Raw genomic sequence first — 57,671 nt, forward strand, 5'->3', positions numbered from 1 at the left:
AACGGAAGAACGTAAGAAGAATGTAGACTTTTCAACGATCTACTATACATCGGATCAAGCCGTCTTGGTACGTGCTGAAGACAAAGATAAGTATAAGACGATGGATGATTTGATCGGGAAGAGCATTGGGGCTCAGAAGTCGACGATTTATGAAGATATTGCCCGAGCTGTTCCGAATGCCAAGGTTGATGCGCTGAGTAAAATGTCAGATATCCTTCTTAGCCTTGAATCCAAACGCGTTGATGCCTTAATCGTGGAGCTGCCTGTTGCAGAATCTTACGAGAAGAACCGTTCAACACTCGCTATTGCAGACGCACGCCCGAAGTCAGAGGATAACGGTTATGCAGTTGCCGTGAAGAAGGGCCGCGAAGATCTTGTGAGTCAAATGAATAAGACCATTGATCGCTTGATGAGCGAAGATAAAGTGAAGAAATATGTAACAGATGCAACGAAGCTTGCGGAAGAAGGTGATTCCAACATATGGACGATCCTCATGCAGTACAAGTCTACATTCCTTAATGGGGTATGGTGGACGTTACTCTTATCGCTTGTTACCGTTGTCTTCGGCTTCATTCTTGGTGTTATTCTAGTTCTAATGCGCCGTTCTCGAATCAAGCTATTCAAGTGGTTGGCTATAGCCTATATTGAGTTTTTACGCGGGACTCCGCTTATGGTTCAGTTGTTCATTATTTATTTCGGATTGCCTTCCATTGGCATTGAGTTCCCGAAATTCATTGCAGGTGCGATAGCATTATCCCTCAATAGTGCGGCATATCTTGCGGAGATCTTCCGTGCAGGTATTGAGTCTGTTGACAAAGGACAGCTAGAAGCTGCACGTTCACTCGGGATGGGCCAAAGCATGGCGATGCGTTACATTATTCTCCCGCAAGCTCTGAAGCAAGTGCTTCCGGCGATCGGTAATGAGTTCGTCGTTATTATTAAAGAATCGTCCATTGTCTCCCTGATCGGGATTACAGATATTATGTTCCAAGAAGAAGTTGTACGTGGAAGCACTTATGCAGGGTTACCACCGCTTATCATTGCGGCTGTGCTGTACTTCATTCTTACATTTACGTGCTCTAAGCTACTTGGAGTCGCAGAACGGAGGCTGAAGGCAAGTGATTAAGGTAACAGGCCTGCACAAACATTTCGGTAAGCTCGAAATTCTTAAAGGTATTGATATGAATATCGAAAAAGGGGAAGTTGTCGTTGTGATCGGTCCAAGTGGATCGGGGAAAAGCACATTTCTACGCTGCCTCAACCTGTTAGAAATTCCAACCAAAGGCACGATCCAATTCGAGGGGAATTTGATTACCGATAAATCGCATAACATCAATGCCACGCGTGAGAAAATGGGCATGGTGTTCCAGCAGTTTAATTTATTCCCTCATATGACTGTGATAGATAATATTACATTGGCGCCGGTCAAAATCTTAAAGATGGATAAAGCATCAGCCGTGAACATTGCTCTGGATTTGCTGCGGCAAGTGGGGCTCGAAGATAAGAAGAATGCTTATCCTTCGCAATTATCCGGTGGGCAGAAGCAGCGTATTGCGATCGCTCGTGCGCTTGCTATGCAGCCGCATGTGATGTTGTTCGATGAGCCGACATCAGCGCTTGATCCAGAAATGGTCGGGGAAGTGCTGGATGTCATGAAGTCCCTCGCAGCACAAGGGATGACGATGATTATCGTCACGCATGAGATGGGATTTGCCCGCGAAGTCGGTGATCGAATCGTGTTCATGGATGGCGGGAATATTGTCGAGGAAGGCGATCCGCAGACGGTATTCAGTCATCCGAAGCATCCGCGTACGCAAGAATTTCTTAGCAAAGTACTCTAATCGAGTCGTTCTTACAATCCTCCGTCCAAGCAAGGACGGGGGATTTTTGTATGTGAACCCAGTGACACAGGTATTTTTATCAATTGTTGGTTAGGGGCCGAAATTTAGGTATTGACAAAAAAAGTTTCCCTAGTACAATTTAATTAGTAGAACATTTATGATTCCTCTGAATAAGATGCATTGAAGTGGCTTTTATTTTTACCCTAAAAGTTGCACTAAGGAAAAATATTTTGTCCAATACACAATTGACATAGACAGGTATGAGGAAAGTACCACCAGTAAGATAGGAGTGATTGTTATGGAGAACAATGTAGAAATGAAACCATTGACTGAACCAGCTTTTACGAAGAAGGCATGGCGTCAAGAACGGGATCAGCATTCTTTACCTGAAGTTTATCGTTCCATGAAAATTCCTAAGACAGGTTCATGGCTCAAGAAGTTTTTAGCATTTGCGGGCCCAGGTTATCTTGTTGCCGTAGGTTACATGGATCCGGGGAACTGGGCGACGAGTATTGCCGGCGGCTCGATGTTCGGCTATACGCTATTGTCCGTTATCTTCATTTCCAACTTGATGGCGATGTTACTGCAGGCACTTGCTGGCAAACTAGGGATCGTAACGGGGCGTGATCTTGCGCAAGCTTGCCGAGATCATTATACGAAACCAGTGAATTTCGTATTGTGGGTGCTGTGTGAGCTTGCGATAGCCGCTTGTGATTTGGCCGAAGTCATCGGGGCAGCGATAGCGTTAAATTTGTTATTCGGGATTCCACTTGTATATGGCGTATTAATCACCGCAGTGGATGTCCTCATCGTTCTGCTTCTTCAGAACAAAGGGTTTCGATATATCGAGATATTAGTCATTTTATTGATCGTAACGATTGGCGGCTGTTTTGCGGTTGAATATTTCTTATCCAGACCGGATCTTGGTGGAATTGCACGTGGATTCATTCCTAGTGCTGAGATCATTACGAACCCAACGATGTTGTATATTGGCATCGGAATTCTAGGGGCCACCGTCATGCCTCATAATTTGTATCTGCACTCATCCATTGTACAGACCCGGGGCTACGACGAGAACTCGGCAGGGAAACGCCAAGCTATTAAATACTCGACTTGGGATTCATCCATCGCCCTATTATTCGCGTTATTCATCAATGCATCGATTTTGATCATTGCATCTGCCACCTTCCATGAAGCGGGCATGACGAGCATTGCGGATATCGGAGATGCCTATCATATGTTGACACCACTACTCGGCACAACACTAGGCAGTATCGTTTTCGGGGTCGCTCTACTAGCATCGGGCCAGAACTCGACGTTAACAGGAACGTTAGCAGGACAGATCGTCATGGAAGGTTTCCTGAATATTCGACTCAAACCATGGCTGCGCCGCTTAATTACGCGGATGATCGCTATTATTCCAGCGGTTATCGTAACGGTAATGTATGGTGAGAAGGGTGTTAGTGATTTGCTCATCCTGAGTCAAGTAATTCTCTCGCTCCAGCTGTCCTTCGCAGTTGTACCACTCGTGAAATTTACAAGCGATCCTGCAAAAATGGGTGAGTTTGTCAATAAGTCTTGGATCAAATGGACGGCATGGTTCGTAACCATCGTCATCATTGTATTGAATGCATATCTGTTATACAGTACCTTTTTTGGCTAAATAAAAGTCGTTTTATCATCGGAAGACCTATTCGATTCGAGCCTCAAAACTCGAAGAATAGGTCTTTTTGCTGTAATTGTATCAAAAAGTTAATCACAAAAAATGCTGATATACCGCGTGGTTGCGCGATTTGTTAAAATTTGCTTGGGCACTGGTTACAAAATTGTGATATATTGATTGAGCCGAAACTTCGCTTGTTGAAGTGCGGGGGATGATTCACAGCTGAATGGATAATACCAAAATCCACAAGAATCGATTCAGCTAGGGGTGAAGCGCCGTGAGCGTAGGGTTGTATCCTCAACCCAAACCCGACAACTAACCTCGTAGGCGTATGAAAAGGAGGAATTATGAAAATTTTTAATCTGAAGAAATTGTCCATTACGTTGTTTACTGCATTCTTAGCTATTCAATCGATTACTGTTGTTGCAGCAGCGCCTTATTACGCGAAAGACGGAGATACGTTCTTCAAAATCGCAAAGACGAACAGCATCGATATGAATGATCTCATGAAGGCGAATCCGAACGTCGATCCCCTCAATATCTATCAAGGATTAAAGATTGAACTTCCTGGAGCCAAAGAAACAAAAGCTGAGGTTGCCTCAGCACCGCCTGTGGCAGATTCGAAGGTGACTGCAAAATCTGCATCGGAGCCTGCTGTGATTAAAGAAGAGAAACCAGCACCGAAGAAAAAGGAAGCAGCAGTGTCTGCATCTGCATCGTCGGATAATGTGGTCCATATCTCTGGAGAACCTACAAGCTACAAGAAATCCTTAAATGTGAAAGCGACAGCCTATACAGCAGCTGCTAGTGAGAATGGATCATGGGCAGGAAAAGATTATTTCGGTAATCAATTAACGCATGGTACCATTGCTGTAGACCCTGATATGATTCCGCTAGGTACTAAAGTATTCGTAACGGGTTATTCATTCAACGGTCTGCCAGCCGGTGGGTTCGTCGGTAGAGCCAATGACATTGGCGGCAGCATAAAAGGGAATCGCATTGATATCTTCGTAGATACAACGCAATCGAGTGCAAGTAAATTCGGCATTCAAAATGTAAAAGTATTTGTATTATCCTAAATGCGAAAAACGCTTCCCATCCTTGAACAAGGATGGAGGAAGCGTTTCTGCGTTCATCGCGTTATGTATTGTTCTTACGCACATGAAACATATCGGTGAGTGTGACGAATTGATAACGCTTATTTTTTAATCGTTCAATCACGCGAGGCAGAGCTTCCAACGTTCCATTCAAGACGCCCCCAACATTCCCTCCAGCATGCTGCAAAATGATCGAACCCGGCCGGGTTGTCGTTAAGATATTGCTCATGACCCTTTGAGCGCTAAGACCTCTCCAATCCTGCGAATCAACATTCCAATTGACAATGATATACCCTTGGCTCCCAGCCCACCTTACTTGCTGCTCATTGATCTCCCCATAAGGGGGGCGAATGAACTTGGGGTGATACCCGATAATTCGATGCAGTATGGCGTCCGTCCGCAAAATTTGCTGTTTGAATTTGACCATGGACAATTTCGTGAGCAGAGGATGATTGTAGGTATGGTTGCCAACGAGATGTCCTTCTCGCACCATACGTCTTATGATATCAGGATGTTTTTCTGCTCGGTAACCCATAACGAAAAATGTCGCTTTCACGTTATATTCTTTTAACACATCTAGCACTTTACCTGTGAATTCATCAGGCACGTCATCGAAAGTTAAGGATACACGTCTGGAATAGGAAGCTCCGCTATTCTTGAAGATCGCAGGGTACTTGTGGCGCAAAGCGGATAATGCTCGATAGCTTTCTTCAGCACGAGATTGTCGTTTAGACTTAGTGCGCTCAGATTTCTTGCGATGTGAGACCGTTTGTCTTGTCGTACCTGGTTCAGGCTTATGATCCGTTTCTTCGGAATGAAGTGTAACGGGGGATGTCTCTAGTGCCTTGGGAAGCGGTGAGGAATTTGAAGAATTTGAACAACCGCCACAGAGAACCAGCAGGACTAGGAACAATATACAACACGAACGCAAGCGAATCCCCTCCCTTCATACTCTAATATGCACATTCGGAATCCGTCTCCTTGTTATGTCCTTTTCAATGGTGAATTATGCGAATGTTACCAACGGAGTCAAGCTCGAATGTGAACATTGTCACAGCTAATGCTAGCATCGCAAGTCATAGTATAAGGAGGCCAAAACCCTGTATATTAGGAGGGCGCATGTGAATATTGTTAAATCGAATGTCAAGATCGCAAAAGACGTATACCTGATGAAAATCGAAGGGCAGTTTGAAGGGCGAATGGGGCAATTCTACATGCTTCGGGCTTGGTCAGATTACCCTGTGCTTTCCAGACCTATCAGTATTTATGATCTCAGTAAGAATGAGATTAGTTTCTTATATCACGTCATTGGGGAAGGGACAGAACGTTTCAAGCAGCTTGAAGCGGGGGACTCAATTCAGCTGGAAGGCCCGTATGGCAATGGCTTCCCTGAGGCTCAAGGCAAGGTGGCGCTCGTCGGTGGGGGAATCGGTATCGCGCCATTATATCTAGCTGCGAAGCAGCTGCATCAACCCGATATATATCTTGGGTTTAGCCGAGAATCCTATCTGGTCGATGAATTTAGGCCCTTCGCAGGCGACGTTGTCTGTGATGTGGGCGGAATTATTGTGAATCAAATCGATTACGCAAAGTATGACACGATTATCACGTGCGGACCGCATATCATGATGCAAGCTTTGGTGGAACGTGCGCAAGGATCGGGTGCAGAAGTCTATGTTTCGCTGGAGAAGCGGATGGCTTGTGGGATTGGTGCATGTCTTGTATGCAGCGTCATGTGCCAAGGTGGAAATCGAAAGGCATGTGTAGATGGGCCGGTATTTGCTGCGGAGGAGGTTCGATTTGATGCAGAACATGGCGTGTAAAATTGCGGGTGTACCTTTTAAGAATCCAATTGTGATGGCGTCAGGTACGTTTGGTTTCGGTAAAGAATATGCCAAGCTCTATGATATCAATCGACTTGGCGGTATTTCAGGTAAAGGGTTGACCCTTGCTCCGAAGGCAGGAAATCCTGGTGTTCGTGTCTGGGAGACCCCTTCTGGTATGCTGAATAGTGTCGGCCTCGAGAATCCGGGGATTGATTACTTTCTGAAAGAAGAAGCCCCTTATTGGGAGACGCTGGATACGGCACGGATCGTCAACCTTGGCGGGGGCTGTATAGAGGATTATCGAATCGGTGCAGAGCTGATTACGGCGCATGAGAAGAAGCTGAGAGAAGTTGGACGCTGTTCCATCGATATCATCGAGTTGAATATTTCATGTCCGAACGTGAAGGAAGGCGGGATCGCCTACGGCGTTCAGACGGAGACAGCACGACAGGTTGTTCGAGAAGTTCGTCAAGCGACATCGCTGCCGCTCGTCGTGAAATTATCGCCCAACGCTGAGAACATTGCAGAGATGGCGTATATGTGTGAAGTAGAAGGGGCGGACGGGGTATCACTCATTAACACGATATCCGGAATGAAGATTGATACGCGTCTTCGCAAGAGTGTCTTCCACAACCTCTATGCAGGCTTGTCAGGTCCTGCGATTAAGCCAATAGCCTTACGCATGGTACACCAAGTGGCTCAGCATGTGAAGATTCCGATTATGGGCATGGGCGGGATTACGACTGCGAGTGATGTCATCGAGTTTATTATGGCTGGGGCTTCGGTAATCCAGATCGGCACGTACAACTTTATGAACCCACGTGCAGGCGAACAGATGACAGAAGGTATCAAGAAATGGATGGAACAAGAGAATGTCTCTACGCTGGAAGAAATTCGTGGGATCTTATAATGAACATAATCAACACAGGGAGAGTAGATTCCTGTGTTTTTTATTTTTCTTAATAACGGAGTTCGAATAGAATACATTCCAATGCGTGAACAATATCGTGTAATTTATTCGGGGTATATCCAGGTTTCAAGGCATGTCTGCGCACTTTATGAATGATTTTATTTAGGTTATGAAAAAAATTCGAAACCGGATTCCAAATGACGACGTAATACAGTAACATAAACATAATAACAGATCCATTGAGGAGGAGTACCACATGTCTATTTTCAAAAGATTACGCGACCTAACTCTATCGAATGTCTATGCTCTCATTGAGAAAGCTGAAGATCCAGTGAAATTGACGGATCAATATATTCGTGACATGACGGAAGACTTGGAAGATGCCGAGAAAGCCGTTGCACAACAAATCGCGATTGAGAAGAAGTTCAAGCAGCAATATGAAGAGCAAGTAGCGCTCGTGAAGAAGCGTGAAGAGCAAGCACACATGGCGGCGCAAGCGCAAAACATTGATCTGGCCCGCCGTGCATTGGAAGAGAAGAGATCTGCTGAGCAGAAGATGAACGAGTTCAAAATTGGTTATGATCAGAACAAAGCTGCAGCAGATAACCTTCGCGGTAAGCTTGAAGAAATGCGCAAGCAATTAACCGAGATGAAGAACAAGCGTGAGACGCTGATTGCTCGTTACAACGCGGCGAAAGCGCAAAATGAAATCAATAAAGCGATGACTGGCTTTGGTTCTGATACAGCAGCAGCGGGCTTAAAACGGATGGAAGAGAAAATGCTGCAAATGGAAGCACAGGCTGAAGCAAGTAATGAGATGGCTTCCAAAGACAAATCGCTCGATGATGAGTTTGCGGCACTGAATAAAGACAAAGTTGTTGATGATGAGCTTGCAGCGCTTATGAAACAATACGAGAATAAATAAATAAGATAAGTACGATGGTTGTAGGAAGGAAGGGGAGCGCGAGGGCGTTTTTCTTCCTTTCCCAATGAATGGAACCTTTTTGGAGGAGGCTTAACATGACAATCGCATTTCAGGATATTCTGCGAATTCTTGTCTGGACGGGGATGGGCACGGTTCTACTCTGTGTCATTATGTTCGTGGACTCACTGTTTACACCGTATAAAGATATGGAAGAGATCAAGAAGGGGAATACAGCCGTAACAACTCGTTTCGTCATGAAGCTGCTCGCGCAAGGTTATATCCTGTCCTCATCGATCGCAAAGACGGATAGTCTCTGGGATGGGCTTGTCATCTCGGTCGTATCATTTGTCATCCTGCTCGTGCTTGAGTGGATTGTTCGCTTGGTATTGCGTGGAAGCTTCGGTCTGAAGCTGGATGAAGGCACGAAGGAAGGCTTTATGCCGCATGCATTATTCGCAGGTTCTCTGCATATTGTCGGAGCATTGATCATCTCCGCTTGTCTGTAATGAAATCGACGGTATCTAAGATTGAAGGAGCGTAAGACATGAGTATATTCAATCGTATCAAGAACATACTAGCGAAGCCTGAGCCGCCCAAAGCGGAGCGGAGCATCCTGCAGCTTGGGCCTGGTGATGCTGTAGAAGTATCATTAGTCACTTATCAAATTACGGGAAGAACGAATAACCGTCAACGGAATGCCGTTGTATTGACATTGCAGGATGGGAATACGATTCGTTATTTGCATATTGAGGAACGCGAGCAAGTCGTCTATGCTTTGTACGAGCCAATTGATGGCCGACTCGATGAACCGGATGAAGTTCCGACGACCATCGAAATGGAAGATCGTACGTATTACATGGAAGAGCAATATTCCGGTAATGTGCTCGTAACGGGCAAGACGCCATTCATGCAAGCAGGGGAGCAATATGTATGGCAGTATCAATCGGATGATTATAAGCTGCTGCGCATCGAATGGCAGAATGGCAGATTTATGTTATATGAGGGCGACAAAGTGATTTCTGGAGATGTGCAGGTCCTTAGAGGAACGTAATCGCTAGAATTGAGAGGTCAACAAGTCGGCGATGATTTTTTGAACAACCGCTAGAAGCAAGGAGCGTGAACCAAGTGTCGAAATGGCTGCAGTATATTATTAAAAGTGTACTCGTCGTTGCGTTAATGGCTTCGGTTCTGACGGGTTGCGGTTCTCCGAATGTTAGCGATACGTATCCGCTCGAATCTGTGAATAAATCGGGTTCAGAGACCTCGTATATCTATCGTGCAGAAGGGAAGACCGTTCCGGCTGTAGCGTCGGAGCTGTCCGACCAGCAGAAACCGGAGCAGAAATCGAAGGAAGATCCGGATCATATGTTCCTTGTCTACTCGGACAAGTGGATTCATGTGATGAAGGACGAGAAGAAGCCAGAGGATTCTCTCATTGAGGTTGACTCGAAAGAATACGTCCAGCGCAATTATAACCCAAGCTTTTTGGAAGCTTATCTGATTGGTAGTCTTGTAAGCGATCTATTTGATTCATTCGGCGGCAAGAAATATGGTAATTATCGCGGTTATACGAGCTATGAGAAGTATAAGCCGAATAAACAATACCATGCACCTAGCACCAATGAGAAAAAATCGATTCCTCCAATGACGGTGGAACGAAAAGGCTCTATTTTCAAACGGGGAAGCTCAAGCAGCAGTTCTTCGAAATCGGATGATTCGGGCGGACTGTTCAGCAAGAAGAAGTCTTCAGGCAGTATCTCCAAGAATAAGAGCAGCGGATCGGGTTCGTTCTTCTCTCCTTCAAAATCGAAGGCGCCAAGGACGAAGTCAGGAAGCGGTAGAATCTCCAAGCGAGGCAGGCGATAAGCTAACGCATCGCAGGTTGAGACTGAGAAAAACCTTTGCATGTCAGCCAAGATTAGGCTGCGGTAGCAAAGGTTTTTTTGGTAAGTATTCGTGGACGCCGAAGGCGTTTATGCTTGTGTAATCCGGCGCTCAATCGCATCGGACATCGTCTTATCGGTGAGATGCGCGTAGACCTCGGTGGTCTCTGTTGAGGCGTGCCCAAGCTGCTCCTTGGTCTTATAAATATCATTTTGTAAGTAATAATCGGTTGCAAAAGAGTGGCGGAGCTTATGGATCGTCAAGTAGGGCTTCCCGAACCGTTTGGCATATTTGATGATCATCTCCTGCATGGCTCGCTTCGTCATACGTTTCCCTTCCTGCTGCCCATTCGGGATTGCGAGAAATAGAGCCTTCTCTTTACGTGGTGCACTATAGCGTACAGGCCGCATCTCCATGTAGGTGATTAGGTCAGGCTTCGCCTCCTCGCGAAAGTATACGGGGGCTTTGAAGGTCTCATCGTGATTCCCTTTGCGATAGACATAGACAAGTTTGTTATTGAGGTCGACATCTTCCATGTTCAAATTCACGACTTCGGATACCCGCAAGCCAGAGTTTAGAATCAAGCTGGTGATACATGCATCGCGCTGCTTGTTCAGTTCATAGGCATATAGTGCTTGTTTGTTGTTCGCAACATCTTGCCCATAACCTTCTTGTATGTATTGAATGAATGCGGTGAGTTCATGTTCTTCGAGCAGTTTTCCTTTGAGCTTGGATGCGGTATCTTTTGGTTTATGTATGCGCTTGATCTCAACTTTGGCCATAATATTGCGCTTTAACAAGGGATAGAATTGCTCGTCCTCGGCAATTTGGCTTAGATAATGAAATATCGAACGAAGGGAGGAGAGTTTCCTCGAAATGGTGATTTTTGCGTTCGTATTCTCCTTAAATGTGGACAGGAAAATTCGATAGTTCACGATCGATTCCATATGTAATACTTCAAGGTCTTGTAAAGTAATGTCCTTCATTAGTTGAGCTGTTGTGAGTCCTTCGGCCATAAGCCAGGAGAAGAAGATCTCATAGTCACGCGTATATTCTAAGAGGGTGGATGGCGACAGGTCCGGCAGCTTATAATCGATAAACTGCTGAACGTACCAAGGGAATCGTGGCACCTTCTGTTCCAGCTCTTGTCGGTCTTTTATTTTCTGGATGTTCAACGGATTCACTTCTTTCGCTATGGTCTTCTTATGATGATTATAGTGGATTTCGAAGATTTATCCTAGGGCGGGAACCAAGATGGCTTGTTCGATTGGGACGGTTCCTGTACTCTAGATAAGAGAGATGTGCTGAATGTAGAGGAAGGAATGGGAATGAAATGACACTACGAATTGGAATGATCGGTCTAGGAGACATTGCACAGAAGGTATATTTGCCGCTTTTGTCTGTACATAAAGATGTTGAGATTGCGGGTGTGATGAGCACGACGCAAGCGACGGTGGATCGGATGATGCGCCAGTACCGGCTGTCCTTCGGCACAACACGCTTCGAGGAATTAATAGATCGCGGTTTGGATGCTGTTTTCATCCATAGTCCAACGGAATCGCATTATGAACTTGTTACAGCGTGCTTGAATCGAGGGATTCCCGTATATGTCGATAAGCCGCTGTCTTACCATCTAGCAGAATCCATTGCGATGGCTTCACGAGCCGAGGAGAAGGGAGTTTTACTCGCTGTGGGCTTCAATCGCAGATTCGCGCCGCAGTATGTACAGGCCAAGCAGTGGCTTGAAGAACAAGGCGGCATCGAGTACCTCGCAGTACAGAAGCATCGGACACGATTACAGTCTCACAATGCTAAAATGACGATATACGATGATCTCATTCATATGTTAGATATGATGATCTGGCTTGGCGGAGCGAACTATGAGGTGGGTACCAAATCACTTCGTATCAATGAAGAAGGAAAAATGCTGAACGCATCGGGCATGCTTCATTTTGACCATTCGGATGCTTCCTACAGTATGGTGCGGCTTGCAGGGGCAGATCTGGAGAAGCTGGAGCTGCATGGGCATGGACGTTCCGCGGAAGTGACGAATATGGAACAAGCTATTATGGCTGAGAAAGGCAACGCGCCAATCCACCACACCTTCGGTAGTTGGGATACGGTACTACGACGTCGAGGTTTCGAAGGCGCTGTGCATCATTTCCTATCGACATTGAAAACACCGGAGCAATGCAGCATTCGCGCAGATCAGGTCTTGGAAAGTCATCAATTAGCCGAACAGATAAGCATCATTTGAACATGTATCAATGATTCATTCTAATGCGCTGGGCAGATGATTGACAGCAGAATCTTAGTATGTTGGAAGAGCTCTCCACATATGATGTTTTATTGACATCATGAAAGGGTGAGTAGTTCCATGAAGAAAGAAAGGATGTGGGGAGTGATCGTGCTCAGCAGCATGATGGTCCTCTCCGCATGCGGACGTTCAGAGTCAACGACAATCAAGACGGATCAGGGCACGATGACAGTCACAGGCGATCAGAACGGGGATAGCGTGTCCATTACCGGCAAGACTAGTGATGGGAAAGAAATCAAGTCTGAATACTCTACGACTGAAATGCCCAAGGATTTCCCACTAGATGCTCCGATTCCGAAAGGGTTTCAATTGAAGGGCTCAGCCAGGTCGGAACAAAACGGCGATATCTCTGTGATGGTCACCTGCAGTGGCGAAGCGAAGGTTGATGCGGTGGTTCAGCAGATTACAGATTATTTGAACGCTGGTGGATTTAAAGACATTAGCAGCTTTGCTGTGGATGGATCAGCAACGCTTGGTGGTAAGAAAGACGGAACGGATTTCTCAGCCATTATCGCAAGAGATGAGAGCACGGGAACAGTGGATCTCATCATCACTTACGTATTGAAAAGCAACCCATAACCTAGACAATGAGCCGCCTTCAAGCAGAAGGTGGCTTTTAATTATACAATTTTACCCATTTGTGATGCGATTTTATCCGTTGACAGTCCTAGATTAGCTATCTATAGTACTAGTTATGATGACAACAAATATTTCCAAAAAGTCCAACCGTCAGAAAGCAGTGGAAGCTGCAGCTGAATTGTTCTTGCACAAAGGGTATCATGATTCGAGTATGGATGAGGTCGTGGCGATAAGCGGCGTGTCCAAGTCTAATATCTACTATCACTTCAAGAGCAAGGAGGAATTGACGTTAGAGGTTATTGCGTGGCGCATTGCAAGATATGAACTGCTGATCGATGAACTCAATGCGCTGCAGCTAGGGGTTGCGAATAAGATCGATATCTTATTCGAGATGTTATATCGCGAAATCAACGAACGGAATTGTGTTGGGGGGAACCCGTTCATTTCGCTATGGAATCAAGTATCGATAGATGCACGATTAATTCGAACACAAATTCATGATTTTTTTGAGCGGAAATCACTGGTATTTCGATCCTTGATCATGCAAGGGACGGAAGAAGGGACATGGTCGGCCCATCTTCCGATTGAATCGACGACGGTGCTGCTCGTCTCATCCCTTGAAGGAGCGCTCGTCCTTGCAGAAGTCCATCAAAATGCGGCGGTGCTGCTTGAAGTGAAAAGCGCTTTCTTACAGATCATGCACGGATATAACCGGAAGGTTGATGGGGTGTAGGTCTTATCAAGAACGACGCGTGTTTTTATCCTTATCATCACCTTGATCATCCTGTTCTTCGTGTTCTTCCTTCTCGATGTGGAATTCTACGGCCGATTGCCCCGTAATATAATCGAACGGGGTGTAGTTGTTGCTCGGGAGTTCCTTGCGACGAATCATTTTCACGGTGATCATGCCAAGCAATACAAGAATCGGGATGATGAGCGACAGAATGATAAATGGGGTGTAATCGTCCATTAGAAGCTCCTTTGCTAATTGAGATTGTAATACATACGGTCGAGATGGAGAGTCGTTTCATTGTGTTGACATCAAACAGGTGGCTTCGCTATAGTGAAGGAACGATTAGTCCAGGAAAAGGAGGAATTAGGGTGACATCGATCTATGATTATTCTGCAGCACGTATTACGGGTGAAGAGAAAGCGCTTGTCGATTATACCGGGAAGGTACTGCTCATTGTGAATACAGCGAGCAAATGTGGGTTCACGCCGCAATATGAAGGGCTTGAGTCATTGTATCGTACCTACCGGGATCAAGGGTTTGAAGTGTTAGGCTTTCCAACGAACCAATTCATGTCGCAAGAGCCAGGTACAAATGAGGAAATCGAATCGTTCTGTCAATTGAATTATGGTGTTACATTTCCCATGTTCGCCAAGATTCATGTCAATGGAAGCTCGGCCCATCCGCTGTACAAGTTCTTGAAGAAGGAAGCGAAGGGCGTGCTCATTAACGATATCAAATGGAATTTTACGAAATTCCTTGTTGATCGGAGTGGGCAGGTTGTTCGTCGATATGCTCCAACAGTTGAGCCGAAAAATATCGAGGATGATATTCGGGCATTATTAGCACAATAGAATGCTATCGGAAGTGGGTTATTCATGAACCATGAGTAATCCGCTTTTTTTGTTATCTAAAAATCCTAAATACATTGAAAAAATACCATATAAATAATTGTGAATCGAATAAGATGAGAGCTATAACATTATTGTAAGCGCTCTATCGATTGGGATTAATAACAATGAAAGGGTGATTGTGATGCGTAGAGAGATCACTGCACTAATCGAACAAATGACATTGGAAGAAAAAGCGGGGTTATGCTCGGGACTTAATTTCTGGCATACAAAACCTGTTGAACGTCTTGGCATTCGATCCATTATGGTAACGGACGGGCCGCATGGCCTACGCAAACAGGATGGGAATAGCGATCATTTGGGGCTGCTGAATAGCGTTCCTGCAACATGCTTCCCTTCAGCTGCAGGTATGGCCTGTTCTTGGGACCGCGATTTGATGTATCAAGTCGGTGTTGCGCTCGGTGAGGAGTGTCAGGCTGAGAACGTTGGGGTACTGCTCGGTCCGGGTGTGAACTTGAAGCGCTCACCACTCTGTGGACGGAATTTCGAATATTTCTCGGAAGATCCATACCTCACTTCAGAAATGGCAACGGAGCACATTCTTGGGGTACAGAGCCAAGGCGTGGGTACGTCGTTGAAACATTTTGCTGTGAATAATCAAGAGCATCGCCGCATGTCGGTCAATGCAGTCGTCGATGAGCGCACGATGCGTGAATTGTATCTGACTTGTTTCGAGACCCCTGTGAAGAAAGGCAAGCCGTGGACCGTCATGTGTTCTTACAACCAAGTGAACGGCGAGTTTGCATCACAGAATGAATACTTGCTTACAGAAATTCTGAAGAAAGAATGGGGGCATGATGGTTTCGTCGTCTCGGACTGGGGGGCGGTAGTGGACCGTGTGAAAGGGTTAGCAGCAGGTCTTGAGCTTGAAATGCCGTCGACGAACGGATATTCAGACCGCAAGATCGTGCAAGCCGTACAAAATGGGGAACTTGCTGAAGAGGTCTTGAATGATGCGGTAGCAAGACTATTAGAAGTTATTTTCAGAGCAGCGGACAACGCGAATCCGGATGCGACTGTGGATCAGGAGGCCCATCATCGTCTTGCGATGGAGGTGGCGCAAGATAGTATGGTGCTGCTGAAGAATGAGGACGCGATTCTACCGCTTCATGCGGATGGCAAACTTGCTATTATCGGGGCATTCGCTCAAAATCCGCGTTATCAAGGTGGAGGCAGCTCGCATATCAATCCGACGAAACTCGATAATGTCTACGATGAGATTTGCAAACTTGCTGGCGCAAGTGCGCAGATCACCTATGCTCCAGGCTATAACTTAGACAACGATGATATCGATGCAGCGGCCGTACAAGAAGCGAAAGCAGCAGCCATGGGGGCCGATGTTGCTGTGGTATTCGCAGGATTGCCTGATCGTTATGAGTCGGAAGGGTATGATCGCAAACATCTTAAGATCCCAGCCAACCAGCGGCAACTCATCGAAGCGATTGCTGAGGTGCAGCCGAATATCGTTGTGGTGCTCATGAACGGATCAGCGATTGAGATGCCATGGATCCAATCCGTGAAAGCTGTGCTTGAAGGGCATTTGGGCGGGCAAGCGTTAGGTGGTGCCATCTCGAATTTACTCTTCGGGTTTGTAAATCCATCCGGTAAACTCGCGGAGACTTTCCCGATGCAGTTGGAGCATAACCCATCCTATTTGAACTTCCCAGGGGTTGGCGATATCGTTGAATATAAAGAAGGGCTCTTCGTCGGTTATCGCTATTACGATGCGAAGCATATTGAGCCGTTGTTCCCGTTCGGATATGGTCTAAGCTATACGACCTTCAAATATTCGAACTTGGTTGTGGATCGTACGTCGATGTCGGATCAAGATATGGTTACGGTTCAAGTGAATGTGAAGAATACGGGCAGTATCGCAGGGAAGGAAATCGTTCAGCTCTATGTTCGCGATGTCGAATCGAAGGTGATTCGTCCAGAGAAAGAACTGAAAGGATTTGTTAAAGTTGATCTCGGGTCTGGGGAAGAGAAAGTCGTAAGCTTCACACTCGATCGCAGAGCCTTTGCGTATTATAACGTTGAGCTGAAAGATTGGCATGTTGAGACCGGTGAATTCGATATCTTGATTGGCAAGTCGTCGCAGCAAATCGAGCTTCAGGAGCGCATTCATGTGGAATCTTCTGTAGAACTGAAGCGCAGCTTCACCCGGAATTCGACGTTCGGCGATATAATGAGAGATCCATTTGGAGCGCAGATTGCAGAACCATTGCTTCGGAAGTTCCGAGAGCAATCAGGGCTTGGTGATGGTCTCGAAAATGATGCGCCAGAAATGATGCTGGCGATGATGAATGATATGCCAATTCGTGCATTGCTCGCTTTTGCACAAGGGGCGTTTACGGATGAAATGCTCGATGGTCTGCTTATGCAGCTAAATGGAGCAAATGCATAAATAACAGATTTCGTGATGAGCAGAACCGGGGTCTTGTCTAAATGGCAGGTACCCCGGTTTTTTTCGCATGTACAGTCTATATGATCGCTGATAGGGTGATGGGTAGATGGTAATACTGGGGAGAGATCTTGCTACGGCTGTGCTAAATTAAATGTGGAATATGGTTGTTCATTAAGGCGGTTCGGGCTACAATGGAGCATGCATAATAAATAGCAAACGGAGGCGAAAAAATTGTCCATGATGGTGATCGAAATTTTCGGCATTGCCATATTAGCAGGTATTGTCGGATCCGTCCTTGGGCTTGGAGGCGGGATCGTCGTAACACCAGCACTGACGATGCTATTCGGGGTCGATATTAAGCATGCTATTGGCGCGAGCATTATATCTGTCATTGCGACTTCAAGCGGTTCAGCGATTGCGTACATAAGAGATCGGATTACAAATTTACGCGTAGGGATGTTCCTGGAGGTTGCAACGACGGTTGGTGCGATTACAGGTGCATTTATCGGAGGATTGATGGCTCCGAGTGTCCTTTATATTATTTTCGGTGTATTACTGATGTATTCTGCGTACGCGATGCTGAAGAAGACAAAGCAGGAGCTTCCGCAAGAGGTACCGCTTCATCCAGTAGCTGCCCGCTTAAATTTGCAAGGGGAGTATTACGATAAGGCGCTTCAGAAGTCCGTTTCGTATAATGTGGATCGCGTATACAGTGGATTTGGTGTCATGTATGGAGCTGGCGTCATTTCTGGACTGCTCGGCATTGGAAGCGGCAGCTTCAAGGTAATGGCGATGGATGTGTTTATGAAGCTGCCGCTCAAAGTATCCAGTGCAACGAGCAACTTCATGATGGGCGTAACCGGAGCGGCTAGTGCGGGAGTATATCTGTTCCGAGGCGAAATCAATCCATTCTACGCCGCGCCGGTAGCGCTCGGTGTATTAATTGGGGCAACGGTCGGTGCGAGAATTATGCAGCGAATGAAAAGTCGTACGATTCGCAAAATCTTCATCCCGGTGATGGCCTATGTTGCGATTCAAATGATACTGCAAGGATTGGGGATTAAATTATTATGAGTGAAGAACGAATGGAAAATCAAGGAAGTGAAGAGAAAATCATCTCAGCCGAAATTGTGGTCAGCAAAGTGCTGCGTATTGGTGTACTCGTAAGCGGCTTCGTCATCCTGCTGGGACTCATCTTATATCTTGCTGCTGGAGATAGCGGCTATCCTGCAGATATGTATCCAACGACGCTAATTGGAATCTTGCAGGGGACAGGAAGCTTGAAACCTGCCGCTGTGATCCTATTCGGGTTGTTCCTTCTTATTTTGACTCCTGTGCTTCGCGTAGGCATTACAATTCTTGTATTTGTAAAGGCGAAGGATTATCTGTATGTTGGCATTACAAGTCTTGTCTTCATTATTCTGATTATCAGTCTGCTCCTCGGCAAAGCCGGTTAATGGTAGCTTAATGGTAAAAAAATGACACTAATACGTTTAGGTATAGAAAAAGACCGCAAAATGTGGTCTTTTTATGCTTATTATTTGTTGTAAAGCTGTCCTATCTAACTTAAGAATTCTATTACTACTTTTTTGAATTTGTCTGGTTCTTCATAATGTGGAGTATGTCCACTATGTTCAAAAACATGAATTTCACCATTGAGAGCGTCATTTTTAAAGAATTCAATGTGGTTATCACACGTTACAGCGTCATATTTTCCGATAGCTAACAACAATCTCCATTCTATTTTCTCCTAGCTCGTCACTCAGATCCATATATTTCTCTGTCAGTTCACGGATAGGTATATTACTTTCTGCTAGAAGTAAACCTTTATCGTGTAATTCAGGCTTACCGTGGTTCTTTTCCCCTTTTTTTATTTGTATAATTTCTAACTATTTTTAATTATACAAATATTCCCTTATATGTGTGCATAAAGAAGGGGATTCTACAGACCGTATGAGCATCAAAGGGGTACATTATTATCGCAAGCTGACGATCTAACAATCGTGTGATAGAATATTCACTAGCTTGCCCTCAGGTAAGTTGAAACTATCGTTCTAGGAAGTGATACCAAGATGATTGATATACATACGCACATACTCCCTGGAGTAGATGATGGGGCAGCGAATTGGAACGATGCGATGAATATGGCTAGAGCGGCTGTAGCAGAAGGCATAACGACGATCATTGCAACGCCACATCATGCAAATGGAAGATACACGAATACCGCATCGGGAGTCGTAGAGCACGTAAGTCATATGAACGAGCAGTTCAAAGTCATGGGCGTGCCTCTTACGATTCGCTCAGGACAAGAAATTCGGTTACATAGGGATCTATTAGATGCTTGGTTTAGAAAGGAATTACTTCCACTGGCCGAATCACGTTATGTGCTGATTGAGTTGCCTTCCTCAAGCATTCCGAAGGAGCTGGTTGAGTTGATCCATGAGCTAAACATCATGCAGCTAAAACCCATTATTGCTCATCCTGAACGAAATGCGGAAATTGTGAGGTATCCAGATCGACTGGCGCAGCTGATTGAAGTAGGCGCATACGCACAGGTGACAACACATTCATTACTTGGTGGCTTTGGAAGACAAATTGAGAAAACGGCTTGGCTACTTTGCAGAAGAGGCCTTATTCATATCGTTTCTTCGGATGCCCATCATGTGGAACGTAGAGGATTTCGATTGCGTGAAGCCTACGAAGTTATTCGTAAGCGTATGGGGCAGCCATGGGAGAAGTATTTTCTAAATAATGCGCAGTGTATTATTGAAGACTTGCCTTTTGAGAGCAAGCCAGAGGAAGAACCTTTTTCGGAAGGGATCATGCAACGAATACGTTCCTATTTTCGATAGGTATAGGACGGCTGCACTGCTTTAAATGGATAAATTGGGAATAGAGTAACGATAGGATAGCCGTTTTATATTACTGAAGTTGCGAATTTATCCTGGTTTTTGCGCAATTATCCTGAATCGTGATCCATTGGTAAGGAAGTGTGACTAAGAAAACAGAAATTACAGGATTTTAATGAAAATTTGTAACCCAAGCACCTCCATGATCTCATGGAAAAGCTTGGTTTTTTTATTTTTCTGAAATAGTTAAGCGTTTTCATAAAGTTTTTTTAATCAATATGTTGTTGCAAAATTTGTCGAAATTTACTTTTTGTCCTGTTTTTATAGGACGGTGACCAATAGTCCCTAGTTCCGAACAAAATGAGAGGAATTTTCTGTACATATTCAAAAATATTCTATCTGATTCATAGACGAAATCCCTTATCCCATAAGGGAACGATGTGGTAATTCGCTACCCACAAATAAATCCCAAAACAGCAATAATCATTCAACTTAAAAACCGGATTTTTATGACAAAATTCTAAGTTTTGGTACTGGATCGGTGAAAATAATGTTAGTTTTTTAAATAAATTAGGAGCGCTTAACCATGTCTTTATCCCCTCAAGAAAAGTTACCATTTGTGGCATACTAGTAATCAAAGGATATTCAATCTTGGCATCATCCTAACTAAAGTTGTTTACAAAATTGTAATAATTAAAGGTTTGCTACGATTTAGCGTGGTAGAACTGAATAGTGAATCTCCATTATTCAATGTAAATGAACGTATAACTGGATGAATGGAGGAAGTAAAGCGATGAATGGTTCGGATCGGGAGCAGAAGCGAGTAAGGCTGAAGCAATTTTTGAAGATACTATCCGAAGATCCTTCTCTACGAAATCAAAATGGACAAAAAGATATGAGACCGTTATCAGAGCTTCTAATGGTCTCAGGCTATCGGCAATGCGATGATTCGATTGATATGGCTCAATTGTTATCCTTGCTGCTAAGAAAGATAGGACATGCATCCGGATCAGAAGATATGATGGAGTACATCATGCGTGGTGGAAAGGTCGAAGACTTCATGAATAATGAGACATCGTCACGATTTCAGGGATAGCTTGTACCAATAGATTTGAATCATCCGGTGTAACTATGCCTGAAAGTACGCGAAATGAATAAAGTTGTGCACTTGCAATTCAAAACGAATGATTATCATAAAGTCGTTCGTTTTTACGGATAAATCACACCTAAAAGGTCGCGTTTTGAATAATATAATAAAAATAGTAATTCAAAAAGAACTATTATCTTATCTGACTTATATGAGACATTACCTAACTAGCAACGGAGGGAACCATTTGGAACTGAAACAATATTGGTTAATTGTCAAAAGAAGGATGTTATTGATCGCATTGATTATCGCAGTAAGCTGCTTATCGATCGGGATCTACTCCAATTATTTCATCACGCCACAATATGAAGCTTCTGCGAAGTTAATTGTCAATCAGTACAAGGACAGCGGTTCATTGTTACCGAGCATAGATCTTGGATCCATAAATTCAACAATTGGACTGATCAAAACATATAAAGAAATCATTAAAACACCGCGAATGATGAAAATTGTCGTCAAAGAGTATCCTGATTTAGATGTGACCTATGGTGAGCTTATCGGAAAAGTCAGTGTAAGCTCCGTGAATGAAACGCAAGTCATGTCCATATCCGTCCGGGATGATTCCTATGCGAAGGCAGCCAATATTGCCAATGCGGTTGCCGTCGTTTTCCAGAAGACGATTCCTAGTTTGATGAAGGTGGACAATGTTTCTGTTCTGGATAAAGCCGACCCACAAGAAATGCACAATCCGGTTGCTCCAAATCCAAAGATGAATATTGCTGTTGCCTTCATGCTGGCTTTGATGCTCGGCGTAGGTATTGCATTCCTGCTCGATTACTTGGATGACACGATCAAGACGGAAGAAGATATTGAGAATGTGTTAGGGATGCCGGTATTGACTTCTATACCGAAGTTTACAGCAAGAGATATCGATCAAATTCATAAGGAACCGCTAACGCCAACAGTTGGGAGGGATGTAAATGTCTCGCTTGATGCCTAAAAAACTCATTACGGAAAGCAATCCGAAATCACCGATCTCTGAAGGGTATCGGATGCTGCGAACAAACATCGAATTCTCGACGATCGACCAGAAACTACAAGTCATCATGGTAACCTCATCCAAGCCAAATGAAGGAAAGAGCACGACCTGCGCGAATATGGCGGTTGCTTTTGCTCAAGCGAACAAACGTGTACTCCTGATCGATGCAGATTTAAGAAAACCATCTCAACATCATATCTTCGGTACATCGAATCGGATCGGATTAACGTCGGCTTTGTTTAAGCAGAAATTGCTACAGGAAGTGATTCAGTCTACGAATACGCAGAACCTATCTATTATTCATGCTGGGCCTACACCGCCTAACCCATCAGAGTTACTCTCATCCATGCATATGGCTGATCTGCTAGCAACGATAAGAGAATTGTTCGATGTCATTATCATCGATACGCCACCGATTTTGTCCGTCACAGACGCTCAAATTGTAGCTACCTATAGTGATGGAGTCGTGCTTGTCGTTGATTCGGGAACCGTGAAGAAAGATATAGCCTTGAAAGCAAAGGCTTCTCTAGAGCACGTGAACGCCAAGATTATTGGTGCTGTCCTCAATAACATTAATCGAAATCAATCAGATTCCTATTCTTATTCCTACTATTACGGAGAATGAAAAGACGAATAGTCTGATTCTATTATCTAAAAAGCAAAGAATGAAGAAGGTAATGTCTCCTGCACCTCTATCACCGGAGGCACTCGGTCACACTGTGGGTCAACTGACCTTAGACGCTCGTCGTCAAGGGTGTGATGTGAGGTAGGGTTCAATGCCCTTGTTTTTAGTAACACCTCGGATTTGGTATCTGAAAGTCCGAGCTATGCTTTCCATCGTAAGGAGGGCATAGCTCGCATTTTTAGCATCGCGTTACAATGCGAATAAAAAAAATAGGATAGGGTGATTCCAAATGAAAAAAGTAAAAAAAGCCATTATCCCCGCTGCAGGACTAGGTACTCGTTTTTTACCAGCAACGAAAGCGATGCCCAAAGAGATGCTTCCCATCGTCGATAAGCCAACCATCCAGTATATCGTGGAGGAAGCGATTGAATCTGGCGTCGAAGATATCATCGTTGTAACAGGTAAAGGTAAACGGGCGATTGAAGACCATTTTGATATCGCATTTGAGTTAGAACACACGTTAGAGGAAAAAGGAAAACTAGACATTTTGGAGAAAGTGCGTAAGTCGTCCAATGTAAATCTTCATTATATTCGGCAAAAAGAGCCTAAAGGTCTTGGACACGCCGTGTGGTGTGCACGTAATTTTATCGGAAACGAGCCGTTCGCCGTACTGCTTGGAGATGATATCGTCGAAGCAGATGTCCCATGCACGAGGCAGCTGATTGAACAATATGAGCGTACGGGACGTTCAGTCATTGGTGTTCAGACGGTAGGGGCAGATCAAACGCATCGTTATGGAATCGTAGATCCAGGTGAGAGAATGGCTAACCTCTACCAGGTTAATCGTTTCGTAGAGAAGCCGCCGCAAGGACAAGCCCCTTCGAATCTAGCGATTATGGGACGATATGTTCTGACACCTGACATATTTGAATATCTGGGCAGGCACGAGCTTGGTGCGGGCGGTGAGATTCAACTTACGGATGCGATCCAGAGATTAAACGTGGATCAAGGGGTGTATGCTTATGATTTCCAAGGGATTCGTTATGATGTGGGAGAGAAAATCGGGTTTATTATGACGTCGATCGACTTTGCGCTTCGGAATAATGAGCTTAGACCGCAACTCATGGCGGGGCTCGAGGAGATCATGGAGCGTGAGCTTAGTAAGGCATTAATGACGGGAGGGAGAGTTTAAGGATGAGGTATTCACAATATCGGGAAGAAGCGATTGTAGGCATTGTGGATTATTATTCAAATACAAGAACGAGAGAAGAGGGGATGAATTTATATTCGGTTCTTAAGCGGACCATTGATATCATCGGTTCATTGGCGGGGTTAATTCTACTAAGCCCACTGCTTCTGCTAGTCGCTTTACTTATCAAATTGGAGGATCCATCAGGGTCAGTCCTTTTCTATCAGACGAGAGTAGGGAAGAATGAGAGACTATTCCGGATGTACAAGCTCCGTTCCATGTATACCGATGCGGAAGATAAGTTGAAGGATCTACTCGATAAGAACGAGATCAGTGGAGCGATGTTCAAGATGAAAGATGACCCGCGCGTGACAAAGGTCGGGAAATTCATACGGAAAACGAGCATTGATGAGCTTCCGCAATTATTTAATGTTCTTCGGGGGGAAATGTCCTTGGTAGGACCAAGACCACCTCTTAAAAGAGAAGTTACAGAATATACGAGGTATGATAAGCAGCGTTTGTCCGTCACGCCTGGATGCACGGGGCTATGGCAGGTTAGTGGAAGAAGTAATCTGAACTTCAAACAAATGGTTGAACTCGATCTAACTTATATTGAGAAAAAATGCATTCTGTTCGACATTCGCATTATGTTGCAGACCGTGAAGACGATGCTTGGTTCCAAAGATGCGTTTTAATGAAAAGATGGAGGGGAGATCATGGTAAGAGTCCTTCATGTATCGGAATTTACAAAGGGGGGTATTGAAACCCATCTTAATGAAGTATTGAAGTATCAATCGGAGAAACACGATATTTATCTCTTAGCATCGGAACAAAACTCTAACAGCAAAACGTTACAGATTAGTTCAGATCGATTGGAACTGTATCCTTATAAGAGGAGCCCGCAATATTTCTTCAAAGCGATGCAATCGATTCATCGAAAGATCAATGAAATAAATCCGGATATCGTGCATGTCCATGGAACGTTCGCAGGCTTCTTCCTGCGGACGTTACTTTTTTTCAAGAAGAAGCGTCCCGTCGTGATTTATTGTGCGCATGGTTGGGCGTTTCTTATGGACACGCAGTCGTGGAAGAGAAGTGTGTTCGCGAGTGTAGAGAAATTATTGTCGCTGCGGACGGATTTCATTATTAACATTTCAAAACATGAATATCAGATGTCGCTGAACTATGGGTTGTCTGCCAAGAAATCGGTCGTAGTGTATAACGGCGTATCGAATGCGCCGTCTTCGAATGCATTACCTTTCGATGTGAAGAAAGACAAGATTAATCTACTCTATGTAGGTCGCTTCGATCGACAAAAAGGCTTTGATTTGCTGCTTGAAGTGTTTCGTGAGAATCCATTCACAGATGTTAATCTTTATTTAGTAGGCGATACGGTATTGAAAGATTTTGAATACGATTTTCCAAGTAATGCGGTCAAAATCGGATGGGTAGACAATTCGGAAATCGATCGTTATATGAAAGCCTGTGACGCTGTCATCGTTCCATCCCGCTGGGAAGGGTTCGGTATCGTTGCGATCGAGGCATTACGGAATAAGAAGCCAGTCATTGCAAGTAATCGTGGCGCACTGCCAGAGATTGTACAGCATGGTGTCAATGGATACATCTTTGATTTCGACTACAAAGAAGAGTTGGTTAACATCATTCAGGGGCTATCGAAGAATAAGCTCGAATGGATGGGCGAGAACGGTGAGGAAATATTTAATGAGAAATTCCATTCCGATCAGATGAACAAGCAAATCGAGCGACTATACGAGGATGCCTTGAAGAAACAAGGTGATCGATATTCCGTAACTGTCAAAAAATACGTCTAGATTTACGGGGTTGAAAGAGATGATGAACGTAACCTTACACAGCAATCCTCCGATAAATGAAGAACTAGCCGAGCAGAAGCCAGGCAAGGGACAGTACTTTTTGGCGTTTTATCTTGGTATCTTGCTGGTGCTGACTGCCTACCAGGACTTCCCTCTTGTTAACAAGATCGGAGAGATTGGCAGATCGCCTATTATCCTGCTGCTTCCTTTGTTTGTTTTTTGTGAGATTGCGATGCTTGCTAAATATAAGCGATTTATGGTTGCGCCTAAGCTGCAGAAATACTTGTTCGCTTTTATTGTTTATTTAACTTTTATCACCTTAGGATACATTCTTGTTCAATTCATGCAGGGGAGTTATAGCTTCTGGTCTGAGGGCCTACTCGGTAAAGGGTTTAAGGTCTTAATTTATTTCGCATTAATTCTGCTGTATATCAGGCATATGCAATTGGTGTTCTCCAAAATAAAAAGCTATAAGCTCCTGTATGCAAGTTTTTTTGCCGCGGTGAGTCTATTGCTCGTGATTATGATTGTTGAATTAGTTACGATGCCTAATGCGATCACCTTCCTGCACTCAGGGAGTCAGCCCTACTGGAGGGTGAGGCTGCTTACGTCAGAAAGTAGTACGACGGGAACCATTATTGTGGCGTATTCTGCGATTCTAGTCTATTTGAGCCAATATTTAAAACGTGTTGCCATGATTCTGTCGAACATCTATGTCGCTATTTTTTTTCTATTCTATTTATCGGTTACGGGATCAAAAGGGTTTCTAATCGTATGTTTATTGACGTTAATTGTAACGATGATGAAATTTATGGATTTCAGGAAGAAGAGAAACTTTATTGTGCTCATCGGCGTGGTGGTAGCCATGTATATGTTTATTACGTATTTCTCAGCAGGGTTGATCAGCTCATTCAGTAACGATATCGAGAACTATACATCGTCATATACGAGGATGGGAACGATTGTTATCGCGATCATAACTGTTTTTCATCACCCGTTCGGGGTGGGAACAGGCGCTTACTTAATGTATTTCGATGACTATTTAAATGACTCGATTAACTTCATGAGTAGGTTCTATTACAACACCTTCGGAATAAGCCAGATCAATGCAGGAGAATTGCTCCAATACACGGGAACGGCTAAGAATTTAGGTGTCAAATCAGGGTTCTTCCAATGGTTTATGTTTGGGGGGATCTTCTCACTATTATTTTTCTATCTGTTAGCCAAAAACTTGATTGTCAAAGTGAAATCGAGCATCATTCTGTTCTTGGCACTTATTTTCATGCTGCTCTCCTTACTTTTTGTGGCTCTTGAAATTAAATATGAGATCTGGATGTTGTTCGCATTTATCAGTTCTTTTCTAGGAGAGAAGGAAATAAATCATTCCAATATGTCGGGGGTATCTAAATGAAAATACTTGTTGTATGCAGTGATTTTCCTTATCCCGCCGATCATGGCGGCAGAGTCGATACTTGGGGTCGAATTAAGGTGCTTGCCGAGCTCGGATGGACGATCCATCTTGTCGTATGCGGCAAACAAATGCCTACCCCATCGGATATGAATGTGGTCTATCGCTACGTGGAAGATATCAAGCTGTGTGAGCGAAGAAGTAAGCTTAAGGATCTACTCTACCTTGTTCCCATGCAGGTGCAATCGCGAAATGAGCTGCGATATGTGAATATTGATGAGGATTATGATTATGTGCTGCTGGAAGGCGACTACGTGTATCCCATCCTCAAGAACCCATTAATCAAACATGCGAATGCCATTTTGAGAGTTCATAACGATGAAGCGGTGTATTTCAAGGCACTGGCTAGAAGCACAACCAATCGGATTCATAAACTTTATTATCATATGGAGAGCAGCAAGTTCAGGATGCTGCAGAAGAAAATGCTGAAGAAGGTAGATAAGTATCTATTTATCTCAAATAAGGAGTTTGAAACGTTCCAAACCCTTCATCCTACAACAAAAAGCCTATTTCTACCACCTCCTGTCACGAAGGAGACCTTTCTTACGAGCTCATTTGAGAGCAAACATGTTGTATTTATCGGGTCCTTATTTATGCCAAATAATCGTGAAGCGATTCAGTGGTATTTGGAACATATTCATCCCTTAATGCTCAAGGAACCCGAGTACAAGTTTATTGTAGCTGGAAATAGTAGAAAACAAGGTTTGAGCTGGCTTGAAGGTTACGATATGACGAACGTTATCGTGCATGATACGCCAGAAGATCTGGATGACATTTACAAACAGGGATATCTGTTCGTGAATCCGATGCAGAACGGAGCGGGTGTCAAGCTAAAGACGATCGAAGCGATTCAGAACGGATTGCCTGTCGTCTCGACCTCTATCGGATGCGAGGGCACTGGACTCGTGGATAACGAGCACATCATGGTCGCTGACAGTCCGGAGGAATTCTATCTAAGAATAAAGCTGCTGTTTGACCATCCGCCAAGAGCGAGAAAGCTACTAGCGTCGTCACAGCGGTATATTCGCACGCATTATGATCATAAAGAGGTATTGCAACGCTACATCAATTCGCTACATCCACGTTATCATGAAGCAGGTGCTATGAATGGATAAAAGAAAAATAAATGTCATGTTTATAACCCATGCGGATAAAAAGGGAGGTGCCGAGCAAAGTCTGATTCATTTGATCAATTACTTGGATACTTCAAAATATCGGATCTTCCTATTAGCTCCTAGAAATGCGGAGTATCTAGGAGAGATTCGAACGGAGTACCAGCACTTTCCGCTCCGCCTCAATAGCATTAAGAGAAAAATTGGCTTCGGGTATTTGGAAACCGTGTTTCGGATCAAGTCGTTTGTGAGAAAAAATCACATTGATATTATCCATGCCAATGGTTGGCGAGCGCCGTGGTACGCCGCACCACTCAAATTACTAACGAAATGCAAAATAATCTGGCATCACCGGGATTACATGCAATCGAAAATGTACAATCGGATATTACCGCGATTCTTCGATCAGGTAATATGTATTTCACGCTTTGTCTCTAACTCGATCCAAGGGGATAATAAGACGATCATCTACAATGGCGTCGATCCAGGGCTTGCATTAAGTATGAAAACACGGCGTTTTATGGAGGATGATACACTCGTTATTGGGACGTTTGGGCGGATCGTCGAGTGGAAGAGATATCATCTGATGATCGAAGCAGTCAAGAAGCTGTCTGATCATGAGAGGCATAACTGGAAGCTGCTGATCGTAGGAGACACCGCCGTTGATGGTTCGGAGAGTTATTTAAACGATATGATTCAGCAAGTGATCGCATATGGCTTGGAAGAAAAAATTATCTTTTATGGATACAGTAAGAAACCGCTTGATGTCATGAAGGAATGCGATCTAACCATTAATTTCTCGTTAAATGAGCCATTTGGGAGAGTGATCATTGAATCGATGTTAGTTCAGACACCCGTCATCGTATCCGATTCCGGCGGTGCACCAGAAATTATTCACCAGACAAAGGGAGGGTTTATCGTAAAGGATGGCGATGTTGAAGAGCTGTATCAGACTCTTCAGCGCGTTTACGATCACCATGTCAACTACCAGGAACTTTCGAACCAAGGCCATGCCAGTGTCATGAATGATTTCAACATGAGCACGATTGCCCGAAAAGTTGAGCACACCTACCAAGCGCTACTCGCTAATCGCATGAAGTCGAAACGGCGGGATAAGGCATGCGAAACACAATGAAGCAGTAACGAGAGGAGGCGCGCGCATGGTTGCACATCATGTTAAGCATGTCATTAAGAAGGCAAACCGTGTGCTTAGAGGAGTTCTCTTTGGACTTCGAGTAACGAAAAGTGGCTCCATGCTTCAAGTATCAGGTTCGCATATCATTTCGAAATGTAAGGAGACGAGATTGATTCTTGGAAATAGGGTTATGCTCTATGACCGAGTTAATTTCTATCTGGATGCGTCCGGTGCAGAAATTGTGATCGGCGATCGAACATACATCAACCGTCGTACGGAGATCATGTCGAAGTCTTTGGTTAAGATCGGTAATGATTGCGCGATATCATGGGACGTCGTGATTTCGGATACGGATTACCATGAGATCGAAGGAACGGTATCGACGAAGCCAATTGTCATTGGTGATAAGGTATGGATCGGCTGCAAATCAACTATTCTAAAAGGCGTAACGATAGGTAACGGAGCTGTAGTCGCTGCAGGTTCCGTCGTTACGAAGGATGTAGAGCCTTATACACTTGTAGCAGGGATACCGGCCAAGGTGATAAAAAGCGATGTCCGGTGGAATTGATTCTAGCAAGTTTAGGGAGAGTAATATGATGAAAGTATGGATGTGGCCGAAATCAAGCGAGTTGAATTTCTATAATAATTTGTTAACGGATTCGTTATGCGGTGTAGGAATTGATATTCAGGATTTGAAGCATGGCAAGTTGTTCTTAAAAGTTGGTAAGGCGAAACCAGGCGACATTGTCCACATTCACTGGATGCATCATGCATATCAGAATCGAAATCCGCTGTTGTTTATGGTGAAATCGTTCCTCTTTATGATGACGTTGGTGTATTTGAAGCTGCGGAATGTCCAGTTAATCTGGACGATTCATAATCTATACCCGCATAACGTGAAGCATCACAAGATGGAGCGATTCATGCGCCGGCTGATCTGCCGTTTCTGCAGCAAATTGATTGTAGCTTCGGAGTCGATCAAGCGAAAAGTGATTGCCGAATTTGATGTTCCAGCGAAGAAGCTGTTCGTGGTGAAACATGGCCATTATTTGGGCGTATACAAGCGGAATGGCCTTAATATCAGAGAAAAATACAATATTCGTGAGGATGCCGATGTCTATTTATTTCTTGGTGCCATCCAAGCTTATAAAGGTGTCGAGGATCTCATTGAAGCATTTAATGCCGTGAAGACGAAGAACAGTTATCTTATCATCGCAGGCAAAGCTGATCAAGAAATGACAGCGTATCTGAAGCGTGTTCAAGATATGGATCATATCATTTTGGATTTACGTTTTATTCCGAATGAATCCATCGCTGATCTGATCAGTGCGGTTGATGTGATGGTCATGCCCTACAAAGAAATTACGACTTCGGGCTCCGCCATCCTCGGTCTGTCATTTAAGAAGCTGATCGTCATGCCTAACAATGACTTCATTGAAGAATATTTCAAGGAAGACATGGTTGTTCGATATGATCCAGCAGAGGATAACGGATTGAAGAATGCGATGAAAGTGGCAGTGAATGTGAAAAATGAGGACAAATCACCAAATTACGATGAAGTACTGAAGGAGTTAGAATGGAGCACCATTGCAGAGCAGATTAAAAACGTGTATCAAGGAAGTGGATGATCGATGATCACAGTAACGGTAGCTATCTGCACGCATAATCGAGCGAAGGATACAGGAGAAGCCATAGAGAGTGTTTTGAAGCAAAATTATGCTAGTGAGGAAATTGAAATTGTCGTGGTCGACAATCGATCGACGGATGATACGGCTAAGGTGGTAAATGATTTAAGGAAGCGGCACGGTTCCAGAATACGATACATATTCGAAGATAAGCTTGGATTATCGGTTGCGCGGAATCGAGCTATTCGGGAGGCAAGGAGTAAATACATACTCTTTCTGGATGATGATGCGCTGGCTTCGAGTGACTGGGTACGAAACATCGTCGAAGTATTTGAAAGTGATCCGACGATTGGATGTGTCGGAGGCAGAATCGATCCGATCTGGGAAGCTAAGGAGCCAGACTGGATTCCTGAGGAACATCGATCGGTATTCACGATTCTCGATTATGCAAATGAAGTGAAGGAAATGCCGGCTCCATCCATCCCATATGGTGCGAATGTTGCTTTTCGATTGAGCGTCTTCCTTCATATCAAGCTATTTCGTGAAGACTTGGGACGTGTCGGAACCAATCTATTATCCAGCGAAGAAAGCGAGCTAATTGCTAGATTACGTACGGGATACAAGGTGTACTATACACCATTCGCACCGGTGCAACACAAAATCGCTAAAGAACGTACGACAAAGAAATGGTTCTTGAAGCGGATTTTCTGGCAGGGTGTAAGTGATGCGGTGAAACGTAACGATACAGGCTCCATTGCTGTCCTAAAGCACACGGTTCGTATGTTCCAGGCGATTCTATCTTCGCTATTCTCGATCTTTCATTTCAAGACGTTTATCAGGCAAGTGGTCAAAATATGTTACCGCAACGGATCACTCGTAGGTATTTTGCGATATAACGGTAGGGGTTGAAGTTAAGTGATGTCAGAGCTCACCATGCATAAAACATTGAAGGGTAGCGGACTCTTTCAAACGATACTTCGTACGAGTGCAACGAATCTTCTGGTGATGATCATTAGTACGCTGACGTCCATTGTAACGGCTCGTATGTTCGGGGTTGTGGGCAAAGGGGAGTTTTCGGCTATTCTGTTTTGGCCGACGCTGCTCGCAGGACTTGTCGGATTTGGTCTTCCAACGTCACTCATCTATAACCTGAAGCAAAATAAAGGTAACGGCGCTGATTTCGTAAGGGCTGGATTCCTGTTTCAGATCCCAGTCAGCGTCATTGTTGGTATCGTCGCTTGGATCTGGCTGCCGGCATGGCTTGGGAATTATCCGGAGGCTGTTATTCAGACGGCCAGGTGGTACACGGTACTCATGCTTCCTATCTTGCTAGCGGTCAATTTGATTTCTGCACTAGCACAGAGCACAGGGAAATTTAACGTATACAACGGTATTCGATTATTTTTCCCATTAATGAATCTGGCAGGACTTATGGTGCTCTGGTCGATGAACAATTTAAGCCTCCATTCTGCTGCACTGGTGTTTCTTGTGACCAGTGTATTTGTCATATTGTGGGCCTTATACAGCGTAAGAGACGAGCTTCGAATCAGCTGGTTCAAGGGATTAGGTAATCTGCAGGCAGCAAAGACATTGTTCGGCTACGGTAGCAAAGTATTTGGCGTGGAGCTGCTCGGGACGCTGTATTCTCAATTCGATAAAATTATTATTCTTTCATTATTAACGGCAAGAGAATTAGGACTATACACCGTTGTCTATGCGCTATCACGTGTATTCAACGTTGTGCAGACAGCCATTACGAACGTGATTTTCCCGAAGGTGACCGGTATGGCTAAGGATGCGATCCTTGCGACGGTAGGTCGGGCGTTCCGGCTATCGATGCTCTTGATGACGATTGTGGTTGTTCCATGTATGTTCATCGGTCGATATCTCATGGGTGTATTGTTCGGTGCACCTTTTCTAGAGGCTAGTGGGGCCTTTTACATTCTATCTATTGAATGTATTCTCGGAGGTGGTTCATGGATTCTAGCCTCCTCATTTAATGCGATGGGAAGACCAGGGCTGGTATTAGTACGTCAGCTTATTGCCCTGGCCGTAACGATCGGGTTGTTCTTCGTGTTTACGCCATTATACGGATTGAACGGCATTGCGATTGCTTTACTGATTGGCTCTATCATTCGTTTGGCGGTGACGATGGCATCGATGCGGATCGTCTTTCAGGTGAAGATAAGCGGTATGCTTTTCGATAAGAACGATTTTCGTTTTCTAATGGACCGAATCAAAGAAAAAACAAAAGGTAAAGGAGCGCGCTGATATGCAAATGAAACCGACTTTCCATCCGATGGACGCATTGAAAAAACGGCTTAGACTTATTTTGAGTGTCATCCCATCCAGATCAAGCATTTATTATATCGATTATCCTGTGTATAACAATGGCGGGGATTTGTTGATCATGAAGGGCACGGAGACGTTTTTTAGAGATCATAAGATTCACGTTCAAGCGCGCTACAGCGTGCTTGATTTTCCTGAGAAGCTAACGATTCCGAAGGACCAGATCATCGTTCTTCAGGGCGGTGGAAACTTTGGAGATTTGTATCCCGCACATCAGAAATTGCGTGAGAAAATCGTTGCTGAATATGCGGACAATCGGATTGTATTGCTGCCGCAGACGATCTTTTTTAAAGAAGAATCGGAATACGATCGGACGGCGGAGTTATTTAATCAACATGGTGATGTACATCTCTTCGTAAGGGATACACTGACCTATGAGAAGGCAGTTCAGAAATTTCACGGGTGCAGAGTCTATTTATCCCCTGATATGGCACATCAACTGTGGCCTATTCGCCCAACAAGTAGCCCAAGCAAAGAACAACTATGCTTCTTCCGTACCGATATCGAGAAAACGAAGGATCAGTTGCAGTTCGAATCGGATGGCGAGGGAGATTTCTTAGACTGGGCTTCCTTATACAACCGCGTGGAGAGAAAATCGATCAAAATGATCGCGAGCGCAATGAAAAAAGGTAGCGGACCGTTACCGATGTATGCAATCTGGGACAAGTATAGCGATTACTTGGTGAACAAAGCTGTTAAGCGCTTCAGTGATTATCGGACCATACAGACATCAAGGCTCCATGGTCATATCCTAGCTTGCTTGATGGACAAGCCCAATATGCTGCTCGATAACTCATACGGTAAAAACTCTAACTACTATCATACGTGGACCAGCGAAATCGAAACCGCACAACTTGCCGTGCAAACCCACAAGATTGCGAGACTGCATGAGGAAGCAATGCTTAATAAAACGAAGCTGAGTCTTTCGAAGTGAATTTTTGTTCCACAAAAATAGGCATATGCTTACGAAGTGAATTTTTATTGCGAAGTACAGCAAGAAGCAACGCTAAACAAAACAAAGCCCATGCTTAAGAAGTGAATTTTTGTTGCGATGATAATCAAGAAGAAACGCTCCACAAAAATTTTAGGAGGAATCATTAATGAAAATTGTTCTTCTATCCGGGGGATCAGGTAAACGCCTATGGCCGTTATCGAATGAATCACGCTCCAAGCAATTTTTGAAGGTCCTGGGAAATGCGGATGGTGAGCGAGAATCGATGGTGCAGCGCGTATGGGGGCAGATTTCTAGAGCTGGACTTCGCGATCATGCCTATATCGCTACGAGTAAATCGCAAGTTGAAATGATTCACTGCCAACTTGGCAATGAGATCGAAGTCATCGTTGAGCCGGAGAGAAGGGATACCTTTCCTGCGATCGCTTTGGCAGCTACATATTTATACTCGGTACAAGGCGTTAGTCTAAATGAGACCGTTGTTGTTATGCCTGTTGATCCGTATGTGGAGGAGTCGTTCTTCCATAAGACGAAGGAGCTTGATCAGGTTCTTAACGAATCGGGAGCGGATTTGGCGCTCATGGGCGTGACACCAACGTATCCATCAGAGAAATATGGCTATATCGTCCCAAAAATCGGTACGCATGCTGAAGAGCCATACATAACCGTTCAAAGTTTTCGAGAGAAACCCCGCGAGGAAGAAGCGGTAGCCATGATTGAGCAGGCTGCGCTTTGGAACTGCGGTGTTTTTGCTTTTAAGCTTGATTTCCTCATTAATATGCTGATCGAGAATGGCTATCCGATCCAATACGAAGAGATGACGAAGCAGTACGGAAGGCTTCCGAAGAATAGCTTTGACTACGAAATCGTGGAGAAAGCGAATCATATCGTCGCGCTACCTTATCAGGGGGAGTGGAAGGATCTAGGTACGTGGAACACGCTAACGGAAGAGATTGAGAGCTCTCTCATCGGTAAAGGAATCCTTAGCGGAGAAATTCATAATACCCATGTCATCAATGAACTTGACATACCAATTACGCTGCTTAACGTATCCAACGTTGTCGTAGCAGCAAGTCCGGATGGCATTCTCGTCTCGGACAAGGCTGCAAGTCCAATGATTAAAGAAGTCATGAAACATTCAGATCAGCGGCCGATGTATGAAGAGCGGCGCTGGGGGCGTTACCGCGTACTTGATTATTTGAAGTATCCCGATGGCAAAGAAGTGCTGACCAAACGCATCTGTGTCTCAGCGGGCCAGAATTTAAGTTATCAATACCATTTGCTTCGGGACGAGGTATGGACGGTCATTGCAGGTTCGGGCGAGATGGTTCTCGATGGCAAGCACTTCTTGGTGAAGTCTGGCGATGTCTTAGTCATTTCCAAAGACAGTAGACATAGTCTGCGAGCAGAATCGGAAATGGAAATCATCGAGGTACAGACCGGGACGGAGCTTATCGAAGAGGATATTGTGAGGCTCGCCTTTGATTGGAATGAAATTAAACAACTGTGCACCTAGTGCGTGATACGAATCCAATGAAGGAGTGTTAAGAATGAACATTACGGTGATCGGAACCGGGTATGTAGGGCTTGTCTCAGGCGTTTGTTATGCGGAGATCGGCAATCAGGTCATCTGCGTGGATAAGGACCCACGCAAGATTGAGATGTTGAACGCAGGGGATATCCCGATTTATGAGCCGGGATTGAAGGAGTTGGCTGCAGCCAATCGCGCAGCAGGGAAGTTATCTTTTACGGGAGATTTAGCACATGCGGTTAGGCAATCGGACGTGATCATCATCGCGGTTGGAACGCCTCCGCTGCCAAGCGGTGAAGCGAACCTTGCTTTTATTGATCAAGTCGCACTTGAAATCGCAGAAGCGATGAATGGTTACAAAATCATCGCTGTGAAAAGCACGGTGCCTGTCGGAACGAATGAGCGGGTTGCAGAGTTAATACGGTCACGCTCGAGTTGCGATTTTGATAGCATCTCGCTACCAGAATTCTTGCGAGAAGGATCTGCGATTGAGGATACGCTGCATCCCGACCGGATCGTGGTAGGAGCTGATTGCCAGAGCGCAGCCGATATGATGACGCAGCTTCACAAGCCGTTGACGGAGCAAATCGTTGTAACGGATATTCGTAGTGCCGAAATGATAAAATACGCGTCCAATGCATTTCTAGCTACGAAAATATCGTTTATTAACGAAATTGCGAACATATGTGAAAAGGTCGGTGCGGACGTGACCAAGGTTGCGGAAGGGATGGGCCATGATAAACGGATCGGACCGTCGTTCTTGAAGGCAGGAATTGGGTATGGAGGATCCTGTTTCCCGAAAGATACCAGCGCGCTCATTCAAATTGCGGGTCATGTTGATTACGAGTTCAAATTGCTACGCTCTGTTGTCGAAGTGAATCAGGATCAGCGATTTAATGTCATTCGTAAGCTTGAGACCATATTTCATGGCGAGTTGAGAGGGAAGACGGTTGCTGTATGGGGGTTAGCCTTTAAACCAAACACAGACGACGTACGCGATTCACCGGCTTTAGAAATCATTCAGCACTTGGTTGATCATGGTGTGAAAGTAAAAGCCTACGATCCAATTGCGATGGATAGCTTCCAAGCTCTATTCGGTAAGTATGGCGTTGAATGGGGGTCGCAAGCGCTAGAAACGGCTCAAGATGCGGATGCGCTGTGCTTATTAACGGAGTGGGATGAATTCGCATCGGTTGATCTGGTTCAATTGCAGAACGTATTGAAACAGCCGATTCTCATCGATGGCCGCAATGTGTTTAATGAGGAGGATTTGTTAGGGACGGATTTCATCTATTATTCCGTAGGTCGTCCTAATCTCAACCAAGGTGTTAAAGAACCAATGCCTGCTTTGTAATTCCAAATATCTAGTAAGGGGTTGAAATCTTGAATAAGTTGACGTTGACGAAGAAAGTGACCATGTCTACCATTGCTCTATCTATGCTTGCTGCTACGCTCGGAGGAATACCACTTAGTCAGAAAGGTTTCGCAGAGAAGTTGAACTTGATTCAAACGGTGAATGCTGCGGAGGTATCACCTTTGTCGGCATCCCTATATGAGCAAATAAGAAAGTGGTATGCTGCCCTTGCAGCCGGAGGTCCGCAAGATGTACAAGCTGTCATGAGCTTGCGGGATGAACTGGCCCAGTTTGATTGGATGGCGAATAAGGAATGGATAGATCCGATCTGGAAAAAAGTGATTGCTCAGCTTCCAGCGAATATCGATCCGAAGGAACTGAAGGAAAGTTTATTCCGTGTGGTCGATGCGGTCGGTTCGATCCAATCCATTGCGGATATTGAGGCTCTTCGGTCCGATCCTGAGTTTCGAGCGACGCTGAAGCTGATCGCAGCCGCTGCCGGGGCCGAGAACCTTCGAGTCGATGACCTGCTTGTTTTCATATTTGGTGACGGTGGAAGTCGCGAGGGCTTGGAAGGAAAAGTTAGTAACACGCTTGGAAAAATGTCAATTATTCAATTGATCCAATTAGTAGGCAATAGTAAAGGGATAACGGAGATTGTGCTACAAGCGATGGATAGACAGCTCAATCAACCAGATGACTATAAAGTCAGTTCAGTTCTCAAGAAATTGGATATTTCATCGCAAGATATTAGAACGTTAGTGATGAACCTTCAGGCCCAACTTAAGAATGATGATGCCGCACTGCAAGCGTTAAGCTTTGCTTATATCCGTTCATCCACACAGGCATCAGCAGAGATTAGTGAGAATGGACGTCAGCATGTATATCGATTGAAATTGTTTGGCGTGGATATTCCTTCTTTTGTATTGAACTGGACGAAGGTATCGGGTAGCGAGCATGTAACGGTATTATCTAGCGGGATCGTCAGGATACCTGAAGGGGTTCCGAGCGGATCCGCCGTAATCCAAGCGAAGCTTGTCAGTCCAAATGGAGGACCTGCCAAAGTGATCTTCGAGAAAGAAGTGACACTGACAGATACTTCCGTTTCGGAAGAAAATGTGTTCCCGGTGGAGGAATACCTGAAACGACTGGAAAAGATTCGAAATGCGCTAATCGCAGGTGGCTCTGCGGATGTGAAGAGCGTTCAGAAGCTGCTAGATGAGATGATGGGACTTGATTTAGCGAAGAACCAAGCATTGATTGATCCGATCTGGAAACCGATAGCGAAAAAACTTCCAAATTCCGTCGATCAAGCAGCGCTGAAGAGAACTTTATTGAAAATGATTCAAGAAGTCGGAGCACTCCCATTTGATGTCGAAGCGTCTCAGCTGGCGTCGATTCGAGCGAATCCAGAGTACCGGTCTGCGCTGAAAACGATCGGGAAAGTTGCTGGAGTTCCGACGATTAACATCGACGATATCCTCATCATGATGTTCGGTGATGGCAAAGGTAATGGTGGCGTAGAAGCAATCGTACGTAACACGCTAGCTTCGATGAGTTCAAAAGAGTTAGCCAAGGTATTAAGCAGCAAAAATACGCTAGCCATCATTCAAAGTACAGCATTGGCCAAAGTACTCAATGATACGAAGGGGTATGCGCTAAGCAAAGCATTGACTAATCTGGGTGTCAGACCGACAGATACAGCTTCCATGATACTTGGGTGGAAGGACAAGCTTAAACATGATGAGGCAGCCATTAAAGCAATGAGTGCAGCCTTTATTCGTTCCGAGACGGAATCAACGGTTAAGATCTCTGATCGCGGACGTCAGCATCAATATGGTTTGACTGTCCAAGGCGTTGAACTACCTTCCTCTAGTCTGAAGTGGAAGAAAGTATCAGGAAGCAAGGATGTTAAGGTGGATTCGAATGGTAAAGTAACCATTTCCAAGAAAGTTGCGACAGAAACCGCAGTTATTCAAGCATCGCTAGATGATTTCTTAGGGGGTAGCTCGAAGGTTATCTTTGAGAAAGAGATCACACTTATCAACGAAGATGCTGCGAATGATCCAAAAGTGTTGATCCAAAATATTCTGAAGACATTCGAAGGTAAGCTAGCAGATATTAAAAAGAGATTCGATGCTGCAACGACAGATTCGGAGAAGGTGCAGTTCATTCTAGAAGTGATTCAAGCTGGAAATGATAGCTTCGAGCAGATTAATAAAGTAGAAGGTCCTAAAGGGATAAAGAACGAGGCCATCAATAAGGTGAAAAAACAGGTTAATCAGATGATTGATTTGATCATCGATCGTTTAATGAAATTCTAATTATGAGCCAACCCTCCTTGAAGAAGGAGGGTTGGCCTATTCCATATTTCATAAGAAAGTGGTGTTAACATAACGATGGGACAACAACGGATACGAAAAAAAAGACGCCGTCGCATTCAAAAACAGAATATTCCTATAGTTATTCTATCTTCGATTACGATCATATTGTTATTCGTATGGGGAGGACTGTACTGGAGGGAGTCTACAAAGATAGCGCTTAATGATCCGAAGGAAGAGTACGTAATGAATTGGGATGAGCTTGACGCATTACCACCAATCGGTTCAGAGGATGGAAAGACCACACCGGTTGCGAATGGCCAAGCAGGTGAACAACAAGTATCAGACGGTGTTAAGCAGCCGGAAGCGGCCAAGCAGGAAATAAAGACGGAGCAGTCAAAAGCGGTCAAGAATGTAATCGAAACGGAGCAGCCGGGAGCAGCCAAGCTGACAAAAGGACCTGTGACGAAATCGAATGAGCCAAGTAAAGCGAAGTCAGATACACCAAAGCAGCCGTCTGGCAAATCTGACAGCACGGACAAGAACTCCAATTCAAGTTCTCAGTCGGAGACAATAGCGTCTAAGGAATCTAAATATGAACAAGAATTGCTAAAGCTGAAGGCGAAATGTATGAAGGATATGGATGTCATCTTAGAAGGGGCGGAAACGAGTTTCTCGAAGCTGGATAAGACAAATCCCACTGAGGTTCAATCATGGCAAGACAAGATAACGGTAGAAGTGTCTAATGCCCAGTCTGCATGTGAAAGGAACTATCTAGATCTAATCCAATCAGCAGAAAAGGACTCTGTGTCTGCGAGTATTATTGATGAGTGGACACTAACGTATAACGCGTTAATCGTGAAACTTCAAGATGAATCGAGAGAGAAGTTGCAAAAATTAATGGTGGGGGTAGGTTAATTATCGTCCTTTGGTAAGTTGCGATCGCGGATCACACGTTCGAGCAATATCCGAATGAGATCCAGATCGTCCTTTTCCAAAGGAATCCCATCCCAATGAAGTTGTTTGTAATTTAAATATTCTTTTGCATTATGATTTAGTTCTTCCGGTTGCTCGGGATAATCCGTAAGCCCAAGAAGGTAATCCGAAGTAGTTCGAAGTTTCCGGGATAATGTATGGATGGATTCTAACGTTGGCTGGCGATATCCCGATTCATACCCTGCATAGGTACTCTTTGCAACGCCTACGAAATCGGCTACTTCTTGCATGGTCAATTTTCTTTGTTTACGCAATTGTTTAAGTCGTTTCGCGAACATCCCCAGGCCCCCTCTTATTCATACGAATCCACTTTCGTTAAGTGAGATACTTATGTATCCCCATCAATTAGACGCAACCTCTATTATAGCATGTTCCCTAGTCGTGTGCACAATGAAGCTAGTAAAATATTTAAGTTTTTGCGAATAACGCAGCTCTCCTTGTAGTCAGGGGGAGCTGTTATGCTGCTTCCTTCATGATTTGAATCGGGTATAGAGATGAGATACACTAGATTAAGAGGTGAACATAATGATTACATTAGGGGTACTTGATCATTCACATATTGGTGAAGGGCAGACAGCCGCAGATACTTTGCGAGATACAACGAGATTATCGCAAGAGGCTGAGAAATTAGGATATTCCAGGTATTGGGTATCAGAGCACCATGGTACAAGAGCACTAGCGTCCTCCAGTCCTGAGGTACTCATTGCACATATCGCATCGGCAACTTCCAAGATTCGTGTTGGGTCTGGCGGTGTGATGTTATCACACTATAGTGCCTATAAAGTTGCTGAAAATTTTCGGTTGTTGGAAGCCCTCTATCCAGGACGGATCGATCTAGGTCTTGGAAGAGCCCCAGGCGGAATGCCTCTTGCGACACGAGCGCTGCAGAATGGCGCGTATTCTGGGATTGACGGCTATCCACAGCAGATTGCAGATTTGAACGGGTATCTTCATGATGCGATGCCGTCTGGTCATTCGTTTGAGAAGCTTAGTGCCGCTCCGATCCTATCAACTGCCCCAGAACTGTGGCTCCTCGGCTCAAGTGATGGTAGTGCGAGAATTGCAGCCCAGCAAGGGTTGCCGTTCGCATACGCGCAATTCTTCGGTGTGCCAGGTGGCGAGATGGCGATGAAATTGTATCGAGACCATTTCACGCCATCCACGCTGTATGCAGAACCGAAACCGCTTGTCTGTGTTCTAGCAATTTGTGCAGAAGACGAGATGGAGGCCCAGAAACTGGCGGCAAGTACGAATTTGTTCTTCTTGCAATTGGAGAAAGGGATGGAGCTACCCGCATTCCCGTCTGTACAGACAGCGTTGAATTTCCCTTATTCAGACTATGATGTTGCACGAATTCATCAAGGGCGTCAGCGTCGAATTGTAGGGACGCCGAAACAAGTGAAGGAAGAGATTCTAGCGATTAGTGAACGATTTCAGACGCAAGATATTATGATTGCTTCACCAATTCACGATTTTGACGCGCGAGTTCGTTCTTATCAATTGATTGCGGAAGCATTCAATCTATAAACGGTTCATAGAGGAGAATGGAAATGCCATTCAACCATATTATATCGAAATATATGCCTTATGCTTCGTGGCAATTGGTATCCGGGGAGAGCGGCTGGAATAATACGACACGCTTTGTCGTTACAGCAGAGGGAACCGCTGTCCTACGTATTTATGAGACGCATCGAGACCTCGGTAAAATCCAATTCGAGCATGAAGTCTTATTAGCGCTTGTTGAACAGCAATTGCCCTGTGGAGTTCCACATCCGCTGCGGACAGTTGATGGTCATACCTATACCATGTTAGCAGATGGCACGGATCGATATGCATGCATGTTCCGTTACATCGACGGAGTAAGGCCAAGTCGGAAGCACCCAAAGATAGCTCATTCTATTGGCGTGGCAACGGGGATGTTGTCCCGTGCATTAGCTCGTGTTCAGGTCTCGCGTGCAACGGAATATCCGCCTTATTATGAGCTTGAAGCTGCACATCCTACGTGTACAGAGGAACGGATCGCAGCGTTCTGCTTGTCTCCGCCGGAAGCGTTTTGGCATCAATCCTGCGAGTTGGTCTTGATCTACGGAGAATTCACGATGTTCCATGCGAACCTGACGCATCTACGTAAGCTACCACATCAACTCGTGCATGGAGATATCAATCATTCTAACCTGTTAGTATCCAAGACGGATCCTGAACAAGTGGTTGCGGTGCTTGATTTCGAATTCTGCACATGGGATTTGAGAGCGATTGAACCTGCCGTAGTCTTGTCTGGTTATTTGTCAGAGTCGCCTGATTGGCCGCTCGTAGAAGATTTTATACGTGGTTATGACTCGATCGTCTCGCTTACCGACGAAGAGATTGAAGCGATTCCGTTATTGATCCGTCTTCGTAAGCTGGATGTATTTATCCATTTTCTAGGAAGGTATCTGGATGGTGTTGATTCGTCTGAGATATTAAGCGAACAGATCCGAGACGTATCGAACGGTCTACGGACGCTTCGGCAGGAGGAAGAGCAGATTCTTCGAATCTACAGACAGGTGAGCAACAATCGTGTGGTTATATAATAGGAAAAAGAAGACGCATTCGAGTAGATCGAGCGCGTCTTTTTTCTGTGCCTTTAATTATAGTAATTTCTCAATATCTTCCTTCATACTTTGCGGCGTTTCATAAGATTCATACCGCTTGATGACATGGCCTTCACGGTCGATTAAAAATTTCGTGAAGTTCCATTTGATAGCATTGGATTTTAACTCTTCAGGCATATTATTCTCGAACATCGAATGGAAGCGTGCGCCAGCCGGTTCGTCCAGATTAAATCCGGCAAACGGTGCCTCTTCCGTCAATTGTTGGAACAGCGGATGTGCGTTAGCGCCTTTCACATCGATTTTGGCAAAGAGGGGGAAGTTCACGCCGTAATTGATCTGGCAGAATGAATCCACTTCGTTGTTATCTCCGGGCTCTTGTCCACCGAATTGATTGCACGGGAAACCGAGAACTTCAAGTCCTTGTGATTGGTATGCTGCATACAGGTTCTGAAGCCCTTCATATTGCGAAGTGAACCCACATTTACTCGCTGTGTTAACGATGACAAGGACTTTACCTTGGTAATCAGATAGGTTGGCTTGCTCGCCTTTAATGGTCTCTAATGCATAGTTATTGATGGTCATGTACGTTAATCCTCCTTATATTTTGTGGTTCGCTTAGGATGGCATCGGTGTTGGTGTTGGTGTTGGTGTTGGTGTTGGTGTTGGTGCTGCGTAACCTTCGGCATAAGTCTGATCGATGTATGCACGAATGTCCTGGTCGGAGATTCCTTTTTCCTTCAATTTAGCTGTTGTTATCGCGATTTCAATACACACGCCGCATCTTGTGCCATGATCGTCCCAGACGACGGAACCGTCTTCCTTGACTTCGTGAATGAAGCAGTTTAGATTGCTCTTGTGATCTGCGCTGTCGGCACACCCACAGTAGCAAGGCATATATGGAAGTGTATCCTTTACTGTTGAAGCCGTTATGTATGCCGAACGGATGGTGTCAGATGCTTGATCGAGAAAGGTTGGCAGCGTGGTAAGAGAGGAAGTCGTTTCCTGCAAATCTCCATTTGCTAGTTGATGCTGTTCATGTTCCGCGGTCTTGCTGGAGCATCCCGCGAGTAGAATCATAAGTACAAGTGTGAGACCGGCTGTCATTCGTGTTAATGCGGATAGCAAGCATTTCACTCCTTTATAAGAATCAATTCACATGAATTATATCACGATTCGCACCGAAATTTCGATCTTCATAAGACAAATATCGGTAGATGATCGCTGTTTAAATTCTGTTTACATTCGTCATGTATTGTTACCTCCATAGAACATAGAGGATTAGAAATGAAGGAGCTGGAACATATGGAGGACGTACGAGGGACACAGAAAAATGGGGATTGGCGGCAATTTCTCGCTTTGATTCGGCAGACCAAGCCATCGGTATGGATGCTTGCGGTCGCCTTGGGACTTAGTGTTATTTCAACACTCGTAGGGTTAGTGATTCCGATGTTCACGAAGACGCTGGTGGATAGCTTCTCCGTATCCTCGCTGAGCACATGGCAAATTGTGGGACTGATTGTTGCGTTCATCGCACAGACGATCGCAGGGGGCGTATCGATTTATATGCTCAACTATGTGGGGCAGCGTATTGTCGCGAATTTGCGAGATCGGTTATGGAAGAAGCTACTTGTTCTTCCTGTCTCCTATTATGATAACAACCGCACGGGCGAGACGATTAGCCGAATGACGAATGACACGGGCGTTGTCAAAGGCTTGATCGCAGAGCATCTGACAGGCTTCTTCGGCGGGATCATCTCGGTGATTGGTTCACTTGCTGTATTGATCTATCTCGATTGGCAAATGACGCTCATTATGCTGCTAATCATCCCATTATGCGTTTTGATACTCGTGCCGCTCGGCAAGCAAATGGTGAAGATTTCTCGCGGGTTACAAGATGAGACAGCATCATTCACCTCTGTGCTGAGTCAGGTCTTGTCGGAAATTCGACTTGTGAAATCGTCCAATTCGGAGGCGCGTGAATATGAGACGGGAAGCCAAGGGATTACGAACCTGTTCCGTTATGGATTGAAAGAAGGCAAGGTGCAAGCCTTAATCTCACCGCTTGTCTCCTTCGTTATGATGTTACTGCTTGTCGTTATTATAGGATATGGCGGGATGCGTGTCTCATCGGGTGCCTTAACAGCAGGGGAACTCGTTGCATTCATTCTCTATCTATTCCAAATCGTTATTCCGATGACGCAGTTGACACAATTTTTTACGCAATTCCAGAAGGCGATTGGTGCGACGGAACGTATCGTGGCTACACTTGAAGCGGATGAGGAAGACCATGCAACGGGTGAACGGCTCACCAACCCGAACCAGCCGATCACATTGAAGGATGTTGCATTTGGCTATAGTGAAGAAGAAGAAGCGGTGCTGCGTAAAGTGAATTTCACGATCGAACCGGGTAAAGTGACAGCGATCGTGGGACCTAGTGGCGGTGGGAAGACGACTTTATTCTCGCTCGTCGAACGATTCTACAAACCATTATCGGGATCGATTACATTAGGCAATCGTGCGATTGAGAATTTTTCGCTTCAATCTTGGCGGAGGCAAATTGGTTATGTCTCGCAAGAGAGTCCGCTCATTGCAGGCACGATCCGGGATAATATCTGCTATGGGGTAGATCGCGACGTGACGGAGCAAGAGCTGAAGCATGCAGCTGCGATGGCTTACGCAGATCAGTTCATCGATGGCCTGCCGAATGGTTACGATACGGAAGTCGGCGAACGCGGCGTGAAGCTCTCCGGCGGGCAACGACAGCGGATTGCGATTGCAAGAGCCTTGCTCCGGGATCCTCAGATTTTGATGTTGGATGAAGCTACCTCAAGTTTAGACAGCAAGTCCGAGATCGTCGTACAAGAAGCGCTGAATAACTTGATGCAAGGCCGTACGACACTTGTTATCGCGCATCGTCTCTCCACCGTCGTGGATGCAGATCAGATCGTATTTATTGAGAAAGGCGCAGTCACCGGCATTGGAACACACGAGTCGTTGCTGGTGACTCATCCGATGTACAATGAGTTTGCCACCCAGCAGCTGCGGCTTCAAGATCAAGCTGTGTAAATAGCGGGCACGCTGAAGAAGATGGTTTCTGTACTATACAGGAGTCATCTTCTTTATGTATAAAATTATAATTGATGGTCGCTGGAAATATATGCTACGATCGAACTTGATGATGCAGGAAAGGGTGGATGCCGATGTATAAAATATTAGTTGTCGACGACGACCGTTCCGAGAGGGAAGGGGTCAAATTTTTGACGAAGCAGTTTAACTGGGATCTTGAAATCGCCGAAGCGGATTGCGGGGAAGCGGCGCTTGCGTACATCCGTGATGGCAACCCTATCGATATATTGCTTACAGATATACGAATGAGAGAGCTCGACGGGCTGCAGCTTGCGCATCAAGTCAAGGCGTTGTCTCCGCATACCAAAATCATTTTTATGAGCGCCTACGGGGAGTTCGAATATGCCCAGAAAGCAATCGATTTGAAAGCGATTCATTATATACTAAAGCCAGTGGAGATCGGCGAGTTTATGCGCGTTGTGTCGAACGTGATACAGATGTGCGACGAAGATCAGCAAGAAAAAATGAAGAATGAAAGAATCCAGGAAGTTTATTGGAAAGGAATCCGCTACGAGAAACAAAAATTTCTATACGATCTCATTCAAGGAAGGGGCATGACCGCGGAAGAAGATAACGAGAACACGGGTACGGTTATCCACTTTAGCGGGTACCGTTATTTACGGATGGTGATGATACATACCGGAAGTCGTTTTTTTGACATGATCGATCTGGATGCGGAAGCGGTGCTGACGGAGTTAACCGCTGGGAAAGCCGATTTCGTGAACTTGAATGAAGTGCAGAGCGTTCTATTGTACGAAGGCAAACCGGAAGAAAACGAAGCAGATATTATACAGATGGGAACGTTACTGGTTGGATTGTTCAAGGAAAATTACAGCATAGACGTCACCATTGTCACTAGTGGACTTATCGAAAATCTCGGGCAAATCAGCAGCGAATATAATCTGATGGAAACCATGCTCGCAAATAAGTTTTTTATGAAACAAGGGGCGGTGCTCTACACGGGGGAAGTCATTGCGGGAGACCGGGATGTTTCACTATATACGCGTAACGTTCTTATTGAAATGATGTCATGGTTGAAGGAAATCGAGGTGGATAGCAGTAAAATCGCTTTTTTGATCGAGCTGCTTCAAGGCGGGAAAACCGTCTCGGAAAATTACGTAAAATTTGTGTGTACCGATCTATTGAAGTCGATACTTGGTCGTCAGACACCACAAAATGTAAGCGGATACATGATGGGTTTGGAAAGGATACATCATGCTGCTTCGCTTCATGAACTGTTGAAGGTGATGCAGTCGATCGCTCAAGATTTGGTAACGAGCGTTGAAAAGCCCCAAGAATTGCTTAGCCGAGTGATTGAAGACATCGTACAACTCATCGACCGGGAGTACAGCAGTGAAATCACGGTGGAGAGCATTGCAAGACAAGTGTATTTGAGTCCGGGTTATTTGAGCCGGTTATTCAAGAAGTATAAGGGGAAAAGCATCATAAAACATATCACATCGATCCGGCTGGAAAAGGCGGGTGAGCTTCTCCTTACGACGAATAAGAAAATAACGGATATTGGCAAGGAGGTCGGATATCCCAACTTTGCTTATTTCTCCTCTTTATTCAAAAATAGTTACGGGAAAACGCCATCCCAGTACAGAGAAGAACATGGCCTATGATGAAAAAACCGAATAGGATCTTCGCACGGTTCAGATTTAAGCAAAAGCTGTTTATGTCGTATCTCATCGTAACGATCATTCCGATGATGGTTCTTGGCGTGTATTCATACGGTCAATCGAGGGAGCTGCTTAATGATCAAGCGAAGCAGGGGATCGAGCGAAACATTAGTACGGCCGTGAACAGCATCGCGTATAAAATGGATTTATACGACAATTTAATTCACCTGATTGTCGCCAATCGCACGATACAAAAAATCGTGTCGGCTTCGAATGGCGAGGCGGCCGATTTATCCACGTTGGCCAATCAATTAAAAGAGTTTTTGGACCCCTATTTCAGTATGATGCTATCAACCTATCACGGAATTGACAAGTTGACCATATATACTGAGAGTCAGCTTCCGGAGTATGGTGATTACTTACGTTCAGCTAAAAGGGTAGCCGATCAAAGCTGGTATAACGCTGCAGTGAGCAAATTCGGCATCCGTTGGTATTATGACGAATCACTAAATGCCGCTTATGCGGTATGCAAATTTCCAGAAACCTTCACATCGGGCCACCATGTATTATTCATTCGCATGAGTATGGAAAGCTTGTTGATGGATTCCGTAAATCTGCTGAGCGATTACGGCCTTATCATTTCGGATTCCAATGGCACTCCGCTATTCACGAATGCACGCGAGACCAACGGGACCCATCTGATGGGTATCCAGAAGCAAATTCCGAATACGAACTGGACGATCCATTATTATGTACCGATGAATCAAGTATCGGGAAACCCTGCGCCTATATTGTATGCAACCTTTATCGTGATCGGCATTTGTATCGGTATTATGCTGATCATCATTTCGCTGTTCGCCAATGGGATGCTGCGGCGCATCTACCAATTGAACTATTGGATGAAACGGGTGGAGAACGGCGGGCTTGAACTGAACATTCAACATTCGTCCAATGACGAAATCGGCGAGCTGATAAACCGTTTTGCCAATATGTTATCTCGCATTAAAGAGCTGATCCAGGAAGTGCGCCGGAAGGAACTGCACAGACTGCAAGCGCAGATGAACCCGCATTTTTTATACAATACCCTTTCATCCGTCAATTGGAAAGCGCTGCAGACCAGATCCTATGAAATAAGCCATATTGTAACATCGCTGTCTAAATACTATCGTACGGCGCTCAACAAAGGAGATAACCATACGACCGTCAGGAATGAATTGGAGAATGTGAAATCGTATTTGGACATTATGCTTATTACCAATGATTATCTTTTCGATGTCATCTACGAGATCGACGACGATGTCTATCCATTGTACACGATCAACATGATTCTTCAGCCGCTTGTGGAAAATGCGATCAAACATGGCGTACACAAGAAGGCAGAAGGGAGAGGGACCATCACGATTTCGGCTTCGCTTGGACAAGGTACCGTACAGTTTTCCATCATGGATAACGGACCGGGTATGGATGAGGAGCAGGTCCGCAAAATGATGGCATTTCGCTCTGGAGGCTATGGTCTCAGAAATGTGCAAGAAAGAATCGAGCTGTTTTTCGGGACAGGTTACGGTCTAACCGTTCAGAGTCTAGCGGGGATAGGAACAACGATGACGATCACCATCCCGCAAACCGAACAAGACTCAGCACAGTTGGATTGGTCAGAAAATCGATAAGGAAGTCAAATAACTGATAATGATGCCAATAAACCCCAATGTTATACTTTCCATAAGAAATGAATGCGCATTCATAGAATGAAGGAAGGTGACAGAAGGGTGAGCAAAACGACAGTGTTGGGCGGGCAACCTGAATGGAACAGACGGTCAAAAACCAGGGACGCCAAATCCAAACGTTATGCGTTCAAAAAATACCGGGTATTGTTAATCATGATGATTCCTGCCGTATTGTACGTTATCATTTTCAATTACGTACCGATTTACGGTCTATTGATTGCTTTTGAGGATTTTCAAATTACGAAAGGCTTCTTCGGGAGTCCATGGGTGGGCTTCGCGAACTTTGAGAAAGCGTTTCAAGATCCGTACTTCTATCAGGTGCTTAAAAACACGGTGCTGATCAGCTTGTACCGCATGCTGTGGGGATTCCCCATTCCGATCATTTTCGCGCTGCTACTCAGCGAAATCAAAAACATGAAATTCAAGAAGTTTGTCCAGACGGCTTCATACCTGCCTCATTTTATTTCATGGATTATTTTGGGCGGGATTTTCATGAGTATCTTATCAATGGAAGGGCCGATCAACGCAATTCTTGGCCTTTTCGGCGTCGATCCCATTTTGTTTATGGCGGATACCGGATATTTTCGATCTATTCTTGTTATATCGTCAATCTTAGCAAGTTTCGGCTGGAGCTCGATCATTTATTTTGCCGCAATTTCGGGCATCGACCCACATTTGCACGAGGCTGCTGTCGTTGACGGCGCAGGTCGAATGAAACGAATGATGTATATTACGATTCCGCTGCTCATGCCGGTTATCAGCATTATGCTCGTCTTGTCCATGTCAGGAATTCTTGATGCCGGCTTCGACCAAATATTCAACATGTACAATCCGCAAGTATATGATGTCGCCGATATTATCGACACGTATGTGTACAGAAAAGGTTTGGTTGATATGGACTATGGTTATGCCACAGCGGTAGGCTTGTTCAAATCGGCGATAGGTCTCATCTTGATGTTGACGGCGAATGGACTGGCGAGAAGGATGGGAGGCGGTGATTATACATTATGGTAAGGTATGGGGATAAAATCGCAGATATATTGCTGTATGCGTTCATGACAGGCGTAATGATCATCACGTTGTATCCGTTCTGGACGCAAGTGATCATCTCGTTGGATGGCGGAGATGCCGCCCACAGTACTTTTAAACTCTTTCCAAGTTCGATTTCCTTTGACAGCTACAAGCTTGCATTTGATTTTGATGCCTTATGGGTCGGTTATAAAAATACGATCCTTCGGACCTGCCTCGGCGTGATGATTAGCATTCTGGCAACTGCGATCACCGCTTATCCATTGTCCAAAAAAGATTTGCCGCTCAATAAATGGGTTACGCGATTTATGTTGATCCAATTTATAATCGGAGGCGGCTTAATTCCTAACTATCTATTAATCAAATATCTTGGGATGTATAACACCATATGGGCGCTTGTCGTTCCCGGTATGATCAGCACGTTCAATGTGATAATCATGCGCAACTTCTTCCGGTCTCTACCAGAAAGCTTAGAAGAATCGGCGATGGTGGATGGTGCCGGATTTTTGAGAATTTTTATAAGAATCATTCTTCCGCTGTCCATGCCTATTATTGCCACGGAAGCGCTGTGGGTGGGAGTCGGGCATTGGAATGCCTGGTTCGACGCCTTGATCTATACGAACGATACGAATAAAGAGATGCTGCAACTAGTGCTTCGAAGAATTATTATCCAGAACAACCCCACTCAATTTACTGACATTTTAGCGAAACTGCAAGAAAAAAATCCATATTCGGGAATGCAGCTTCAGGCCACCGTCATCATGTTATCGATCCTTCCGATGCTTGTTGTCTATCCTTTTATTCAGAAATACTTCGTAAAAGGCATTATGGTGGGTGCTATTAAAGGTTGACCGAACATGTGGACCTTGTAATAGATTATAAAATGTTAAAAGGGAGAGGGTTTACAAATGACCAAAAAGAAGTTTGGGTTAACCGCACTCATCTGCTTCATTATGTTGGCTACGATGATGAGCGGATGTGGCACAAGTTCAGATTCGGATAAACCGAAGGATCAACCAACTGCCCAGTCGGCAGACGGACAAAAAGCAAGTACAGAGAAAACGAAGTTGAAATTCTGGACATATTACCCCGAACAAACCAAAATAGACGGTTATTTCATGAACTTCCTCAAAAACAAATTCGATTTTGATGCCGAGTTTTATGTTGCTTCTTCTGATACATCCAAAGAAAAGCTGAACCTAGCGATCGCATCCGGCGACATCCCTGATTGGTGGAAGAGCCTTAGCTTCCAGGAATACGACAAGCTGATCAAACAAGACGTCGTTGCTGAAATTAAAATGGAGGATCTGGAAAAGTATGCACCTAAATACTTGGCGTTCTTGCATAAAGTACTAGGAGATGATCCGTTCAAATATTTACGCAGAGACGGTAAAATTTACGGATTGCCTGGGATATGGGATTTGGCTCCTCATGGTGGCGTTGTAGGGTTCCGCGAAGATTGGCTTAAGAAGGTCGGGATCACCAAAACGCCGGAGACACTGGATGAGATGGAGGAAGCGTTGAAGAAATTCAGGAATGACGATCCGGATGGAAACAGCAAACAGGATACGTACGGCATTACTGGAACTGCCGGGCAAATCGGGGATTTGTTCAGCTTCATATTTGGGGCGTACGGCGTTTATCCTGGTGCCTTTACGGAAGATAATGGCAAGGTTGTACGAGGCGAGATTTTGCCTGCGGCGAAAGAAGCCTTAACGGTATTAAATCGTTGGTATAAAGAAGGATTGATTGATCCTGAATTTATTGTGAATAAAGGAAATAACGTACAGGACAAACTGGTTCAAGAAAAATCCGGAGCAGTCGCGACCTATTGGTTCGGGCTCGCTCAGGATGGCGTATTCTGCTGCAATGACATCTATGCGGGACTGCACAAGGTGAACCCGAATGCAAGCTTTGCCATGATTCCGGGACCGAAAGGACCGAATGGTGATTACGGTATGCAGCAGGGAAATGCGCTGTTCGGCGTCGATATCATGTTCGGCAAACAATTGGAGAAAGACCACGACAAGATGATCAAATACCTCCAGGTGTTCGAATTCACTTCCTTTGAAGTGGAATCCAAAATCGCGCTAACCTATGGCGAAGAAGGGAAAACATTCAAGAAAACAGCGGATGGGGGATTCGAATACATTAAACCTTACGACGATCAAAAAGAACGGTGGAAATACGGATTTGGAGGCGCCTATTCTGTTCCGGGCGGATGGAATGACGATTACAATGAGGAATTGTCGACTTTTGATACCAAGGATAAATCTATGCTGCCGCTGCGAAGTAAGCTGATGGAATTGGGCACAGGGAAATTTGATATTCTTGGGCCGATTGATAGACCTATCTACAATGATTATAAAGAAAGACTGGATAAACTGACGATGCAAACGTTCCTCGATATGATTATCGGCAAAAAACCGATCAGCGAGTTTGACAACTACGTGGCGGAGTGGAACAAAAAGGGCGGCGATAAGGTCATGGAAGAAGCGCAGCAGGCATTTGAAAAGTTAAACCAACAATAAGATGAACAATGGTTTCTAGTAAGCTCTCGAACTTGCAGAGAAAAGATCGGGCGGCCTTCATTCGAAGGCCGCATGAGTACAGCCGATCTTTTTCTGTTTTTTGTGTTGATGTATTAATTCGGTTTAGTATCCATTTGAGAGGAGCAGTGAATTGTGAGCATATCCATTCAAGGTCATAAAATTGTTATCCGGAATGATTTCATTCATCGAGAAATCGATATTTCCGCAGGTTTGGCGACAACCCTCTATCATATTCGTCCGAACGGTGAACAGAGGGGGGATTTCTGGTACCCAGTATTTTCTTTTGAGTCGAATCTTCCCTATGAAGCGGCTGTGAGCATTGGAGGCCAAACCTATGAAGCCGGACCGTGGAAGCACCGGTTGAATTGGGACAGAGAAGGGGCTTTTTCTGTTACCAAAGTCGAGCAGGATAGAGGCAGTTTTGGCGATACGCTGCGTTTGACCTGCGTGGGGCGTCATGAGGGAATACCGCCCGTTGAACTTGTTATCGAGTATGAAATTGCCGACGATCTGCCTTTGCTGACCAAAACCGTACAAGTTCACAATACATCATCGTCACCTATTGTCATTGATAATGTAACCGTTGACATCGCCAGATTGTTCGAAGGGAAAATCGAACTGTCCGTATTCAGCGATTATTACTGGAACATTCAGAAAGAGGACGATTATTACGTTCCGTTCACTCGATTCGAATTTCCGAAGCCGATCGGCATGGAGCTATTACCGGGACAGCACTTTGAAACGTTCAAGTGCTACGAAGCGGTAACATCGGGCAATAAAGATGAAGCTTCCATCATCCTGCATCGGCTGTACAAAAAAATTGCGCCTTGGATTACAACGCCGCAAATCAAGCGGATTGTTGACTCCTGCAATTCATACGAAGAGCTAATCGAGATGGCCGACAAGTCCGCCGAAGACGGCTTCGAATCGGTCGAGTTATTCGTAGGACAGCTGTTCACGAATACGGGTGATTATATCCCGCGCCCGGATCTTTTCCCTAATGGGGATGAAGATATGAAGAAGCTGGTTGATTATTACCACAGCAAGCAAATAACAGTTCTCCCGTACTGCTCGACGACGATCGCCTGGCATTCTACCGAGGTTTGCAAGACACATCCGGATTGGCAGTATTTAGGACCCGACGGCCTTCGCTATTCACCGGAAGGGCTGGGCAATATGTGCTATCAGTCGCCATGGGGCGGATATATTCGAGAAAAGCTGCTCCATCTGTTGGATCACATCGGATTTGATGGTCTTGCCATTGATGGTCCATATCATGGACTTCCGTGTCTGGCGACCGATCATCATCATGCCAATCCAGAAAGTGTTGAGTTTATGAACTGGATGTGGGAAAAGCGCTTTTTCAAGGAAGTTACGGAACGCAATAAAATGATCACCGCACCGCAGGAAATGCAGTCCATGTTCCTTGGCTTGTGCCAACGACCAGGCGGCTATCGCGAAGAAGATCAGAATGTGATGGGCGGCATGCGTCTTGTCACACAAACGCGAGCATTCGTATATGATTCGCGATACAAAGATCCGGCCTGTGCGACCTGGACGTCTTGTAATCTGGAATTGTACCACGGTCACAGCATCGAGCCATCAGAAGAAAACCCGGCTACTTACGACCATGCGATTGGCGGGATGTTCGGATATGGGCATAGCGGTGTATTGTACGGAAGAAATACGTATTTCGGGGAAAAAACGAAGCAAATATTCGATAAATGGATTTCATTCTATAAGAAGTATCGACAAACATTGGCCGGAGAAATGGTCCATTTGGCACGGCCGAACGGTTATGAACCGGATGCGGTCATGCATGTATCGACAGAAGCGGAAATTCCCGCTGTTATCGTCGTCTTTAATCCGGTCCATGCTGAGAAAAGCATCATGCTGGAGTTGCCGCTGAAATATGCAGGTTTTGCTGGCAGCGAAACGGCACACATCGATACCATCGGAGCGATACGACTGGATTCACGTGGCCATGGCACTGTCACGTTGACACTTCAACCCTATGAGATTGCCATTCTGGAAGTGAAAAGGGAAGATTCTTTGAGTCGTTAATATTTCAAATTATAAAGTGATGGAGATGAGACTCAAATGGTAAACATTTCGGCGGGAAATCTGATGATTCAAATGAACGAACAAGGTAATCTGGTTGGTCTGACCGATACGACAACCGGCAATCAATATGAATCAGCAATGCATCTGTCAACGCTGATTCGGGTTGTCGCGCATGGTCGAACGGAGATGCCGTCGCAAGTTGAATTTGATTCGGCATTTGGTATGGTCAAGTTTAAGTTTGCTCAATGTGGTGCGACAGTAGATGTTTTGATCGAAGAAAAAGGGCTTTATGCGACATTCGAAGTGCAACGTGTTGATGGCGATGTCGATGCCGTCATTTGGGGTCCTTATGCCACGACGGTTGCTGGATCAATTGGAGAGTCGGTAGGTGTCGTACATAACGGAACATATGCTATCGGCATTCAGGTGTTGAATATGAAGACCATTGGCGGATGGCCTGTCGAGCTCGACAGAATGGAATACGTCCAGCCAAAGTATTCGAATGAGGGAAATCCGGATCCTGACAGCCAGCAGCCATCCGATAACAAGTTCGAATATGACGTCTGTGGGGCGTGGCCGACAATCGATGGGAGCATGCTGCAAGCTTATGCAAGAAATCGCACCCATGCAGCTCGGCGGCCGGTATGGAACTTGCCAGACGTTGATGTCGAACCGCTTACCGGCGACGACGCGCAAATCGTCGGAACCAAGATCGCCTTATTCGGCTGCGCGGTCGACCGGGTGCTTACGACGATTGAAGCGATCGAACTTGGCGAAGGACTCCCGCATCCGATGATTGAAGGGGTGTGGGGCAAAATGTCCCCGGCGGCGAATCAATCGTATTTGATCACCGACTTTACGGAAGAGACGATAGCGGATGCGGTGCGGTATACGAAGATGGCTGGGTTGAGCTATGTGTATCACCCAGACCCGTTCGGGCAGTGGGGTCATTTTACGTTGAAGCCTAACAGCTTTCCGAACGGTGACGAAGGGATGCGATTGTGCGTTGAGCAGGCGGAACACGAAGGTGTGCATGTCGGCGTACATACTCTTTCCAACTTTACGACGCTGAACGATCCATATGTGACGCCGGTACCGGACGAGCGGCTGCAAATGGCCGGAAAGGCTCAACTGGTCGCGGCGATCGGTATGGAGGAGCAGGAGATTGAGGTAAGCGACCCTGCGCCGTTCACGGCGAATTTGTTCCGGCGTTCGGCGAAAATCGGCAGCGAGCTGATTGAATACGAATCTGTGACGGATAGCGCGCCTTGGAAACTGCTCGGCGTACGGCGCGGCGTGAACGGTACGGTTGCCGCGGAGCATCAGGCGGGCGCAGAAATAGGCCGGTTATGGGACCACCCGTACGACGTTTTTTTCCCGAATATCGAGCTGCAGGATGACTATAGCAAACGGATCGCTGAACTGTTCCGAACGACCGGTTTGAAGCAGATTTCGTTCGATGGGTTGGAAGGCTTGTATGCCACAGGGCATGAGGCTTACGGTGTCAACCGGTTCGTCAAGATGTGCTACGACGGTTGGGGGGAAGAAGTGATCAATGATGCGAGCATCGTCGTCTCGAACTATTCGTGGCATGTCTTCACACGCTTCAATTGGGGAGAGCCTTGGGGCGCGGCAACGCGTGAAGGCCAACTCGAGTGGCGGCTCAGCAACCAGCGTTATTTTGCCCGCAACTTCATTCCGCCGATGCTAGGATGGTTTCTCATCCGTTCTGCTTCCGACCGGTTCGAAGCGACGGCACCGGACGAAATCGAATGGGTGCTGTCGAAGGCGGCCGGATTCGGTGCGGGCTTTGCGCTGGTCGCCGATACGGCGGTACTTCGGCGTAACGGCAATATCGAGGCGCTGCTGGCGACGGTGCGCGAATGGGAGAAGGCGCGGCGGGCCGGGGCGTTTACACCGGAGCAGCGCGAACGGCTGCGTGAACCGAAGGGCGATTGGCACTTGGAACCGGTTGACGACGGCCGTTGGAACTTGCATCCGGTTCACGTCTCGAAGCCGCTTGTCTGCAATCCAGCTGAGCTGCAGCCAGGCCAACCCGGAGGGGCCGACTGGACTTATTTCAATAAATATACCGATCAACCGCTGAAGTTTGTCTTGCGCGTGATGCCGTCTTACGGCAACGAAGATGCTTCTGTGAAACGGCCTACTGTGTATACAAGCGGCGTCTATATGACATTTGATACGGAAATCAAGTCGAATCATTATCTTGTGTGCGATGGCGGGCGAACTGGAAAAATATACGATCAAAACTGGAATTTACTACAGACGGTGCAAGCGTCGGCGGATGCGCCGATCATCCGTAACGGAGGGCAAACGGTCTCCTTCAGTTGCAAATTTGAGGGAGATCCGAAACCGTCAGTCAGCGTGAAAATCTTGGCTTGGGGAGATCCG

At 45.3% G+C, this 57,671-nt stretch carries 52 protein-coding genes and 1 riboswitch (2 of these 53 cut by a window edge); of the genes, 46 read left to right on the plus strand and 6 right to left on the minus strand.

Annotated features, from left to right (window positions below; genetic code table 11):
- From C558_RS0107620 to C558_RS0107635, 4 genes are all read left to right on the plus strand, one after another.
- Positions 1-1,126 carry the 3' portion of an ABC transporter substrate-binding protein/permease gene (locus C558_RS0107620; protein WP_018755662.1) on the plus strand. 320 nt of this gene lie to the left of the window's left edge, so the window shows 1,126 of its 1,446 coding nt (coding positions 321-1,446); its start codon lies beyond the left edge, outside the window; the stop codon is at positions 1,124-1,126.
- Positions 1,119-1,841 carry an amino acid ABC transporter ATP-binding protein gene (locus C558_RS0107625; protein ID WP_018755663.1) on the plus strand — a complete coding sequence of 241 codons (723 nt, stop codon included), beginning with the start codon at positions 1,119-1,121 and terminating at the stop codon, positions 1,839-1,841. Before C558_RS0107620 ends, C558_RS0107625 begins: the two co-directional genes overlap by 8 nt.
- A 298-nt stretch (positions 1,842-2,139) precedes the next feature.
- Positions 2,140-3,504 (plus strand): Nramp family divalent metal transporter, encoded by a 1,365-nt coding sequence (locus C558_RS0107630; protein ID WP_018755664.1) that lies wholly within the window; start codon positions 2,140-2,142, stop codon positions 3,502-3,504.
- Between the two features lie 170 nt (positions 3,505-3,674).
- Positions 3,675-3,849: riboswitch (cyclic di-AMP (ydaO/yuaA leader) on the plus strand.
- 2 nt (positions 3,850-3,851) lie between these two features.
- Positions 3,852-4,583 (plus strand): 3D domain-containing protein, encoded by a 732-nt coding sequence (locus C558_RS0107635; protein ID WP_018755665.1) that lies wholly within the window; start codon positions 3,852-3,854, stop codon positions 4,581-4,583.
- A gap of 61 nt (positions 4,584-4,644) precedes the next feature.
- Here the strand turns inward: C558_RS0107635 and C558_RS0107640 are convergent, their stop codons facing one another.
- Positions 4,645-5,532 carry a polysaccharide deacetylase family protein gene (locus tag C558_RS0107640; RefSeq protein ID WP_245583746.1) on the minus strand — a complete coding sequence of 296 codons (888 nt, stop codon included), beginning with the start codon at positions 5,530-5,532 and terminating at the stop codon, positions 4,645-4,647.
- Positions 5,533-5,722: 190 nt separating this feature from the next.
- Here C558_RS0107640 and C558_RS0107645 point away from each other — a divergent pair, with 190 nt between their 5' ends.
- From C558_RS0107645 to C558_RS0107670, 6 genes are all read left to right on the plus strand, one after another.
- Complete coding sequence (locus C558_RS0107645) at positions 5,723-6,424, plus strand: dihydroorotate dehydrogenase electron transfer subunit (protein ID WP_018755667.1); 702 nt, start codon at positions 5,723-5,725, stop codon at positions 6,422-6,424.
- Positions 6,405-7,337: a dihydroorotate dehydrogenase gene (locus C558_RS0107650; protein WP_018755668.1), complete on the plus strand. Its 933-nt coding sequence runs from the start codon at positions 6,405-6,407 to the stop codon at positions 7,335-7,337. The genes C558_RS0107645 and C558_RS0107650 overlap by 20 nt, the downstream gene beginning before the upstream one ends.
- A gap of 256 nt (positions 7,338-7,593) precedes the next feature.
- Entirely contained in the window at positions 7,594-8,262 is a 669-nt protein-coding gene (locus C558_RS0107655; protein ID WP_018755669.1) for a PspA/IM30 family protein, read from the plus strand.
- A gap of 101 nt (positions 8,263-8,363) precedes the next feature.
- Complete coding sequence (locus C558_RS0107660; protein ID WP_026263781.1) at positions 8,364-8,768, plus strand: DUF350 domain-containing protein; 405 nt, start codon at positions 8,364-8,366, stop codon at positions 8,766-8,768.
- A gap of 38 nt (positions 8,769-8,806) precedes the next feature.
- The gene (locus C558_RS0107665) at positions 8,807-9,313 is read left to right on the plus strand and encodes a DUF4178 domain-containing protein (RefSeq protein WP_018755671.1); all 507 of its coding nucleotides are present in this window, start codon (positions 8,807-8,809) and stop codon (positions 9,311-9,313) included.
- Positions 9,314-9,387: 74 nt separating this feature from the next.
- The gene (locus tag C558_RS0107670; RefSeq protein WP_018755672.1) at positions 9,388-10,128 is read left to right on the plus strand and encodes a DUF4247 domain-containing protein; all 741 of its coding nucleotides are present in this window, start codon (positions 9,388-9,390) and stop codon (positions 10,126-10,128) included.
- Between the two features lie 107 nt (positions 10,129-10,235).
- On the opposite strand, the gene xerS is transcribed toward C558_RS0107670, so the two are convergent.
- Positions 10,236-11,321, minus strand: a complete 1,086-nt coding sequence (xerS, locus tag C558_RS0107675) for a tyrosine recombinase XerS (protein WP_018755673.1) — start codon at positions 11,319-11,321, stop codon at positions 10,236-10,238.
- A 158-nt stretch (positions 11,322-11,479) separates the two neighbouring features.
- Here xerS and C558_RS0107680 point away from each other — a divergent pair, with 158 nt between their 5' ends.
- From C558_RS0107680 to C558_RS30670, 3 genes are all read left to right on the plus strand, one after another.
- Entirely contained in the window at positions 11,480-12,403 is a 924-nt protein-coding gene (locus C558_RS0107680; protein WP_018755674.1) for a Gfo/Idh/MocA family protein, read from the plus strand.
- 120 nt (positions 12,404-12,523) lie between these two features.
- A complete protein-coding gene (locus C558_RS0107685; RefSeq protein WP_018755675.1) occupies positions 12,524-13,042 on the plus strand; it encodes a hypothetical protein in 519 nt (172 codons plus the stop codon).
- Positions 13,043-13,157: 115 nt separating this feature from the next.
- Entirely contained in the window at positions 13,158-13,775 is a 618-nt protein-coding gene (locus C558_RS30670; protein ID WP_018755676.1) for a TetR/AcrR family transcriptional regulator, read from the plus strand.
- Positions 13,776-13,781: 6 nt separating this feature from the next.
- On the opposite strand, the gene C558_RS0107695 is transcribed toward C558_RS30670, so the two are convergent.
- Positions 13,782-14,012 (minus strand): DUF3951 domain-containing protein, encoded by a 231-nt coding sequence (locus C558_RS0107695; protein WP_018755677.1) that lies wholly within the window; start codon positions 14,010-14,012, stop codon positions 13,782-13,784.
- Positions 14,013-14,143: 131 nt separating this feature from the next.
- Between C558_RS0107695 and C558_RS0107700 the strand changes: the two genes are divergently transcribed.
- From C558_RS0107700 to C558_RS0107815, 23 genes are all read left to right on the plus strand, one after another.
- Positions 14,144-14,626: a glutathione peroxidase gene (locus C558_RS0107700; RefSeq protein WP_018755678.1), complete on the plus strand. Its 483-nt coding sequence runs from the start codon at positions 14,144-14,146 to the stop codon at positions 14,624-14,626.
- A gap of 181 nt (positions 14,627-14,807) precedes the next feature.
- On the plus strand, positions 14,808-17,087 hold the full coding sequence (locus C558_RS0107705) for a glycoside hydrolase family 3 C-terminal domain-containing protein (protein ID WP_018755679.1): 2,280 nt from the start codon (positions 14,808-14,810) through the stop codon (positions 17,085-17,087).
- A 237-nt stretch (positions 17,088-17,324) separates the two neighbouring features.
- Positions 17,325-18,161: a sulfite exporter TauE/SafE family protein gene (locus C558_RS0107710; protein WP_083927126.1), complete on the plus strand. Its 837-nt coding sequence runs from the start codon at positions 17,325-17,327 to the stop codon at positions 18,159-18,161.
- On the plus strand, positions 18,158-18,544 hold the full coding sequence (locus C558_RS0107715; protein ID WP_018755681.1) for a DUF1634 domain-containing protein: 387 nt from the start codon (positions 18,158-18,160) through the stop codon (positions 18,542-18,544). Before C558_RS0107710 ends, C558_RS0107715 begins: the two co-directional genes overlap by 4 nt.
- 615 nt (positions 18,545-19,159) lie before the next feature.
- Positions 19,160-19,939: a tyrosine-protein phosphatase gene (locus tag C558_RS0107725; protein ID WP_018755683.1), complete on the plus strand. Its 780-nt coding sequence runs from the start codon at positions 19,160-19,162 to the stop codon at positions 19,937-19,939.
- A gap of 790 nt (positions 19,940-20,729) precedes the next feature.
- On the plus strand, positions 20,730-21,032 hold the full coding sequence (locus tag C558_RS0107730) for a hypothetical protein (protein WP_018755684.1): 303 nt from the start codon (positions 20,730-20,732) through the stop codon (positions 21,030-21,032).
- A gap of 238 nt (positions 21,033-21,270) precedes the next feature.
- A complete protein-coding gene (locus tag C558_RS0107735; protein WP_018755685.1) occupies positions 21,271-22,023 on the plus strand; it encodes a YveK family protein in 753 nt (250 codons plus the stop codon).
- The gene (locus C558_RS0107740; protein ID WP_018755686.1) at positions 22,004-22,687 is read left to right on the plus strand and encodes a CpsD/CapB family tyrosine-protein kinase; all 684 of its coding nucleotides are present in this window, start codon (positions 22,004-22,006) and stop codon (positions 22,685-22,687) included. The genes C558_RS0107735 and C558_RS0107740 overlap by 20 nt, the downstream gene beginning before the upstream one ends.
- A 289-nt stretch (positions 22,688-22,976) precedes the next feature.
- Entirely contained in the window at positions 22,977-23,879 is a 903-nt protein-coding gene (galU, locus tag C558_RS0107745; RefSeq protein ID WP_018755687.1) for a UTP--glucose-1-phosphate uridylyltransferase GalU, read from the plus strand.
- 2 nt (positions 23,880-23,881) lie between these two features.
- The gene (locus tag C558_RS0107750; protein WP_018755688.1) at positions 23,882-24,571 is read left to right on the plus strand and encodes a sugar transferase; all 690 of its coding nucleotides are present in this window, start codon (positions 23,882-23,884) and stop codon (positions 24,569-24,571) included.
- A 21-nt stretch (positions 24,572-24,592) separates the two neighbouring features.
- Entirely contained in the window at positions 24,593-25,708 is a 1,116-nt protein-coding gene (locus tag C558_RS0107755; RefSeq protein ID WP_018755689.1) for a glycosyltransferase, read from the plus strand.
- 19 nt (positions 25,709-25,727) lie between these two features.
- A complete protein-coding gene (locus tag C558_RS0107760; protein WP_018755690.1) occupies positions 25,728-27,119 on the plus strand; it encodes a hypothetical protein in 1,392 nt (463 codons plus the stop codon).
- Positions 27,116-28,291, plus strand: a complete 1,176-nt coding sequence (locus C558_RS0107765; RefSeq protein WP_018755691.1) for a glycosyltransferase family 4 protein — start codon at positions 27,116-27,118, stop codon at positions 28,289-28,291. Before C558_RS0107760 ends, C558_RS0107765 begins: the two co-directional genes overlap by 4 nt.
- A complete protein-coding gene (locus tag C558_RS0107770) occupies positions 28,284-29,423 on the plus strand; it encodes a glycosyltransferase (protein ID WP_018755692.1) in 1,140 nt (379 codons plus the stop codon). The genes C558_RS0107765 and C558_RS0107770 overlap by 8 nt, the downstream gene beginning before the upstream one ends.
- Before the next feature lie 25 nt (positions 29,424-29,448).
- Positions 29,449-29,991 (plus strand): acyltransferase, encoded by a 543-nt coding sequence (locus C558_RS34950; protein WP_018755693.1) that lies wholly within the window; start codon positions 29,449-29,451, stop codon positions 29,989-29,991.
- A 25-nt stretch (positions 29,992-30,016) separates the two neighbouring features.
- Positions 30,017-31,051 (plus strand): glycosyltransferase family 4 protein, encoded by a 1,035-nt coding sequence (locus C558_RS0107780; RefSeq protein ID WP_169445324.1) that lies wholly within the window; start codon positions 30,017-30,019, stop codon positions 31,049-31,051.
- Positions 31,052-31,054: 3 nt separating this feature from the next.
- Positions 31,055-31,957: a glycosyltransferase gene (locus C558_RS0107785; RefSeq protein WP_018755695.1), complete on the plus strand. Its 903-nt coding sequence runs from the start codon at positions 31,055-31,057 to the stop codon at positions 31,955-31,957.
- 24 nt (positions 31,958-31,981) lie between these two features.
- Complete coding sequence (locus C558_RS0107790; protein WP_245583748.1) at positions 31,982-33,319, plus strand: oligosaccharide flippase family protein; 1,338 nt, start codon at positions 31,982-31,984, stop codon at positions 33,317-33,319.
- A 1-nt stretch (position 33,320) separates the two neighbouring features.
- Entirely contained in the window at positions 33,321-34,331 is a 1,011-nt protein-coding gene (locus C558_RS0107795; RefSeq protein ID WP_018755697.1) for a polysaccharide pyruvyl transferase family protein, read from the plus strand.
- A 166-nt stretch (positions 34,332-34,497) separates the two neighbouring features.
- Entirely contained in the window at positions 34,498-35,865 is a 1,368-nt protein-coding gene (locus tag C558_RS0107800) for a sugar phosphate nucleotidyltransferase (protein WP_018755698.1), read from the plus strand.
- A gap of 34 nt (positions 35,866-35,899) precedes the next feature.
- On the plus strand, positions 35,900-37,234 hold the full coding sequence (locus C558_RS0107805; protein WP_018755699.1) for a UDP-glucose dehydrogenase family protein: 1,335 nt from the start codon (positions 35,900-35,902) through the stop codon (positions 37,232-37,234).
- A gap of 29 nt (positions 37,235-37,263) precedes the next feature.
- Positions 37,264-39,558, plus strand: a complete 2,295-nt coding sequence (locus C558_RS0107810; protein ID WP_018755700.1) for a hypothetical protein — start codon at positions 37,264-37,266, stop codon at positions 39,556-39,558.
- Positions 39,559-39,633: 75 nt separating this feature from the next.
- A complete protein-coding gene (locus tag C558_RS0107815) occupies positions 39,634-40,473 on the plus strand; it encodes a hypothetical protein (RefSeq protein ID WP_018755701.1) in 840 nt (279 codons plus the stop codon).
- Here the strand turns inward: C558_RS0107815 and C558_RS0107820 are convergent.
- The gene (locus C558_RS0107820; protein WP_018755702.1) at positions 40,470-40,829 is read right to left on the minus strand and encodes a helix-turn-helix domain-containing protein; all 360 of its coding nucleotides are present in this window, start codon (positions 40,827-40,829) and stop codon (positions 40,470-40,472) included. The genes C558_RS0107815 and C558_RS0107820 overlap by 4 nt on opposite strands.
- 247 nt (positions 40,830-41,076) lie before the next feature.
- Here C558_RS0107820 and C558_RS0107825 point away from each other — a divergent pair, with 247 nt between their 5' ends.
- The gene (locus C558_RS0107825; protein ID WP_018755703.1) at positions 41,077-42,078 is read left to right on the plus strand and encodes an LLM class flavin-dependent oxidoreductase; all 1,002 of its coding nucleotides are present in this window, start codon (positions 41,077-41,079) and stop codon (positions 42,076-42,078) included.
- Between the two features lie 23 nt (positions 42,079-42,101).
- On the plus strand, positions 42,102-43,121 hold the full coding sequence (locus tag C558_RS30680; protein ID WP_018755704.1) for a phosphotransferase: 1,020 nt from the start codon (positions 42,102-42,104) through the stop codon (positions 43,119-43,121).
- 57 nt (positions 43,122-43,178) lie between these two features.
- Here the strand turns inward: C558_RS30680 and C558_RS0107835 are convergent, their stop codons facing one another.
- Both C558_RS0107835 and C558_RS0107840 read right to left on the minus strand, forming a co-directional pair.
- Complete coding sequence (locus C558_RS0107835; RefSeq protein ID WP_018755705.1) at positions 43,179-43,724, minus strand: glutathione peroxidase; 546 nt, start codon at positions 43,722-43,724, stop codon at positions 43,179-43,181.
- Between the two features lie 33 nt (positions 43,725-43,757).
- Positions 43,758-44,246 (minus strand): PCYCGC motif-containing (lipo)protein, encoded by a 489-nt coding sequence (locus C558_RS0107840; RefSeq protein ID WP_026263785.1) that lies wholly within the window; start codon positions 44,244-44,246, stop codon positions 43,758-43,760.
- 198 nt (positions 44,247-44,444) lie between these two features.
- Between C558_RS0107840 and C558_RS0107845 the strand changes: the two genes are divergently transcribed.
- The 8 genes from C558_RS0107845 to C558_RS30690 form a co-directional block, all read left to right on the plus strand.
- On the plus strand, positions 44,445-46,208 hold the full coding sequence (locus tag C558_RS0107845; RefSeq protein WP_026263786.1) for an ABC transporter ATP-binding protein: 1,764 nt from the start codon (positions 44,445-44,447) through the stop codon (positions 46,206-46,208).
- A gap of 134 nt (positions 46,209-46,342) precedes the next feature.
- Positions 46,343-47,893, plus strand: coding sequence for a response regulator transcription factor (locus tag C558_RS0107855; protein ID WP_018755708.1), 1,551 nt, complete (start codon positions 46,343-46,345; stop codon positions 47,891-47,893).
- Positions 47,890-49,557 (plus strand): sensor histidine kinase, encoded by a 1,668-nt coding sequence (locus C558_RS32480; RefSeq protein WP_018755709.1) that lies wholly within the window; start codon positions 47,890-47,892, stop codon positions 49,555-49,557. The genes C558_RS0107855 and C558_RS32480 overlap by 4 nt, the downstream gene beginning before the upstream one ends.
- Before the next feature lie 99 nt (positions 49,558-49,656).
- Entirely contained in the window at positions 49,657-50,628 is a 972-nt protein-coding gene (locus tag C558_RS0107865) for an ABC transporter permease (protein ID WP_018755710.1), read from the plus strand.
- On the plus strand, positions 50,622-51,494 hold the full coding sequence (locus C558_RS0107870; protein ID WP_018755711.1) for a carbohydrate ABC transporter permease: 873 nt from the start codon (positions 50,622-50,624) through the stop codon (positions 51,492-51,494). Before C558_RS0107865 ends, C558_RS0107870 begins: the two co-directional genes overlap by 7 nt.
- Before the next feature lie 57 nt (positions 51,495-51,551).
- Positions 51,552-53,174 (plus strand): type 2 periplasmic-binding domain-containing protein, encoded by a 1,623-nt coding sequence (locus C558_RS0107875; RefSeq protein ID WP_018755712.1) that lies wholly within the window; start codon positions 51,552-51,554, stop codon positions 53,172-53,174.
- Positions 53,175-53,327: 153 nt separating this feature from the next.
- Complete coding sequence (locus C558_RS0107880) at positions 53,328-55,259, plus strand: alpha-galactosidase (RefSeq protein WP_018755713.1); 1,932 nt, start codon at positions 53,328-53,330, stop codon at positions 55,257-55,259.
- A gap of 36 nt (positions 55,260-55,295) precedes the next feature.
- On the plus strand, positions 55,296-57,671 hold the 5' portion of the coding sequence (locus tag C558_RS30690) for a hypothetical protein (protein ID WP_018755714.1). The gene runs 48 nt beyond the window's last position; only the first 2,376 of its 2,424 coding nucleotides appear in the window; the start codon lies at positions 55,296-55,298; its stop codon lies off the right edge, out of view.

Source organism: Paenibacillus terrigena DSM 21567, assembly GCF_000374845.1.
GTDB classification, from domain to species: domain Bacteria; phylum Bacillota; class Bacilli; order Paenibacillales; family Paenibacillaceae; genus Paenibacillus_K; species Paenibacillus_K terrigena.

Bases quoted from the DNA above. Each gene is read 5' to 3' on its own strand.
- C558_RS0107630 (WP_018755664.1), top strand. From the start codon at position 2,140: ATGGAGAACAATGTAGAAATGAAACCATTGACTGAACCAGCTTTTACG.
- C558_RS0107635 (WP_018755665.1), top strand. From the start codon at position 3,852: ATGAAAATTTTTAATCTGAAGAAATTGTCCATTACGTTGTTTACTGCA.
- C558_RS0107650 (WP_018755668.1), top strand. From the start codon at position 6,405: ATGCAGAACATGGCGTGTAAAATTGCGGGTGTACCTTTTAAGAATCCA.
- C558_RS0107655 (WP_018755669.1), top strand. From the start codon at position 7,594: ATGTCTATTTTCAAAAGATTACGCGACCTAACTCTATCGAATGTCTAT.
- C558_RS0107665 (WP_018755671.1), top strand. From the start codon at position 8,807: ATGAGTATATTCAATCGTATCAAGAACATACTAGCGAAGCCTGAGCCG.
- C558_RS0107680 (WP_018755674.1), top strand. From the start codon at position 11,480: ATGACACTACGAATTGGAATGATCGGTCTAGGAGACATTGCACAGAAG.
- C558_RS0107685 (WP_018755675.1), top strand. From the start codon at position 12,524: ATGAAGAAAGAAAGGATGTGGGGAGTGATCGTGCTCAGCAGCATGATG.
- C558_RS30670 (WP_018755676.1), top strand. From the start codon at position 13,158: ATGATGACAACAAATATTTCCAAAAAGTCCAACCGTCAGAAAGCAGTG.
- C558_RS0107695 (WP_018755677.1), bottom strand. From the start codon at position 14,012: ATGGACGATTACACCCCATTTATCATTCTGTCGCTCATCATCCCGATT.
- C558_RS0107705 (WP_018755679.1), top strand. From the start codon at position 14,808: ATGCGTAGAGAGATCACTGCACTAATCGAACAAATGACATTGGAAGAA.
- C558_RS0107710 (WP_083927126.1), top strand. From the start codon at position 17,325: ATGATGGTGATCGAAATTTTCGGCATTGCCATATTAGCAGGTATTGTC.
- C558_RS0107715 (WP_018755681.1), top strand. From the start codon at position 18,158: ATGAGTGAAGAACGAATGGAAAATCAAGGAAGTGAAGAGAAAATCATC.
- C558_RS0107725 (WP_018755683.1), top strand. From the start codon at position 19,160: ATGATTGATATACATACGCACATACTCCCTGGAGTAGATGATGGGGCA.
- C558_RS0107730 (WP_018755684.1), top strand. From the start codon at position 20,730: ATGAATGGTTCGGATCGGGAGCAGAAGCGAGTAAGGCTGAAGCAATTT.
- C558_RS0107740 (WP_018755686.1), top strand. From the start codon at position 22,004: ATGTCTCGCTTGATGCCTAAAAAACTCATTACGGAAAGCAATCCGAAA.
- galU (WP_018755687.1), top strand. From the start codon at position 22,977: ATGAAAAAAGTAAAAAAAGCCATTATCCCCGCTGCAGGACTAGGTACT.
- C558_RS0107750 (WP_018755688.1), top strand. From the start codon at position 23,882: ATGAGGTATTCACAATATCGGGAAGAAGCGATTGTAGGCATTGTGGAT.
- C558_RS0107755 (WP_018755689.1), top strand. From the start codon at position 24,593: ATGGTAAGAGTCCTTCATGTATCGGAATTTACAAAGGGGGGTATTGAA.
- C558_RS0107760 (WP_018755690.1), top strand. From the start codon at position 25,728: ATGATGAACGTAACCTTACACAGCAATCCTCCGATAAATGAAGAACTA.
- C558_RS0107765 (WP_018755691.1), top strand. From the start codon at position 27,116: ATGAAAATACTTGTTGTATGCAGTGATTTTCCTTATCCCGCCGATCAT.
- C558_RS0107770 (WP_018755692.1), top strand. From the start codon at position 28,284: ATGGATAAAAGAAAAATAAATGTCATGTTTATAACCCATGCGGATAAA.
- C558_RS34950 (WP_018755693.1), top strand. From the start codon at position 29,449: ATGGTTGCACATCATGTTAAGCATGTCATTAAGAAGGCAAACCGTGTG.
- C558_RS0107780 (WP_169445324.1), top strand. From the start codon at position 30,017: ATGATGAAAGTATGGATGTGGCCGAAATCAAGCGAGTTGAATTTCTAT.
- C558_RS0107785 (WP_018755695.1), top strand. From the start codon at position 31,055: ATGATCACAGTAACGGTAGCTATCTGCACGCATAATCGAGCGAAGGAT.
- C558_RS0107790 (WP_245583748.1), top strand. From the start codon at position 31,982: ATGCATAAAACATTGAAGGGTAGCGGACTCTTTCAAACGATACTTCGT.
- C558_RS0107795 (WP_018755697.1), top strand. From the start codon at position 33,321: ATGCAAATGAAACCGACTTTCCATCCGATGGACGCATTGAAAAAACGG.
- C558_RS0107800 (WP_018755698.1), top strand. From the start codon at position 34,498: ATGAAAATTGTTCTTCTATCCGGGGGATCAGGTAAACGCCTATGGCCG.
- C558_RS0107805 (WP_018755699.1), top strand. From the start codon at position 35,900: ATGAACATTACGGTGATCGGAACCGGGTATGTAGGGCTTGTCTCAGGC.
- C558_RS0107815 (WP_018755701.1), top strand. From the start codon at position 39,634: ATGGGACAACAACGGATACGAAAAAAAAGACGCCGTCGCATTCAAAAA.
- C558_RS0107820 (WP_018755702.1), bottom strand. From the start codon at position 40,829: ATGTTCGCGAAACGACTTAAACAATTGCGTAAACAAAGAAAATTGACC.
- C558_RS0107825 (WP_018755703.1), top strand. From the start codon at position 41,077: ATGATTACATTAGGGGTACTTGATCATTCACATATTGGTGAAGGGCAG.
- C558_RS30680 (WP_018755704.1), top strand. From the start codon at position 42,102: ATGCCATTCAACCATATTATATCGAAATATATGCCTTATGCTTCGTGG.
- C558_RS0107835 (WP_018755705.1), bottom strand. From the start codon at position 43,724: ATGACCATCAATAACTATGCATTAGAGACCATTAAAGGCGAGCAAGCC.
- C558_RS0107840 (WP_026263785.1), bottom strand. From the start codon at position 44,246: ATGACAGCCGGTCTCACACTTGTACTTATGATTCTACTCGCGGGATGC.
- C558_RS0107845 (WP_026263786.1), top strand. From the start codon at position 44,445: ATGGAGGACGTACGAGGGACACAGAAAAATGGGGATTGGCGGCAATTT.
- C558_RS0107855 (WP_018755708.1), top strand. From the start codon at position 46,343: ATGTATAAAATATTAGTTGTCGACGACGACCGTTCCGAGAGGGAAGGG.
- C558_RS32480 (WP_018755709.1), top strand. From the start codon at position 47,890: ATGATGAAAAAACCGAATAGGATCTTCGCACGGTTCAGATTTAAGCAA.
- C558_RS0107870 (WP_018755711.1), top strand. From the start codon at position 50,622: ATGGTAAGGTATGGGGATAAAATCGCAGATATATTGCTGTATGCGTTC.
- C558_RS0107875 (WP_018755712.1), top strand. From the start codon at position 51,552: ATGACCAAAAAGAAGTTTGGGTTAACCGCACTCATCTGCTTCATTATG.